General features: G+C 59.4%; 51 protein-coding genes (1 of these 51 only partly in view). 34 read left to right on the top strand and 17 right to left on the bottom strand.

All coding sequences use genetic code 11. The annotated features are described in order from the left end of the window. The 15 genes from KGA89_RS15960 to KGA89_RS15890 form a co-directional block, all read left to right on the top strand. A protein-coding gene (locus KGA89_RS15960) for a cystathionine gamma-synthase family protein (RefSeq protein WP_223472018.1) crosses the window boundary here: on the top strand, positions 1-1,141 show its 3' portion. It extends 113 nt beyond the left edge of the window; 1,141 of the gene's 1,254 nt are visible here — the last part of the coding sequence; its start codon lies beyond the left edge, outside the window; it ends in the stop codon at positions 1,139-1,141. A 151-nt stretch (positions 1,142-1,292) separates the two neighbouring features. Next, entirely contained in the window at positions 1,293-2,723 is a 1,431-nt protein-coding gene (locus tag KGA89_RS15955) for an amino acid permease (RefSeq protein ID WP_223472017.1), read from the top strand. A 59-nt stretch (positions 2,724-2,782) separates the two neighbouring features. Then, complete coding sequence (locus KGA89_RS15950) at positions 2,783-3,667, top strand: LysR substrate-binding domain-containing protein (protein WP_038857128.1); 885 nt, start codon at positions 2,783-2,785, stop codon at positions 3,665-3,667. 31 nt (positions 3,668-3,698) lie between these two features. Continuing rightward, positions 3,699-5,063 (top strand): threonine synthase, encoded by a 1,365-nt coding sequence (gene thrC, locus KGA89_RS15945; RefSeq protein WP_223472016.1) that lies wholly within the window; start codon positions 3,699-3,701, stop codon positions 5,061-5,063. 11 nt (positions 5,064-5,074) lie between these two features. Then, on the top strand, positions 5,075-5,512 hold the full coding sequence (locus KGA89_RS15940) for an Lrp/AsnC family transcriptional regulator (protein WP_053125728.1): 438 nt from the start codon (positions 5,075-5,077) through the stop codon (positions 5,510-5,512). Positions 5,513-6,320: 808 nt separating this feature from the next. Further along, positions 6,321-7,379 carry a homoserine dehydrogenase gene (locus KGA89_RS15935; protein ID WP_223472015.1) on the top strand — a complete coding sequence of 353 codons (1,059 nt, stop codon included), beginning with the start codon at positions 6,321-6,323 and terminating at the stop codon, positions 7,377-7,379. Continuing rightward, on the top strand, positions 7,376-8,788 hold the full coding sequence (locus KGA89_RS15930) for an aldehyde dehydrogenase family protein (protein WP_223472014.1): 1,413 nt from the start codon (positions 7,376-7,378) through the stop codon (positions 8,786-8,788). The genes KGA89_RS15935 and KGA89_RS15930 overlap by 4 nt, the downstream gene beginning before the upstream one ends. A 592-nt stretch (positions 8,789-9,380) precedes the next feature. Beyond that, complete coding sequence (locus tag KGA89_RS15925; RefSeq protein ID WP_014340408.1) at positions 9,381-10,655, top strand: glycoside hydrolase family 68 protein; 1,275 nt, start codon at positions 9,381-9,383, stop codon at positions 10,653-10,655. Between the two features lie 724 nt (positions 10,656-11,379). Next, positions 11,380-11,739, top strand: coding sequence for a DUF6124 family protein (locus tag KGA89_RS15920; protein WP_223472013.1), 360 nt, complete (start codon positions 11,380-11,382; stop codon positions 11,737-11,739). A gap of 720 nt (positions 11,740-12,459) precedes the next feature. After that, on the top strand, positions 12,460-12,819 hold the full coding sequence (locus KGA89_RS15915; protein ID WP_028237607.1) for a DUF6124 family protein: 360 nt from the start codon (positions 12,460-12,462) through the stop codon (positions 12,817-12,819). Positions 12,820-13,551: 732 nt separating this feature from the next. Then, on the top strand, positions 13,552-13,911 hold the full coding sequence (locus tag KGA89_RS15910; RefSeq protein WP_223472012.1) for a DUF6124 family protein: 360 nt from the start codon (positions 13,552-13,554) through the stop codon (positions 13,909-13,911). A gap of 576 nt (positions 13,912-14,487) precedes the next feature. Continuing rightward, a complete protein-coding gene (locus tag KGA89_RS15905; protein WP_223472011.1) occupies positions 14,488-15,789 on the top strand; it encodes a DNA cytosine methyltransferase in 1,302 nt (433 codons plus the stop codon). A gap of 4 nt (positions 15,790-15,793) precedes the next feature. Beyond that, complete coding sequence (locus tag KGA89_RS15900; protein ID WP_223472010.1) at positions 15,794-16,951, top strand: DNA cytosine methyltransferase; 1,158 nt, start codon at positions 15,794-15,796, stop codon at positions 16,949-16,951. 15 nt (positions 16,952-16,966) lie between these two features. Then, entirely contained in the window at positions 16,967-18,619 is a 1,653-nt protein-coding gene (locus KGA89_RS15895; protein ID WP_223472009.1) for an McrB family protein, read from the top strand. Positions 18,620-18,625: 6 nt separating this feature from the next. Further along, on the top strand, positions 18,626-20,461 hold the full coding sequence (locus tag KGA89_RS15890) for a DUF2357 domain-containing protein (protein WP_223472008.1): 1,836 nt from the start codon (positions 18,626-18,628) through the stop codon (positions 20,459-20,461). A 154-nt stretch (positions 20,462-20,615) separates the two neighbouring features. Here the strand turns inward: KGA89_RS15890 and KGA89_RS15885 are convergent, their stop codons facing one another. The 12 genes from KGA89_RS15885 to KGA89_RS15830 form a co-directional block, all read right to left on the bottom strand. Then, positions 20,616-20,957: a hypothetical protein gene (locus KGA89_RS15885; protein WP_223472007.1), complete on the bottom strand. Its 342-nt coding sequence runs from the start codon at positions 20,955-20,957 to the stop codon at positions 20,616-20,618. Next, positions 20,954-21,343 carry a phage holin family protein gene (locus KGA89_RS15880; RefSeq protein ID WP_223472022.1) on the bottom strand — a complete coding sequence of 130 codons (390 nt, stop codon included), beginning with the start codon at positions 21,341-21,343 and terminating at the stop codon, positions 20,954-20,956. Before KGA89_RS15880 ends, KGA89_RS15885 begins: the two co-directional genes overlap by 4 nt. A 1-nt stretch (position 21,344) precedes the next feature. Further along, positions 21,345-21,659 carry a YqjD family protein gene (locus KGA89_RS15875; protein WP_223472006.1) on the bottom strand — a complete coding sequence of 105 codons (315 nt, stop codon included), beginning with the start codon at positions 21,657-21,659 and terminating at the stop codon, positions 21,345-21,347. Between the two features lie 1,001 nt (positions 21,660-22,660). Further along, on the bottom strand, positions 22,661-23,392 hold the full coding sequence (locus tag KGA89_RS15870) for a helix-turn-helix transcriptional regulator (RefSeq protein WP_038856050.1): 732 nt from the start codon (positions 23,390-23,392) through the stop codon (positions 22,661-22,663). A 194-nt stretch (positions 23,393-23,586) separates the two neighbouring features. After that, positions 23,587-24,114, bottom strand: coding sequence for an inorganic diphosphatase (gene ppa / locus KGA89_RS15865; RefSeq protein ID WP_003205933.1), 528 nt, complete (start codon positions 24,112-24,114; stop codon positions 23,587-23,589). A 111-nt stretch (positions 24,115-24,225) separates the two neighbouring features. After that, on the bottom strand, positions 24,226-25,038 hold the full coding sequence (locus KGA89_RS15860) for a zinc-dependent peptidase (protein ID WP_003205930.1): 813 nt from the start codon (positions 25,036-25,038) through the stop codon (positions 24,226-24,228). 5 nt (positions 25,039-25,043) lie between these two features. Continuing rightward, positions 25,044-25,700: a DedA family protein gene (locus KGA89_RS15855; RefSeq protein WP_003205927.1), complete on the bottom strand. Its 657-nt coding sequence runs from the start codon at positions 25,698-25,700 to the stop codon at positions 25,044-25,046. Positions 25,701-26,485: 785 nt separating this feature from the next. After that, positions 26,486-26,947: a GNAT family N-acetyltransferase gene (locus KGA89_RS15850; protein ID WP_013694280.1), complete on the bottom strand. Its 462-nt coding sequence runs from the start codon at positions 26,945-26,947 to the stop codon at positions 26,486-26,488. A gap of 107 nt (positions 26,948-27,054) precedes the next feature. Further along, positions 27,055-27,879 carry an ethanolamine ammonia-lyase subunit EutC gene (gene eutC / locus KGA89_RS15845; protein ID WP_223472005.1) on the bottom strand — a complete coding sequence of 275 codons (825 nt, stop codon included), beginning with the start codon at positions 27,877-27,879 and terminating at the stop codon, positions 27,055-27,057. Between the two features lie 11 nt (positions 27,880-27,890). Further along, positions 27,891-29,285: an ethanolamine ammonia-lyase subunit EutB gene (locus tag KGA89_RS15840; protein ID WP_003205921.1), complete on the bottom strand. Its 1,395-nt coding sequence runs from the start codon at positions 29,283-29,285 to the stop codon at positions 27,891-27,893. A 330-nt stretch (positions 29,286-29,615) separates the two neighbouring features. Next, complete coding sequence (gene eat / locus KGA89_RS15835; protein WP_003205920.1) at positions 29,616-30,986, bottom strand: ethanolamine permease; 1,371 nt, start codon at positions 30,984-30,986, stop codon at positions 29,616-29,618. Between the two features lie 243 nt (positions 30,987-31,229). After that, the gene (locus tag KGA89_RS15830) at positions 31,230-32,750 is read right to left on the bottom strand and encodes an aldehyde dehydrogenase family protein (RefSeq protein WP_003205918.1); all 1,521 of its coding nucleotides are present in this window, start codon (positions 32,748-32,750) and stop codon (positions 31,230-31,232) included. Positions 32,751-33,205: 455 nt separating this feature from the next. On the opposite strand from KGA89_RS15830, the gene KGA89_RS15825 reads away from it, so the two are divergent. From KGA89_RS15825 to KGA89_RS15810, 4 genes are all read left to right on the top strand, one after another. Further along, on the top strand, positions 33,206-35,113 hold the full coding sequence (locus tag KGA89_RS15825) for a sigma-54-dependent Fis family transcriptional regulator (RefSeq protein WP_223472004.1): 1,908 nt from the start codon (positions 33,206-33,208) through the stop codon (positions 35,111-35,113). 188 nt (positions 35,114-35,301) lie between these two features. Further along, the gene (gene mpl, locus KGA89_RS15820; protein ID WP_003205915.1) at positions 35,302-36,651 is read left to right on the top strand and encodes a UDP-N-acetylmuramate:L-alanyl-gamma-D-glutamyl-meso-diaminopimelate ligase; all 1,350 of its coding nucleotides are present in this window, start codon (positions 35,302-35,304) and stop codon (positions 36,649-36,651) included. Continuing rightward, the gene (gene ubiX / locus KGA89_RS15815; protein WP_003205914.1) at positions 36,648-37,280 is read left to right on the top strand and encodes a flavin prenyltransferase UbiX; all 633 of its coding nucleotides are present in this window, start codon (positions 36,648-36,650) and stop codon (positions 37,278-37,280) included. The genes mpl and ubiX overlap by 4 nt, the downstream gene beginning before the upstream one ends. Beyond that, positions 37,273-37,557 carry a YceK/YidQ family lipoprotein gene (locus tag KGA89_RS15810; RefSeq protein WP_003205913.1) on the top strand — a complete coding sequence of 95 codons (285 nt, stop codon included), beginning with the start codon at positions 37,273-37,275 and terminating at the stop codon, positions 37,555-37,557. Before ubiX ends, KGA89_RS15810 begins: the two co-directional genes overlap by 8 nt. Before the next feature lie 151 nt (positions 37,558-37,708). Here the strand turns inward: KGA89_RS15810 and KGA89_RS15805 are convergent, their stop codons facing one another. From KGA89_RS15805 to KGA89_RS15795, 3 genes are all read right to left on the bottom strand, one after another. Beyond that, positions 37,709-38,350 (bottom strand): oxidoreductase, encoded by a 642-nt coding sequence (locus KGA89_RS15805; protein ID WP_003205912.1) that lies wholly within the window; start codon positions 38,348-38,350, stop codon positions 37,709-37,711. Positions 38,351-38,377: 27 nt separating this feature from the next. Beyond that, positions 38,378-40,096 (bottom strand): C13 family peptidase, encoded by a 1,719-nt coding sequence (locus KGA89_RS15800; protein ID WP_223472003.1) that lies wholly within the window; start codon positions 40,094-40,096, stop codon positions 38,378-38,380. Between the two features lie 102 nt (positions 40,097-40,198). Beyond that, positions 40,199-40,654 carry a MaoC family dehydratase gene (locus KGA89_RS15795; protein WP_003205908.1) on the bottom strand — a complete coding sequence of 152 codons (456 nt, stop codon included), beginning with the start codon at positions 40,652-40,654 and terminating at the stop codon, positions 40,199-40,201. A gap of 192 nt (positions 40,655-40,846) precedes the next feature. Between KGA89_RS15795 and KGA89_RS15790 the strand changes: the two genes are divergently transcribed. Genes KGA89_RS15790 through KGA89_RS15780 form a run of 3 tightly spaced genes read left to right on the top strand, consistent with a single transcriptional unit; the run spans position 40,847 to position 42,526 of the window. Then, positions 40,847-41,212: a CidA/LrgA family protein gene (locus KGA89_RS15790; RefSeq protein WP_003205907.1), complete on the top strand. Its 366-nt coding sequence runs from the start codon at positions 40,847-40,849 to the stop codon at positions 41,210-41,212. After that, positions 41,209-41,925: an LrgB family protein gene (locus tag KGA89_RS15785; RefSeq protein WP_003205906.1), complete on the top strand. Its 717-nt coding sequence runs from the start codon at positions 41,209-41,211 to the stop codon at positions 41,923-41,925. Before KGA89_RS15790 ends, KGA89_RS15785 begins: the two co-directional genes overlap by 4 nt. 10 nt (positions 41,926-41,935) lie before the next feature. After that, positions 41,936-42,526: an LON peptidase substrate-binding domain-containing protein gene (locus KGA89_RS15780; RefSeq protein ID WP_223472002.1), complete on the top strand. Its 591-nt coding sequence runs from the start codon at positions 41,936-41,938 to the stop codon at positions 42,524-42,526. Positions 42,527-42,592: 66 nt separating this feature from the next. Here KGA89_RS15780 and KGA89_RS15775 read toward each other — a convergent pair whose 3' ends face one another. Together KGA89_RS15775 and KGA89_RS15770 are read right to left on the bottom strand one after the other, a co-directional pair. Next, positions 42,593-43,909: a bifunctional DedA family/phosphatase PAP2 family protein gene (locus KGA89_RS15775; protein WP_223472001.1), complete on the bottom strand. Its 1,317-nt coding sequence runs from the start codon at positions 43,907-43,909 to the stop codon at positions 42,593-42,595. Positions 43,910-44,084: 175 nt separating this feature from the next. Then, positions 44,085-44,762, bottom strand: a complete 678-nt coding sequence (locus tag KGA89_RS15770; RefSeq protein WP_003205899.1) for a DNA-3-methyladenine glycosylase — start codon at positions 44,760-44,762, stop codon at positions 44,085-44,087. A 196-nt stretch (positions 44,763-44,958) separates the two neighbouring features. Between KGA89_RS15770 and KGA89_RS15765 the strand changes: the two genes are divergently transcribed. From KGA89_RS15765 to lipA, 12 genes are all read left to right on the top strand, one after another. After that, positions 44,959-46,230, top strand: a complete 1,272-nt coding sequence (locus KGA89_RS15765; RefSeq protein WP_223472000.1) for a glutamate-5-semialdehyde dehydrogenase — start codon at positions 44,959-44,961, stop codon at positions 46,228-46,230. A gap of 1 nt (position 46,231) precedes the next feature. After that, positions 46,232-46,918 carry a nicotinate-nucleotide adenylyltransferase gene (nadD, locus tag KGA89_RS15760; protein WP_014340380.1) on the top strand — a complete coding sequence of 229 codons (687 nt, stop codon included), beginning with the start codon at positions 46,232-46,234 and terminating at the stop codon, positions 46,916-46,918. A 71-nt stretch (positions 46,919-46,989) separates the two neighbouring features. Next, the gene (gene rsfS, locus KGA89_RS15755; RefSeq protein WP_003205895.1) at positions 46,990-47,484 is read left to right on the top strand and encodes a ribosome silencing factor; all 495 of its coding nucleotides are present in this window, start codon (positions 46,990-46,992) and stop codon (positions 47,482-47,484) included. Between the two features lie 9 nt (positions 47,485-47,493). Beyond that, positions 47,494-47,961: a 23S rRNA (pseudouridine(1915)-N(3))-methyltransferase RlmH gene (gene rlmH / locus KGA89_RS15750; RefSeq protein ID WP_003185785.1), complete on the top strand. Its 468-nt coding sequence runs from the start codon at positions 47,494-47,496 to the stop codon at positions 47,959-47,961. A 9-nt stretch (positions 47,962-47,970) separates the two neighbouring features. Continuing rightward, positions 47,971-49,866, top strand: a complete 1,896-nt coding sequence (gene mrdA, locus KGA89_RS15745; RefSeq protein WP_223471999.1) for a penicillin-binding protein 2 — start codon at positions 47,971-47,973, stop codon at positions 49,864-49,866. Between the two features lie 31 nt (positions 49,867-49,897). Beyond that, positions 49,898-51,001, top strand: coding sequence for a rod shape-determining protein RodA (rodA, locus tag KGA89_RS15740; protein ID WP_043042958.1), 1,104 nt, complete (start codon positions 49,898-49,900; stop codon positions 50,999-51,001). Positions 51,002-51,018: 17 nt separating this feature from the next. Continuing rightward, entirely contained in the window at positions 51,019-52,029 is a 1,011-nt protein-coding gene (gene mltB / locus KGA89_RS15735; protein ID WP_063324228.1) for a lytic murein transglycosylase B, read from the top strand. Continuing rightward, positions 52,029-53,054 (top strand): septal ring lytic transglycosylase RlpA family protein, encoded by a 1,026-nt coding sequence (locus tag KGA89_RS15730; protein ID WP_003205889.1) that lies wholly within the window; start codon positions 52,029-52,031, stop codon positions 53,052-53,054. The genes mltB and KGA89_RS15730 overlap by 1 nt, the downstream gene beginning before the upstream one ends. A 167-nt stretch (positions 53,055-53,221) precedes the next feature. Beyond that, positions 53,222-54,379, top strand: coding sequence for a D-alanyl-D-alanine carboxypeptidase family protein (locus KGA89_RS15725; RefSeq protein WP_003205888.1), 1,158 nt, complete (start codon positions 53,222-53,224; stop codon positions 54,377-54,379). Positions 54,380-54,460: 81 nt separating this feature from the next. Beyond that, a complete protein-coding gene (locus tag KGA89_RS15720; protein ID WP_003185772.1) occupies positions 54,461-54,736 on the top strand; it encodes a DUF493 domain-containing protein in 276 nt (91 codons plus the stop codon). After that, positions 54,736-55,383: a lipoyl(octanoyl) transferase LipB gene (lipB, locus tag KGA89_RS15715; RefSeq protein ID WP_223471998.1), complete on the top strand. Its 648-nt coding sequence runs from the start codon at positions 54,736-54,738 to the stop codon at positions 55,381-55,383. The genes KGA89_RS15720 and lipB overlap by 1 nt, the downstream gene beginning before the upstream one ends. 1 nt (position 55,384) lies before the next feature. Beyond that, entirely contained in the window at positions 55,385-56,407 is a 1,023-nt protein-coding gene (lipA, locus tag KGA89_RS15710) for a lipoyl synthase (RefSeq protein WP_003205886.1), read from the top strand. Positions 56,408-57,456 lie beyond the last annotated feature (1,049 nt).

Here is a 57,456-nt window from a genome sequence, read left to right as displayed (position 1 = left end):
GGCCAGCGCCGCGTACGGTTACGACGACATCGATGTCTGGTACGACGTCGCCTTGGGCAAGGCCCCCGGTTTTATCTACAGCCGCATGAGCAACCCGACCGTCGAGACCCTCGAAGCCAAGATTCGCGAGCTGGAAATGGCCGAGTCCGCCGTGGCCTTCAGCAGCGGCATGGCGGCGATCAGCAGCGTGCTCTACACCTTTCTGGCCCACGGCGATCGCGTGGTGTCGACCAAGGACAGTTACGGCGGCACCAACAAGATCTTCGAAGAGTTCCTGCCGCGCACCGGCGTGGCGGTGACCTTGTGCGAGACCTTCGATCACGACGATCTGGAGCGTGAAATCGCCAAGGGTTGCCAGGTGCTCTACCTGGAAACCCCCACCAACCCCACCCTGAAAATCCTCGACATCCCGCGCCTGGTGGCAGCGGCCAAGCGTGTCGGCGCCGTGGTCGTGGCGGACAACACTTTCGCCACACCGCTGAACCAGAGCCCGCTGGCCTTGGGGGTGGACGTGGTGATTCATAGCGCGACCAAGTTCCTCAGCGGCCATGGCGATGTGCTCGGTGGCCTGGTGTGTGGCAGCGAAGCCTTGATGGCCCAGGTGCGGCATTACCGGGAAATCAACGGCGCGAGCCTCGACCCGTTCTCGGCCTACCTGATCATCCGTGGCATGAAGACCCTGGCGCTGCGCATGCGCCAGCAACAACACAGCGCCCGGGCCCTGGCCGAATTCCTCTGCACCGAACCGCTGGTGGAGGCGGTGAATTATCCCGGCTTGCCGAGCCACCCGAACCACGCCGTGGCTTGCGCGCAGATGTCCGGCTTCGGCGCCATCGTCAGTTTTGTCCTGGTCGGTGGCATGGACACGGTCAAATTGCTGCTGCCGCGCCTGCGCTTCGCCCATTGCGCGGGCAACCTGGGCGCGGTGGAAACCATCTACGGCCCGGCCCGCACCACCAGCCATGTCGAGAACACCTTGGAAGAACGCCTGGCCCTGGGTATCTCCGAAGGCCTGGTGCGGGTTTCGGTCGGCATCGAAGACACCGACGATCTATTGGACGATCTGAAACAGGCCTTCGCCTTCGTCAAGAAGACCCTCAATCCGCAGTTCAATGAAGTGCATATCGAGACCGCAAACTGAAGTTTGAAAGTTGGTACCCCACCACAAGGCCGTGAGTGGGGCGTTCATGAATAGGAATAATAATAAAGCTTAGTGGCGATGCACTTTTACTCTGCCCAATAACTTGTCGCGGACGTCAATGCGCGCCCTAACAACTTTCATGAGAACAACCATGTCCATAAAAGAACAACAACTTAATTCGCGTGCCGGCTTCAAGCAGGAAATGCAGACGCGCCATATTGTCATGTTGGCATTAGGTGGCGTCATTGGTACCGGGCTGTTTCTCACGTCCGGGTATACCGTTAACCAGGCCGGCCCCATGGGCGCGGTGATCGCCTACATCATTGGCGCGCTCATGGTCTACATGGTGATGATGTGCCTGGGTGAACTGGCGGTGCAGATGCCTGAAACCGGTTCGTTCAGCACCTACGCCACGCGATTTCTCGGCCCGGGCACCGGCTACACCGTGGCCTGGTTGTATTGGCTGACGTGGACGGTGGCGATCGGTTCCGAATTCACCGCTGCCGGCATCCTCATGTCGCGCTGGTTTCCCGACACGCCGGTGTGGATCTGGAGCGCGCTGTTTGCCGGCGTGGTGCTCCTCACCAACGTGATTTCGGTGCGTTTGTTCGCCGAGACCGAGTTCTGGTTGTCGTTGATCAAAGTGCTGACCGTGGTGGTGTTCCTGCTGATTGGCGGTGGCGCGATTCTCGGCCTGCTGAACATCGACCAGGCCCACAGCATCGGCTTGAGCAACTTCACCCGCGAGGGACTGTTTCCTACCGGCTTCATGCCCATTGCGATGACGTTGCTGGCGGTGTCCTTCGCGTTTTCCGGCACTGAACTGATCGGCATCGCCGCCGGTGAAACCAAGGACCCGCAACGCAATGTGCCACGCGCCATCCGCACCACCGTGCTGCGTCTGGCGGTGTTTTTCGTCGGGACCATTTTTGTCCTGGCGACCCTGTTGCCCCGCGAGCAGGCCGGTCTGGTCGAGAGTCCGTTCGTCACGGTGTTCACCTACATCGGCATTCCGTACTCCGCCGACATCATGAACTTCGTGATCATCAGCGCCCTGTTGTCGGCGGCCAACTCCGGGTTGTACGCCGCCTCGCGGATGCTCTGGACCCTCAGCGACCAAGGGCATCTGCCCAAGCAGTTCTCGGCCCTGACCCGCATGGGCACGCCGCTCAACGCGATCATCGTCAGCATGGCCGGCGGCGCGGCGTCGTTGCTCAGCAGCGTGTTTGCCGCCGACACCATCTACCTGGCGCTGGTGTCGATTTCCGGCCTGGCCGTGGTGGTGGTGTGGATGAGCATCGCCGCGAGCCAGATCGCTTTCCGGCGTCACTATGTGGCCAACGGCGGCGACATTCGCCACCTCAAGTTCCGCGTTCGCGGTTATCCGTGGGTGCCGCTGGGGGCGCTGGTGTGCTGCAGCCTGGCGTGTATCGGGATCGCTTTCGACCCTGAGCAGCGAGTGGCGCTGTACTTCGGTCTGCCGTTCATCGCCTGGTGTTACTTCGTGTATTACATTACCCGCAAAAGCCGCGAGCGACGCTTGTCGGTTGCCCTCGTGGCACAACCGTCCGACGCGTTCTAAGGCGAGTCGACGGGGCGGGCAAACGTGTCCGGTGCGTGGGGGTCAACGAGGTACAGATCATGAAGCAAAAAACGTTGCCCCCGTTGAACTGGCTGCGGGCGTTCGAAGTGTCGGCCCGCTGCCTGAACTTCACCCACGCTGCCGACGAATTATTCTTGACCCAGGGCGCGGTCAGCCAGCAGATCCGCCAATTGGAAAGCCACCTGGGGGTGGCGCTGTTCAAGCGCTTGCCCCGTGGCCTGGGCCTGACCGAGGAAGGCCAGGCGTACCTGCCGGTGGTACAGGACGCAATCACGCGACTGGCGGTGGGCACCAACGAAATCTTTGGCCAGCACAAGCGTCGGCCAATCAAGGTGCGCGGCAGCCTGGCGTTTTTCGTGCACTGGCTGGCGCCGAAACTGGTGGATTTTCGCCAGGCGCATCCCCACGTCGACATCCGCTACATCAGCAACATCTGGGTCAAGGAACTCGATGGCGAAGACGACATGGAAATTCGCTGGGGCCACGGCCAATGGCCCGGCCTGGTGTCGCAGCGCCTGACCTGGGACACCTTGTTCCCGGTGTGCTCGCGGGCCTTGATGGCGACGCTGAAAGTGCCGGCGGACGTGGCCAAGCATCCATTGCTGCATGTGCTGGGCTACGAAGAGGGCTGGGGTTACTGGCTGAAAATGGTCGGTGCCGATAGCGTCGACTCCTCGACCGGCATGCAGTTCGACACGCTGGTCTGCACCTTGCGCATGGCTGAACTGGGGCAGGGCATCGCCCTGGCGCGCTCGTCGATGGTGAGTGACATGCTTGGCGACGGGCGCCTGGTCGAACCCTTCGCCCAGCGCATCGAAGCCAGCGAATCGTTCTACCTGGTGCGCAGTTCCGGGGCCGAGCAGCACCCGGACGCGGCGCGGTTTTCCACCTGGCTGGTGGAGCAGGCGCATCGTTTTAAATAAGCGGTTTTTAGAAGATTATCCGGAGCTGACCATGCGCTATGTGAGTACCCGAAATTCAACCGTGCAGGTCGACTTCGAACGCGTCGTACTGTCGGCCATCGCCGAGGACGGCGGGCTGTTCGTTCCCGTCGAACTGCCGCTGTTCGAACCCCAGGACATCGCCAACTGGTCGACCTTGTCCTACGACGAACTGGCCTATCGAGTGATGCGTCCGTTCGTGGGCGAGGCGATCCCCGAGGCTGACTTCAAGCGGGTGCTCAAGGAGGCCGGCAGCCAGTTCAGCCATCGCTCCCTGGCACCGTTGCATCAAGTGGATCGCAATGAATGGGTCCTGGAATTGTTCCATGGGCCGACCCGCTCCTCGAAGGACTTTGCCGCGCAATTGCAGGCGCGGCTGGTGCAGTACTTCCTGCGTAAACGCGGGCGTCGCGCGGTGGTGATTGGCGTCACCAACGGCGACACCGGCCTGGCCGCCATCGAGGCCTTCAAGCACTGCGACGAGACCGACGTGGTGGTGATTTATCCCGAGGCCGGCGTACCGCAAGATCAGCTTCAAGACCTGCAAGCGACGGCACATCCGCGGGTTCATCAAGTGGCCGTCGATGGCAGTTTCGATGAATGCCAGACCCTGGTCACCCAACTGTTCCGACAGCATGAGGCGATCAGTTTCAATTCCAGCAACTGGGTCAGCGTCATGGCGCAGTTGGTGTTTTATTTCCACGCCGTGCTGCAACTGGGCGGCGGTCAGCGGCCCATTGGCTTCAGCGTGCCGGCGGCGAGTTTTGCCGAAGTCTATGCCGGCTACATCGCGCAGAAGATGGGCTTGCCGATCACGCAGATGATCGTCGCCACCAACCAGAATGACGCGCTGCATCAGTTCTTTTTAAAGAACCACTACTCGCGATTGCGCGCCAGCAAGACCCTGTCGCCGGCTATGGATTTGTCGATTTTTTCCAACCTGGAACGGTTTCTCTGGGAGCTCTATGGGCACGATGATCAAGCAGTCAGCGCGCTGATGCACACCTTCGAGACCCACGGCGAAATGACCATCGCCAACGAGTTCTGGTTGCAGGCGCGGATGATCATCGACTCGTACGCGGTCAGCGATGAACAGACGCTGGAGGAAATCACTTCGCTGCATCGCGACACCGGCTACGTCATCGACCCACACACCGCCACCGGTGTGCTCGCGGCGCGCTTGTACCGGCGCAGCCTGGTGGCGCCGATGGTGACCTTGGGCGAGATCTCCCCAGCCAAATCGGCGGTGTTGCTCGGCGAGTTGGGGATCCACATTGCGGCGCAACAACGCCCGGTTTCCGAGCATGGTCCTGCGCAGATTCATCGCATCCAGCCGGACGACCTCGGTGCCCTCCATCAACTGCTCGGCGCCCTATAACCGGAGGCCCCATGAAGCGAATTCTCGATCCCCTCGACGAACGCATCATCGCCGAACTGCGCCTCAACGCCCGCGCCGCCCACGCCGAGCTGGCGGCCAAGGTCAACCTCTCGCGCAACGCCGTACGCCAACGCATCGAACGCCTCGAACGCGACGGCGCGATCCAGGGCTACACGGTGCGCACCGGGGAGGGCGCGCAGGCGTCGTCAAACATCAACGCCGTGATCTTCGTCTACCGCTACGACCGCATGCGCGGCGCCGAGGTATTGCAGGCCCTGCAAGCCATGCCCGAAGTGCTCCAGTGCGATGTGATGAGCGGCGAGTTTGATTTGATGCTGCGAGTCGGCGCGGCGAACCCGGAGCGGGTGCATAAGGTGTGGAAAGAAATCTCGGCATTGCCGGGGGTGGAGAACACCGTGACGTCATTTGTGTTGTCGTCGGTGGTCTGAGCCCGGTAGTGCAGATCGTTCCCACGCTCCGCGTGGGAATGCCGCCAGGGACGCTCCGCGTTCCGCTTCTGGGAGGGTGACGCAGAGCGTCACGGGATGCATGCCCACGCAGAGCGTGGGAACGATCAGGTCGCGGGGGCTGTGAGCGATCGTTCCTCACGCTCCCGCGTGGGAATGCCGCCAGGGACGCTCCGCGTTCCGCTTCTGGGAGGGTGACGCAGAGCGTCACGGGATGCATGCCCACGCAGAGCGTGGGAACGATCAGGTCGCGGGGGCTGTGAGCGATCGTTCCTCACGCTCCCGCGTGGGAATGCCGCCAGGGACGCTCCGCGTTCCGCTTCTGCGAGGCGACGCAGAGCGTCACGGGATGCATGCCCACGCAGAGCGTGGGAACGATCAGGTCGCGGGGGCTGTGAACGATCGTTCCTCACGCTCCCGCGTGGGAATGCCGCCAGGGACGCTCCGCGTTCCGCTTCTGAGAGGGCGACGCAGAGCGTCACGGGATGCATGCCCACGCAGAGCGTGGGAACGATCAGGTCGCGGGGGCTGTGAACGATCGTTCCTCACGCTCCCGCGTGGGAATGCCGCCAGGGACGCTCCGCGTTCCGCTTCTGCGAGGCGACGCAGAGCGTCACGGGATGCATGCCCACGCAGAGCGTGGGAACGATCGAATCCACACCTACCGCTTTGCCCACCCCCTGGTCAAAACGCCCAAGAAATAGAGCAAATTGGCCTATTTCACTGCCAACCCCGCCCCCCTAACCTAGATCCCAACAACCTCATCACCCGGATCAAGGACATAACAAAAATGACTGAATACAAACTGGCGCTGGTCGGCTTCGGCGGTGTGAACCGGGCATTGGCTCAACTGATTGCCGAGCGCAACCAGCAGTGGAAAACCGAGCTCGGCTTCACCCTGAAAATCGTCGGCGTGACCGACCTGTTCCTCGGTTCGGTGATGGACCGCCACGGCCTCGACGCCGCATTGCTGGCCAAACTGCCCACCACCAAAGGCGCCATGGCCCAACTGCCCGGCGGCACCGTCGATGCCCTCAACGAAGCCGTGATCAAAGACTGCGGCGCTGACATCATCGCCGAAGCCACCTTCACCAACCCGGTGGACGGCGAGCCTGCCACCTCGTTCTGCCGCTGGGCCCTGGAGCGCGGCAAACACGTGGTCACCACCAACAAAGGGCCCATCGCCCTGCACGGCGCCGAGCTGAAAGCCTTGGCCCAGCGCAACAACGTCGCTTTCGAATACGAAGGCTCGGTCATGAGCGGCACCCCGGTCATTCGCCTCGCCAAACAGTCCCTGGCCGGCAGCTCGATCACCGGTTTCGAAGGCATCCTCAACGGCACCTCCAACTTCGTCCTCACCTGCATGGAAGGCGGCCTCGGGTTCGCCGAAGCCGTCAGCCAGGCCCAAGCCCTGGGCTACGCCGAAGCCGACCCAACGGCAGACGTCGAAGGCCATGACGTGCGCCTCAAAGTGGTGATCCTCGCCAACGAACTGCTGGACGCCAAACTCACCGTCAACGACGTCACCTGCCGCGGCATCTCCGCCCTCAGCCTCGCCGACATCGAAAAAGCCCGCCACGACGGCGCCCGCTGGAAACTCATCGGCGCCGCCACTCGCCAGGCTGACGGCTCCATCAGCGCCAGCGTCGAACCGCGCCTGCTGAGCAACGACCACCCACTGGCGAGCATCAGCGGCGCCACCAACGCCGTGTCGTTCACCAGCGAACTGCTCGGCGCCGTCACCGTCTCCGGTCCCGGCGCAGGCCGCACCGAAACCGCCTTCGCACTGCTGTCGGACATCATCCACATCCACCAATCGGCAACCCGCAAACAGGAGCACACCCTGTGAACGTATCGCGCCTGGCCCTGGCGGTCGTCGAACCGCACATCGAAGTCCTCAACCCGTTTGACGGCAGCATCGTCGGCACCGTCGCCGACGTGTGCGCCTCAGAAGTCCCACACCTGCTCGAGACCGGCCGCAGCGGCGCACGCGCCTGCGCCGCACTCCCGCGTCATCGCCGCGCCAGCATCCTCGAACAAGCGGCACTGAACATCGAACGCGACGCCAAAGCCTTCGCCCGGCTGATCGTCGACGAAGCCGGCAAGACCCTCAAACAAGCCGAAAAAGAAGTCAAACGCTGCGTCAACACCCTCAAGCTCTCCGCCGAAGAAGCCAAGCGCAACGCCGGCGAAATCGTACCGTTCGACGCCTACGAAGGCGCCGAATCGCGCCAGGGCTGGTTCACCCGCGAACCCCTGGGCCTGATCGTCGCCATCACCCCCTACAACGACCCGCTGAACCTGGTCGCCCACAAACTCGGCCCGGCCATCGCTGGCGGCAACGCGGTGATCCTCAAACCGTCCGAGCTGGCACCGTTGTCGGCGCTCAAACTGGTGTCGTACCTGGTCGCCGCCGGCCTGCCTGAAACCGTGGTCACCGTCGCCACCGGCGGCGCGGAACTGGGCAAAGCCCTGGTCGCCGCCCGCGACGTGCGGATGATCTCCTTCACCGGCGGCTTCGTCACCGGCGAACAAATCGCCCGCACCGCTGGCCTGAAAAAACTCGCCATGGACCTCGGCGGCAACGCCCCCGTCATCGTCATGGGCGACTGCAACCTCGACGCCGCCGTCGACAGCTGCATCTCCGGCGCCTTCTGGGCCGCCGGGCAAAACTGCATCGGCACCCAACGCCTGCTCATCCACGCACCGATCTACGAAGCCTTCCGCGAACGCTTCGTCAACCAGGCCCAAGCCCTCGTCGTCGGCAACCCACTGCTCGCCAACACCGACATCGGCCCGATGATCACCCAACAAGCCGCGCAGAACGCCGAACAGGTCGTCAACGAAGCCCTGCAACAACGCGCCACCTTACTCTGCGGCCACCGCCGCCAAGGCACCTGCTACGCCGCCACCGTCCTGGAAAACGTCGCTCATTCCAGCCGACTCTGGCGCAACGAAGCCTTCGCGCCTGTGGTGGTGTTGCAGCCGTTCGACACGTTCGATGAAGCCATCGCCTTGGCGAACGAACCTGAATACGCGCTTCACGCCGGGATCTTCACCAACGATCTCAACACCGCGATGAGCGCTGCCCGGCGAATTGAGGCGGGGGGCGTGATGATCAATGATTCGTCGGATTTCCGGTTTGATGCGATGCCGTTTGGCGGGTCGAAATATGGCAGTTTGGGCAGGGAAGGGGTGCGCTTCGCGTACGAGGAAATGACCCAGCCGAAGGTGGTGTGCCTGAATACGTTGGGGTAAGCGTGGCGAATCAACCCTCGGACGATGGTTCGAGGCGCAGGAGTCGCTTACCTGTCATGTCGCCAAAACGCCATTTCGACAACACGTTTCGTCCTCATGTCGTCGCCAGCGACATGAGGACGAAGCGTGTCGCTGGTCAGGGTGACAGGCGCAATATCATCCACATCCAAAACAACTAACCCACCGCCATCCCACTGTGGGAGCGAGCTTGCTCGCGATAGCGGCCCACCAGTCACCATCAGAACCGCTCACTCCCCACCCTGCATTGCCCTCTGCGCAAAACCCGCAAGCTCAGTTAACCGATCCCCCTATGCACTGCTTCCACCCATTGCCCCGTCACTCACGCTTTCCACCGAGCTGCGTCCAGAGCACCGACCGTGCAGCCAACGTCGTCGATCTCCCCATGAACTAACTTCTGCAAACGTTCACAGCTGAAACGTATCAGCCCAAAGAAAAAATCCAATTATGCACAAATGCATTTTTATGCTTGACCCACATGCATAACCCCCTATAAGGTGGCTTTACTGTATGTACATACAGTTTTTCTAAATCACTATTTATTTGAATCCATTCATGGACGAGGCAATAACCTATGAAAACCACCACTGAAAAATTCGGTGTAACCCCCCATCAACCCAGCCTCTGGACCCGCGCCGACGCGTTGAAAGTCCGGGCAGATGATCCCACCACCACTCAGCCGCTGGTCAGCGCGGATTTCCCGGTACTGAACAACGACGTGTTCATCTGGGACACCATGCCCTTGCGCGACCTGGACGGTAACGTGACGTCCGTCGATGGCTGGTCGGTAATCTTTACCCTGACTGCCGATCGTCATCCAAACGACCCGCAGTACCTCGACGAGGACGGTAACTACGACATCCTCCGCGATTGGAACGATCGTCACGGTCGGGCAAAGATGTACTACTGGTTCTCTCGTACCGGCAAGAACTGGGAATTCGGTGGTCGTGTGATGGCCGAAGGCGTTTCGCCGACCGCTCGCGAATGGGCCGGTACGCCGATCCTGTTGAACGACCGAGGTGAAGTGGACCTGTATTACACCGCCGTCACCCCAGGCGCGACCATCGTCAAGGTGCGCGGTCGGGTAGTGACCACTGAACATGGTGTCAGCATGGTCGGCTTCGAGAAGGTCAAGCCGCTGTTCGAGGCTGACGGCAAGATGTATCAGACCGAAGCACAAAACGCGTTCTGGGGTTTCCGTGACCCATGGCCTTTCCGCGACCCGAAAGATGGCAAGCTGTACATGCTGTTCGAGGGTAACGTGGCCGGTGAGCGCGGCTCGCACAAAGTAGGCGAGGCAGAAATCGGCGATGTGCCGCCGGGTTATGAAGATGTCGGCAACTCGCGCTACCAGACCGCCTGTGTCGGCATCGCCGTGGCCCGCGACGCGGACGGTGACGACTGGGAAATGTTGCCGCCACTGCTGACCGCCGTCGGGGTAAACGACCAGACCGAGCGCCCGCACTTCGTGTTCCAGGATGGCAAGTACTACCTGTTCACGATCAGCCATACCTTCACCTATGCCGACGGTGTAACCGGGCCGGACGGCGTATACGGTTTTGTCGCGGACTCGCTGTTCGGCCCTTACGTGCCGCTGAACGGTTCCGGCCTGGTGCTGGGTAACCCGTCCTCGCAGCCATTCCAGACCTACTCGCACTATGTAATGCCAAACGGCCTGGTGACCTCCTTCATCGACAGCGTACCGACCGACGAAACCGGCACGCAGATTCGTGTCGGTGGCACCGAGGCGCCAACGGTGGGCATGAAAATAAAAGGGCTGCAGACGTTCGTGGTGGCCGAGTACGACTACGGTTACATCCCGCCGATGCTCGACGTCACCCTCAAGTAACAGCAACACCGGGGTTTCAGGCAGCGGGTTTGCGGTCGATGACAAAACCGTCGTGGATATGATCGAGATATCCCGCCTGATTCATTGCGACGTTGCTCGCAAGCCCCATTGAACAACGCGTCGTAACCCTCTTCGCGACTGGCTGCAAGGATGCAGCCGGTCGCGAATGCATTTCCGCACTGTGCACTTGGAACGATGAGTTCTCTTAAGTAGTGCAGCAGCCTGCTGCACAATTCCCCAACCGCAGCGTCGCGCCTTGCTAAATGACGCTGACGCACCGCATAACCCGCTCCGCCATTCCTACGTTTGAAATGCCTGACGCAAGCTCCTCTGTGGGAGCGAGCTTGCTCGCGATAGCGGTGTATCAGCAACATTCTGGCCCGCTGTTTATCGTAACTCCACGAGACTAGCCAAGACCGACATCGCCTTGCGCCATTGCCTACAACTACGCCAGAATCCGCCGGCTTGTGCGCCCTTGGCCGCGTCGGTAGTTTGGATCCTGTCACTGAGCATCAGTGATCGGGTTTAGTCGCCCGTCTCAACCTAAGGCGTACCAAGTCCCGTCGGACAGGCTGTGCTGTTCCTGTATTGATGGTGGCTGTGCGCAGGGCGCCCCCGGGCGCGCCGGGATTCTTAGGTTCACCGGTCGACTAACCTGCGCACAGCTGCCGCCCTCTCGTTTAGTCGCGAGGTGGTTGCAGCATCACTTAAGGAACCTAAGTCGATGGCAAAAATTACACCGAACCCTCCGATTGCGGATGAGCATGTGTCTCGCGCTCAGTCTGCTCGTAACAATAAGCTTGATGAGGCTGCCAACCGGGCGTTGGATTACTACCTGAAGCCTACGCCGAAGGACGAAACGTCTGACAAACCCAACACCATCTTCCGTATCGCACCTGATGTTGATTCGGAATGTCTGCTTGCCAACCTCAGTGAAAACCTGGCTTCGGCCAATGCCATGATCAGTGATTTGGCGTTTGGTCTTGAGGGATCACGACGGCATTTTGCGTTGGGGATTTTGCAGGTGATTGAGGTGAGTGAGCTGCTGGCGAATAGGGCTTTGGATATTGTTGAGGTGAGGTAGAAGGGCGAGGCATTCGTGCTTTGAGAGGAAAAAAGGTCTTGCTCAGCAAGGCCTTTTTTCGTGAGAGCTCGCGGTAATGGGCGTCAGGTTTGGGAGCGCCGGGTTTCGTCGCTCAGCTTCGGTTGTGAATTTCATTTAATCGCTAATGTAGATCATGACCACGGTAGCGCCCTAGACCGGTAACTATGCGGACTGGTCTATTAAATCGCTATTGTCGATGGCACTTGCCGCAGTGTGCTTTGCAAGAAGCGCAGGTCGGCAGGGAAAAGCTCTTTATCCGCCTAAAACTGATGCAGTTGCTGGCTTGCGATCCTAATGAGTTCAAGACTTACGGCTGATCTTCTCAACGGGTGGTGGCTTGTTTAGATGCGTTGGAGGCGCGTTGTTTATTCTTGCGATTTGGATCTGGGGGCGGCTGACGTTGTCTTGCGCCATTGCCTACAACTACGCCAGAATCCGCCGGCTTGTGCGCCCTTGGCCGCGTCGGTAGTTTGGATCCTGTCACTGCCCATCAGTGATCGGGTTTAGCAGCCCGTCGAGTTGAGTCGCATCAAGCTTCATCAGTCAGGTATCCCCATCCCTGCACTTGATGGTGGCTGTGCGTGGGGCGCCCTTGGGCGCGCCGATTTCTTAACTCGTCGGTCTGCTAACCCGCGTACAGCTGCCACCCACTCGTTTAGCAGCGAGAGGGTCGTGGCCTCACCAAAGAGAGTTAAGGCTATGGTCAAAATTACACCGAACCCTCCGACTGCAGATGAGCATGTGTCTCGCGCTCAGTCGGCTCGTAATAACAAGCTTGATGATGCTGCCAACCGGGCGTTGGATTACTACTTGAAGCCTACGCCGAAGGACGAAACGTCTGACAAACCCAACACCATCTTCCGTATCGCACCGGATGTTGATTCGGAATGTCTGCTTGCCAATCTCAGCGAAAACCTGGCTTCTGCCAATGCCATGATCAGTGATTTGGCGTTTGGTCTTGAGGGATCACGACGGCATGTGGCGTTGGGGATTTTGCAGGTGATTGAGGTGAGTGAACTGTTGGCGAGTCGGGCTTTGGATATTGTTGAGGTGAGGTAGAAGGGCGAGGCATTCGCGCTTTGAGAGGAAAAAAGGTCTTGCTCAGCAAGGCCTTTTTTTATGAGAGCTTGCGGTAATGGGCGTCAGGTATGGGAACGCCGAGGGTTCGTCGCTTGGTTTCGGCGGTGAATTTCATTTAATCGCTAATGTAGATCATGACCACGGCATCGCCCTAAACCGGTAACTATGCGGACTGGTTTATTAAATCGCTATTGTCGGTAGCGCTTGCCGCAGTGTGCTTTGCTAGAAGCGCAGGTCGGCATCGAACAGCTCTTTATCCACCCAAAACTGATGCAGTGTTAGCTCGCGATAACAATGAGTTCAAGCCTTGCGGTTGATGTTCTCAGCCGAAGGTGGTTTGTTTGAATACATTGCAGCGGGGTGTTTATTGGAGGGGCTTGGGATCTAGGGGAGCCTGACGTTGCCTTGCGCCATTGCCTACAACTACGCCAGAATCCGCCGGCTTGTGCGTTTTTGAGCCCGTCGGTAGTTTGAGTCTTGTCACTGAGCATCAGTGATCGGGTTTCGCAGCCCGGACTCTATAAGCGCACAACGTCACCTTCGAAAGCAGATCGCCCATGTCTGTGATTTCGTCAGAGGTGGCTGTGCGTGGGAGACCTTCGGGTCTGCCGGTCTCTAGAGTCCCGGTCTGCGAACCCGCGTACAGCTGCCACCCAATACTTCGTTTCGCAGCGAATGGTGGTAGCTCCAACAGACTCTAGGAGCTTTACCATGGCTAAAATCACACCGAATCCGCCAGCTACAGATGAACATGTGTCGCGCGCTCAGTCTGCTCGTAACAAGAAGCTTGATGATGCTGCTAACCGGGCTTTGGATTACTACCTGAAGCCTACGCCGAAGAAAGAAACGTCTGACAACCCCAACAGCATCTTCCGTATCGCACCTGATGTTGATTCGGAATGCCTGCTTGCCAGTCTCAGTGAAAACCTGGCTGCGGCCAATGCCATGATCAATGATCTAGCGTTTGACCTTGAGGGTTCGCGACGGCGTGTTGCGATGGGGATTTTGCAGGTGATTGAGGTGAGTGAACTGCTGGCGAATCGGGCTTTGGATATTATTGAGGTGAGGTAACAAGGGGCCGCGCTTACCCCAGGTATGAAAAAAGGTCTTGCATGGCAAGGCCTTTTTTGTGCTCAAGTTTCATGGGCGAGCGGCTTGTCAGGTCAGCGTCCATTGATACACGCCTGCCGAAACTGCGTGGAGAAGCTTCATTGGCGACAATCGGCTGTATGCCGCTTAGCTGTATATTGATACAGTATTTCCCCTTCCTTGTATTGAAGTGGGAGGAGGCGCGTACCGGGTAGAGCTTTGGTGCCATATTTAGGCGTGTGAGCAGAAAAAGGCGTGATTTCGAATTTTGAGTAGCTATCTGATAGGAGTATGTCATGTTACATTACATACATAACGTGCAGCTAGGTTCGCGAGAAGGTAGGTATGTCAGTAGGTCAGAGTGGGCGAGTGGTGATCGAGCTAGACCCCGCGATTAAACGAGAGCTGTATTCGCTATTAGCGAAGAATGGTATGACGTTGAAGGATTGGTTTCTTTCTCAAGCGGCAAGTTATATCGAAACGGGAGGGCAATTCTCACTAGAGTTGTCCCACAGTAAAAAACATGAGAAAGATCTGCGTTGAGCAGGGGGGCGTAGAGTGCTTTTCGAGGTCATAGAGAACCAGCAGTTACATTTGAGCGGAATTCCGTTTCCTACTAGCGGAGGATTTGAACGGTTTGAATTGATCAAAAAGCAGTCGATCATTCGGAGAACTGTGAGTCTGCGCTCAGGTGAGGAGAGGGTTTCTGATATATCTTTACCCCCGGGGTTGGTCGTTTCAGAAAACTTAGCTGATTCGTATGACTTGGCGTGGCTTCAGTCGAAGTCAAAACCTGTAGCTATAAATTCAAGTAATAATAAAACTATTCGAGCTGCTGACCTATTTTGCGGTTGCGGAGGACTTTCTGTCGGGTTGAGGGAAGCTGCTAGAGCACTAGAAACCGAAGTGGAGTTTGTATTTGCCTCGGATATCAATGAGGCTGCTCTTTCGGTTTATCAGCAAAATATTTCTCCCTTTTTTTCCTCAAGTCTTCCTATCGAAAACTATATTGATGGGGGTTTGGGCGCTAAAGTGACTAGTGCTGAAAAAGTATTGATAGATAAAATTGGTAGGATTGATTTTGTTTTTGCAGGTCCTCCATGTCAGGGACACTCAGATCTTAATAATCATACGCGCAGAGATGATCCGAAGAATCAGCTTGTTCTTAGGGTCGCAAGATTTGCAGAGTTGTTTCGTCCAAAGTTTTTAGTAATAGAAAATGTTCCTGGCATAAAGCATGATCGTCTAGGGTCGTTGCTAGAAGCAAAAAAAGCGTTAAGTGCATTAGGTTATAGCTTAGATGAAACCTTGATGAGGGCCGAGAAGTTTGGTGTGCCTCAAGCTAGAAAGCGATTTTTCTTAGTTGCTGTTCTTGATGGAGAAAGCGATCTTTCGTCTTTAGATATGAGTCATGAATGTCAATCTAGAGATGTTGCTTGGGCGATAACTGACCTGTTGGGTACTTCCGAGACTGATATTTTTGACACGTCAGCAGTTCACTCCCAAGAAAACAAACGAAGAATTAAGTTTCTTTTTGAGCATGGGCTCTATGACTTGCCCAATTCAGAGCGCCCGTCTTGCCATAGAGATAAAAAGCACTCGTATACATCCGTGTATGGACGAATGCATTGGAATAAACCGTCCCAAACAATAACTACCGGATTTGGTTCGGTAGGGCAGGGGAGATTTGTTCATCCACTTAAAGAAAGAACCTTGACTCCTCATGAGGCAGCAAGGATTCAATTTTTTCCAGATTTTTTTGAATTTGGGGATTTTGGGCGGAGGCAATTGCAATTGCTAATCGGCAATGCAGTACCGTCTAAACTTGCATATGTGCTTGCTCTCCATCAATTAAGGTAATCAAATGAAGGCTGTAAGTTTGTTCTCTGGTATCGGGGGCATCGAGGTTGGCCTGGCAAAGCACGGTTTTGAAACAAGCTTGTTTTGCGAGATAGACCCTTTAGCGAGGAGTGTACTCAGAAAAAATTTTCCTGATGCAGAGGTCCATGACGATATTCTCTCGTTGGAAAATTTGCCGGAGGCGGATATTGTTACCGCGGGGTTCCCATGTCAGGACTTAAGTCAGGCGGGGGGGAAAAGAGGTATTTCTGGAGCAAAGTCAGGGCTCGTTACTACACTTTTCTCTTTAATTGAGAAGCGGTTGCTAAAAGATAGGCCTGAGTGGATATTAATCGAAAATGTACCCTACATGCTTCGATTGAATCGCGGTCAAGCAATGAACTTTGTTACGTCTGAGTTGGCGCGACTCGGTTATAGCTGGGCTTATCGGGTAGTGGATGCCAGGTGCTTTGGACTTCCTCAGCGTCGTGCCCGAGTAGTTCTTTTGGCCTCAAAGAGTGCCAAACCTTGGAATGTTCTTTTTGCCGATAATTATCCTGAGCCTGATATGGATGGGAAACCATCATTTATCGAAGGTGCGGATGCATTTGGTTTTTACTGGACAGAAGGATTGCGGGGTGTAGGTTGGGTTCGGGAGGGGGTGCCTCCTATAAAGTGCGGTAGTACTCTTGGTATTGCTTCTCCCCCCGCAGTATGGTTTCCATCCGATGACTATGTAGGAACCCTAGATATTAAAGACGCGGAAAGATTGCAGGGTTTTCCTGAGGGTTGGACGGATTTTTCTGCGCATGGAACTGAAGGTAGGGCAAGTTTTAGGTGGCGCTTAATAGGTAACGCCGTTTCGACAAAAGTTTCCGAGTGGGTAGGAGGAAATATTATCAAGCATGAAGCCATAGAGGTTAGATCTGCACCACTAGATCGAAAAAAAGCATGGCCAAATGCTGCATTTGGTAATGCTGATGGTGTTTACTCGGCAGATGTAAGTAAGTGGGCGAGTCGGAGCGAAGCGCTCAAATTGTCCTCTTTCTTGAAGTTTGATTTAAAGCCACTGTCTAGGCGGGCCACAGAAGGATTTTTGGAACGTGCAAGAAGATGCACGAATGTGGTCTATTCAGAGGCGTTTTTGATGTCGCTTCAGAAGCACTCTAATTCTTTTTTGTGATTTTAAGGGACTATTATGCTTGCAGAAATTAATCAGAAATTTTCATTGCTTTTAAATGATTTTGTTCGTGGTATCTCAAATACCAGTACCTCTAAGTATACCGCTATACGAGATGTGTTGGCTGAGGGGCTGGGTCTTAAGCCTGAGAGTATTTATATAACAGGCGCTGCCAAACGAATTAGCAACTTGGATACAAGGCTGGCGCAGGGGAATCAGCGAAATCAGCACACTCCACTAGGTGTTGCGTTTATAAATATTCCTTCTGGCGGAAAAAGTAGAGAGGATACGATAAATGCGGCTAGATCTAGTTTTACTACAACGGTAAGGAAGTTTGTCAGCGGTGAAGAGCGAGGAACCCACTTTGATGGTGTCCTTGGATTTATTCAAGTTGATAATGAGAGTGTAGTTGTTCCGTTGGTTTTTTTGTATTCCCAGAGCTGTTCTTTTGTTGATGAAGTAAAAAGCTCTATGCCAGATTTTGACGCGCATAGCCTGTTGATTAATAGAGTGGTCGCGCCTGGAGTGGTAACTAGTGAGGCCTCATTGACAGGCTCCACCCAAGTAAAGCAGGCTTTTTCAGCAGTTCTAGACTCCTCTCTAATAAGTCTGTGCTCAAAAGCGCTGAATGACGCAGGAATGAAAGTCTCGGAAGGGGTTTTGTCTAGGTTTGTTGCTTCATTACTTGTAAAGCGTTTTGTTATAATGGCAGGTCTTTCCGGAAGTGGTAAGACTAAGTTGGCGATAGCGTTCGCTGAGTGGATCAAGGAGTTTGATGAGCAACTAAAGGTTGTATCGGTTGGTGCTGACTGGAATGGGACTGAAAGTGTATTTGGATATAGAGATGCACTAGATCCTAACCGATTCGTTAAGCCTGTTTCCGGAATTCTAGATATTGTCATTAGGGCAGAAGAGGATCCGTCTAGACCCTATTTTTTAATTCTCGATGAGATGAATTTGTCTCACGTTGAACGCTACTTTTCAGACTTTCTCTCTGCTATGGAATCTGATTGCGAAATTAACTTACACACTGCCGAAGATGCAATAGAGGGGGTTCCTCCGTCCATTGAGCTCCCCAAAAATTTGTTCATTGTAGGGACGGTCAATGTTGATGAAACAACTTATATGTTTTCACCAAAGGTTCTTGATCGAGCAAATGTAATTGAGTTTACAGTTGATGAGTCGGATTTAAAAGATTTTCTTGGTGCGCCGTCTAAAATTGATATGCAATCGATCGTCGGATTAGGTAAGCAATACCAGTCGGCGATTGTAGAGTCTGCCAAAAGAACGGATGTAGACTTAAAGGATTTACCTATTGCTATCGCTGATGGCTCAGCCGTCCAGCAACAAATTACAGACATGTTGCTGCAAGGGTTTCGATTGCTAAAGCCAATTGGAGCAGAATTCGGATTTCGTACAGCCATTGAGGTTATTCGGTTTACGTATTTTCACGCTCAATTGGTCGGTAGTGGGTGGGGTGTGAAAGATTCCTTTGATGCCCAGATGGTTCAAAAACTAATGCCGAAGCTTCATGGATCTGAAAGACGCCTGCGACCTGTGCTTGATGCCCTTGAAGAACTTTGTAACACTTCAGGTTTGAAGCTGTCTGGAGAAAAAGTTTCTCGGATGCAGGGGCGGTTGAGAGATGGTTTTACTAGTTTTCTTGAGTGAAAATTCATGGCGAATAGTGCAGATCTTGAGTTTAAAAATATCGCTGGAGATGTTTTGGGGTATATAAGTATTTTTGCCCCTTCAAATGTAGTTGATGGTATTGTAGAAGTTAGCTCCGTCGAGGCGGAACAGTATTTTGAAGAGGCCACTCAAATTTACGAAGCCACTCAATATGAGTATCAATTGTTATCTCATATTTCTGGCTGTACAGTCAGGACAGCGTGCGGTGTTGTCGGCTTAAAAGCTAGTCAAATTCCAACTTTGGTCGGATGTGGAGTAATTGATACGGGGAGTTATGTCGGGCGGCTAGAGTTGGAGTTGATTTCCGCCGCTGGAGATTTACTTTCGTCCGTCGCATTGGAGGTCAGATCTAGAAAGATAGGATACAGAAATGATTTTCGAGAGATGGCTGAATCGATCGCTAATCATTCAATAGAACTTTTGTTTGATATTCGCTCCCCCACTACATTTAAGCAAACACATGTAGATGATTACTCAAGTAGTGGTTGTTATCAAAAAATACTCTTTTTGAAAGGGACTCTGGCCTCAAAGCGCTTTAAAGATGCCGTGTCTTTTGTTATTTCAAGGCCGAATGAGGTTCTGAAGAAAGAAAGGGTTTTTAGGCATATACGGCAGGGCGTGAAACCTACGTCAAAAAGTTTGAGAGAGATAGCTTCGGCAGTTAGAAGAACTGGTGTGGCGGATAATCATCCTATCAGAGGCTACGTTAATTCACTACCTGATGCTTTGACTTATTCTTCTCCAGTCTTGTCGCAAGATACACCAGAAAATCAGTTTGTTAAGTTTGTTTTGGAGAGTTTTCTAAGTTATTTGTCTACGATAGATCGAGAGATTTCAGGCTTGGCTGGTGAGCAATATTCTCGAATTTCTGTTGATGTTAAGATTCTTGTTAAAGAGCTAGAGGCTGTTCTAGATAATCGCTTGTTTGCAAGGGTTTCTAAGATGTCTAGTATTCCGCTTTCTAGTCAGGTATTGCAGCGTCGAGAAGGGTATCGGGAGATATTAAATGTATGGCTTCGATTTGATCTTGCGATGCAACTTTCCTGGTCTTCTGGTATGGATATTTTTCATGCGGGACAGAAAAATGTCGCTCTATTGTACGAGTATTGGGTGTTTTTTGAATTGGTATCCCTTCTTAAAAAATTCTGCTCCTTTGGGGATGAGATTTTATTAAATGTCTTTGAGATGAGTAAAGATAAACTTTCTCTCAGGTTAAAGCAGGGGAGGAATATATCATTTAAAGGCTCCGCTGTGTTTGGGGCGGCATCTTTGTCTGTGCGGTTTGATTACAATCGTAGCTTTCCATATACAGACTTGCCTAGCGCTTCAGGCTCTTGGAGTAGAGCTATGAGGCCGGATTATTCACTGAGTTTTTGGCCTGCAAACGAAAGCGAAAGTGAGTCGGAAGCTAATGGTGCAATGGTTCGACTTCATTTTGATGCAAAGTATCGCGTCGATGCATATGAAAAAATCTTTAGTCGCGATGCTTTTATATCCGAAAATGCAGATGATAGCGGATATGAAGGAGAGGTTAAAGATGATTCAAGTAGAAAAACATATAAGCGTGATGATCTTCTAAAAATGCACGCATACAGAGATGCTATAAAGAGAAGTTTTGGTGCGTATGTTTTGTATCCGGGTTCGTTTAACTTTAATCTACAGGGCTATCATGAAGTTTTGCCCGGAGTAGGGGCGTTTGTGATGCGCCCAGGAATGGACTCGAAATATATCTTTCAGTTTTTTAATGATTTACTCGGTCATTTGACAAGCTCCACCTCTAGGCTCAATGTGGCCGTTTATACTGCGAAAATATATCATTGATCTTGCTTTGTATCTGTTTGCAGTAGCGTACACATTGCAAGGTGTATGAATGTCTTGGTTTTTGGTTATATCTCCTGCTGCTTCCATTTCAAGCTTGTAGTAGTTAACGGCGCTTGAATACCAAGTGCTCTCCCTTGATAGGAGATTTTACAACTTAGTTTTTACGCGGAGCCCCTTGCATCACCAGCTTGATCAATGGCCCCAGCGATGTGCCCAGACGAACCAATCGAGTCAGGCTGTTTACGCCGCCACTCTTGGCGCTCTTGCCGGACAGAAAGCCCAGCAAGGCGACGGCGGCCACGCCCCAGAGTGGCGCATGTTTGATGCCGAAACCATCCTGCAGTTTTTGCGTCATTCCGCGCACGCGATGCAATGGTTGCAACAGTTGTGCGGATTCCTGGCGGATTTCCTGGCGATGCATTTCCATACGCAGGCGGATCAGCGCCTTGCGCATTTCCGTGCGCGAGATGTTGTGAGGCAGTTCAGGCAGGCTCATGGCAGCAGGCGCTCCCGATTGTTGGCCAATTCTTCCAGGGTGCCATGGAAGGGCGAGGACTCATCGAAAATCGCCGTTCTCAAACGCATCCCGCAGAAGACGCATGCTAGGGTGTAGAACACGCAGAGCGCGATGATGGCGGGCAGGCGATAAGTGTCCCAAAACAGGATCAGCACTAGTGTTGACAACCCCACCAGCAACAGTAAGGCAAACACCAGCGCCAGGCCCGCAAACAGCAACAGGCTTACGGTGCGCGCTTTTTGTTCCTGCAACTCGATGCCGAACAGTTCGACATGACTGTGCAGCAGTCCAAGAAAAGCGGCGCCCAGGCGTCGCGATGAGGAGCGTTGGCCCGTTGCAGACGAGCTGGATTCGCCGATAGACATATCAGCGCCGAGAAGCCAGGAGGCCAATCAGGAAGCCTACGCCAGCTGCGATTCCGACCGATTGCCATGGGTTGGCCTGGACATAGTCTTCAGTGGCGGTAACGGCTGCCTTGCCGTGTTCACGCAGGGAGTCTTCGGTCAGTTTCAAGGTTTCCCGTGCGCGCAGCAGACTGTCGTGGATCTGCTCGCGCAATTCATCAGCCTGATCACCTGCCAACGTTGCGCTGTGTTCCAACAACCGCTCGGTGTCGCTGACGAGTGTCTGAAAATCCGTCATCAAAAGTTCCTTAGCCTCATCTAATTTTTTGCCGGCCATGTCTTTTTCCGTCGTGGAGGGTGTGAGTTTTTTGAGTATTAACCCTGAATGAAGGTTCACCGAATTTTGCTCAATTCACGTACTAATTTATCCAATCGCCCCACTTATGGCGCCTGGTCAGTGAGTTCAGCTAACGTCCAGCTTTTTGACTCGGTACAGACGCATTCATGAACACATTGTGGTGATCGCCTGGTGATGGCTTCCTTTGCAGGAAAGCCCGATCTGAGCCTGCAGATATGGCAGAAAATTTCGTGAGTCTGCTGCGCTGGAATAATCAGCAGTGGGTTCGGTTGCAAGATGTCCCGCACCTACTGCCGGATCATGATAGCCACGACTTACGCCTGGTAGGCTTAGCGACCCAACGAAGTCCGTCACCGTCCTCATAGGACTCGGGTTCGGTTAGGTTTTCGATTTGTTTCGGATTCAGCTTATTTCTTTGTCGTCCCTATTGTCCCACCCACCAAATCGTCCTATGAGGTCAAAATAGCGTTGAACGCCATCAGACAGAAAAATGCATGAAGCCCTCGTAATAGCTGGGCTATCAGATATATTTTCTCAAATGGGATAGGTTTATTTCGGACAATTAAAAAGCCGGCTTATGGCCGGCTTCTCGTTGACTGATTCAGCTCGTTTTTGACAAACCTTACCAGCCTTCAAAACGTACATCCGGCTCTTGCGGCCGGCTGTGGGACTTGGTCAGAAAGTGATCTGCCTTGTCGGTGCGAGGCGTGGGCTCGCAAATGTGGGGCGGAGGATACGCGGGTTTTGTTCGGAAGCCCAGTGGTAAGTGGTGTGGAATCATTGGGTTAGGGTTATTCAGGGGGAAAGCAGGGGGCTGCTGCGCAGCCCAGCGGGAGCAAGCTCCCTCGCCACAAAAGCTCTCTGCCACAAAAGCTCTCTGCCACAAAAGCTCCTGCCACAAGAGCTCTCTGCAACAGAAGCTGCATGACACAAAAGCTCCTCAGCGCAAGGAGCTTTGCTTGTCTGTCCGTTCGGGTGGGTTAGTCGGACACCGGCGGTCGCTGTTTGTTGAGGGTTGACCACCAGAACACCCAGCCGATCACGTGGATGTGTTGCGCGTCGATTTGTTCGGCGCTGAAGACCTCGTCGGGATACGCAGCGCTGTTGTGGCTGCGCAGGCGCAGTCGGTTGCCGGGGATTCGGTGGAGGTATTTGATGCGCAGCATGCCGTCGTGCTCAAGCGCATAGATCTGGCCGTCGACGATTTGGGTCAGGCCGCGGTCGATGGCGAGGGTGGAGCCGTCGGCGATGCGTTCGGCCATGCTGTCGCCGACCATGGTGATGCAGATGGCGTCGCTGGGGTTTATTTCCAGGGATTCGAGGTGGCTGCGGGGCAGGCGGATGGATTGGTCGGGGATTTCGGTGATGTGGGTTTTGGTTTCGCCGGGGGCGATGGGGACTTCCTTGTAGAAGGGCAGTTCAATGTCCATGGGTTCCGCCACGCTGTAGACGCCATCGTTTTCGGCCGCCTCATAGGTGGTGCCGGGGCCGAGGCCCAATGGGGTCTGTGGGCCTTCGCCGTGGGCGAGCCACTCCGGGCTGACGGTCAGCAGGCTGGCGATGCTGTGGATGCGCCCGGGTGGGATGCCACGGTTGAACCAGTTGTTCACGTGTTGGGATTTCACGCCGTATAACTTCGCGAAGTCGGCGGAACGGATGTTCGCTTCTCTTAGAAGGGCTCTGAAGCGGTCGCCACTGGAAAGTATTTTCATAAACGGAAAGTTTAGGGGCGACTGTGTTTTCGGCAATAAACAAGTCGTTCAAATATATAAGACGATCTTTCCGTTTGCAGGATTTGAAAGGCGCGGGCTAAACGTGGTTACACAGTGTTAATACAGTTTCGTATTGGGAACCATTAAGACATAAAAAACCCCGGGGCAAACCGGGGTTCTTTATCAAGTTTGTTTCAGCCTTTGTAGGCGGCAACCGACTTGGTGATCGCTTCGCGGGCGGCATCAGCACCGGCCCAGCCTTCGATCTTGACCCACTTGCCTTTTTCGAGATCTTTGTAGTTCGCGAAGAAGTGCTCGATCTGCTGGATCAGCAGCGGTGGCAGGTCGGTGTATTCCTTCACGTCGACGTACAGTTGCGACAGTTTGTCGTGTGGCACTGCGATGACTTTGGCATCGCCGCCGCCGTCGTCGGTCATGTTCAGGATGCCAACTGGACGGGCGCGGATGACCGAGCCTGGGGCCACTGGGTAAGGGGTCACGACCAGCACGTCGAGGGGGTCGCCGTCGTCGGCCAGGGTGTTGGGGATGTAACCGTAGTTGGCCGGGTAGAACATGGGGGTGGCCATGAAACGGTCAACGAACAGGCAGTCGCTGTCTTTGTCGATTTCGTATTTGATCGGGGCGTGGTTGGCCGGGATTTCGATCGCGACGTAGATGTCGTTCGGCAGGTCTTTGCCAGCCGGAATCTTGCTGTAGCTCATTGGGCGGTGCCCCCGTTAGTTGACCAAATGACTGGTCGGATTGACCAAAAAGTGGCGGCGATTATAGGCATATTCAGCCGCTGTTGCCACGTTACCAGGGTCGTAGAGACCTTAGTATGACGCCTGATAGACCGGATCTTCGGCCTGAAGTTGCCGCAGCCGGGCCAACGGATCCTGGCGGTAGAATGCCTTGAGCTGTTCGTAGACCTTTGGATAGGCCTGGTGCAGCAGGTCTGGGGCGCTGAAGAAGTATTCGCTGGTGACGGCAAAGAACTCCGCCGGGTTTTCCGCGGCGTAGGGGTCGATGACGGTTTCGGCGTCGGGGTTGTGGTCGAGTTGGCGGTCGAGGTCGTCGAAGGCTTGTTGCATGGCGTCGGCCCAGTCGCTGACGCGCATGTCGGCGTGCAGCGGTGGCAGGCCGTTGGCGTCGCCGTTGAGCATGTCGAGTTTGTGCGCCAGTTCGTGGATCACCAGGTTGTAGCCGTCCCAGCCGCCGCTGGCCATCACGCCGTCCCAGGCGAGGATGATCGGGCCTTGGGGCCAGGCTTCGCCGCTGTGTTCGCCGTCCCACTCGTGCTCGATGCCGCTGGCGTCGCGGTAGCGCTGGGGGCTGAGGAAGTCGTCGGGGTAGAGGACGATTTCGTGGAAGCCTTGGTACCAGTTCAGTTCGCCCAGGTGCATCAGCGGCAATTGGGCCTGGGCGGCGAGCAGCAGGCGTTGTTCCTGGTGCAGTTCGACGCCGGGCAGGGCGGTGAGGTGTTTGTCGTGCAGGAACAGTACGCAGGCTTCCCGCAACCATTGGTCCTCGGCGGCGCTAATGCCGTCGAGGAAGCTCAATTGTTGCCGCACTCGCTGCCAGGTGTCCTCGGCCACGGGGTGTTTGGCGAGGGTGCGTCGGCGGCGCCAGTTGCTCAGGGACCACATGGCGATCAGCGTGGTTGGGCTTTCGAGGCGCGCTGGCTCAGTTTGCTGCGCACCAGGCTGATGATCATCGGCAGCAGCGACACCAGGATGATGCCGACGACCAGCAGCGACAGGTTCTGCTTGATGAATGGCACGTTGCCGAAGAAGTAGCCGAGGGTCACCAGGCCGCCGACCCAGAGGACGGTGCCGAGGACGCTGAAGCCGAAGAAGCGCAGGTAATTCATCTTGCCCACGCCGGCGACGAAGGGCGCGAAGGTGCGGATGATCGGCAGGAAGCGCGCCAGGGTCACGGTTTTGCCGCCGTGTTTGTCGTAGAAGTCGTGGGTTTGCTGCAGGTAGTCGCGGCGGAAGATTTTCGAGTTGGGGTTGCTAAACAGTTTTTCGCCGGCGGTGCGGCCGATGAGGTAGTTGGTGCTGTCGCCGAGGATGGCCGCGAGCATCAGCAGGCCGCCCAGCAGGACTGGGTCCATGGCGCCACCAGCGGCGACGGCGCCGGCGATGAACAGCAGCGAGTCACCCGGCAGGAAGGGCGTGACCACCAGGCCGGTTTCACAGAAGATCACCAGGAACAGGATGGCGTAGACCCACGTCCCGTAGTTGGTCACCAGCATGTCGAGATAGACGTCGAGATGCAGAATGAGGTCGAGGGGATTGAAATCCATGCATAGCACCTGTGGTGGCGGCCCGACTCGGCAGGCTTGTGGGTCTGGCTTTGAGTATGGCTACAGAGTGTGTAGCTTTTTCTTACAAGCCGGGAAGAGCGGCATTATACGGCGAGGATTGTGAAGCGCGTGTTGAGTTTGTAGCGGGGGATTTCGGTGGTTCTGTGGGCAGGGGAGCACTTTGAGGGGGCGGGCTTGCTTGCGAAGATGGCGGCACATTCGATATTGATGCAGCTGGACTACCGCTATCGCGAGCAAGCTCGCTCCCACAGGGGATTGCGGTGAGTATTAGTTTTTTGTGCATGCCTCAAAACCAGTGTGGGAGCGGGCTTGCTCGCGATGGCGGTGGAACAGTCAGTATTGATGTTGCCTGACGGACCGCTATCGCGAGCAAGCTTTGCTCCCACAGGTCCTGCTCAAACAGATCTGATGGGTGTACGACCGGGAGAGTCAGGTCGGCCGTTAGGCCGCCTCGCGGTGGACGTTGATCTTGGGGCCCCGTTAACCACGCTGGCCGAACGCAGGCATTGTGGAGTGGGTATCCCGGCATGGATGCCGGGATAGCCGCGCTGGGCCATGGAGGGCCCTTCGCGGCGGGCCCACGGAGCAATGCCGGAGTGAGGGCATGCCGAGCCTAAGCGAGGCACCAAGTGGTGGGGCATGAGCGCTTTGGTTACTTTCGCGCTTTTCGAAAGTGACCCGCCGTCAGGGCGGAACCCTAAGCCGCCATCACCGCAGCAATGGATATGTCCCCAACCATCACATCCAACATTGCTCCGAACGGCTCAGATCCCCTCGCTGATCGGCAACACGTAGTTCTTGAACTCGGTGTCTTCCTTGAACCCAATCGACTCGTAGGTCTTCTGCGCCACGTCGTTATTGCTGCTGGTGGAGACGCGCATGCGGACGGCGTTGGTTTCCTTGGCCATTTTTTTCGCGGTGCGGATCAGGTTGTCGGCCACCAGTTGGCGGCGGGCGTCTTCGGCGACGTAGATGTCGTTGAGGATCCACACGCGCTTGAGCGACAGCGACGAGAAGCTTGGGTAGAGCTGGCAAAAACCCAGCAATTTGCTGTCGTCGTCATCGGGCAAGGCCAGGTAGATCACCGATTCCTTGCGGCGCAGGCGTTTTTCGAGAAAGGCTCGGGACGAATCCGGGTAGGGCAGGGAGCCGTAGAATTCCCGGTATTTGACGAACAATGGGGTCAGCAGGTCCAGGTGTTCCAGGGTCGCTTGGATAATCCGCATGGTAGGTCTCGTCTGCAAAGGTCGACAGATATTCAGACAACAACATCGCGCTGCCGTGCTTTTGATGCTGCCTGAAAGCGGATCAAAAACGCAATCGGATAAACGGATCAGTTTCGGGGCGGCGCCAGTAGGAAGTTACCTTTCATATCGGCAGCGTTTTCCGAATCCAGAGTGTGAACCTGGGCTTCGTCCTTCAGATTGACCCCCGAAAGCTGCCGGCGACAGGCTTCGCGCATCAGGTAGATCAGGCGGTGCGCGGCCATGCCGTAGCTCAGGCCTTCGAGGCGGACATTGGAGATGCAGTTGCGATAGGCATCGGTCAGGCCGACCTTGGGGGCGTAGGTGAAATACAGCCCCAGGCTGTCGGGGGAGCTGAGGCCGGGGCGTTCGCCGATCAGGATCACCGACATTTTCGCGCCGAGCCGCTGTGCCACTTCATCGGCCACGGCAACGCGGCCTTGCTCCACTAAAACTATTGGCGACACAGACCAACCGTCAGCAGCGATCTGCTCTTCCAGCCGCGCCAGGAACGGCAAGGTATGGCGATGCACCGCCAGCGCCGACAGGCCGTCAGCCACGACGATGGCCAGATCCACTCTGCCAGGGTGGGCCGCCGCGTAATCCTGCAGGATCTGCGCGGAGGCGTCGTCGAGCCGTCGGCCCAGGTCCGGACGCTGTAGATAACTGTGTCGGTCGGCCGCCGCGCTGTGGAGCAGCAGGCTTTCACGGCCGCGCTCGCTCAGTTGGGCGCGAATGCCCTGGTGATCGAACGCCAGGTGCACGGCATCGCGGGCCTGGGCGTGGGCGTATTGGAAGTCCAGTTGCGCCTGGGTCGGCAGGCTGGTGCCGGTGCGGCCCAGGGCGATGCGCGCCGGGGTCAGGTTGCGCAGGTTCAGCCAAGGGTTTTGTGGGTCGACAGGTTTTTTGTCCATGGGCAGTTCTCTCATCCCAAATGCGCGAGGGCGTGACGGAACGCCGGTGGCAGGTTGTCGCCGAACCGCACCCGGCCATCGGCCTGGGTGAAGATGCCCATGTTCGCCAGCCACGTTTCGAATTCCGGCGCTGGTTTCAGGCCCAGGGTCTGGCGGGCGTAGAGGGCGTCGTGGAACGAGGTGGTCTGGTAGTTGAGCATGATGTCGTCGGAGCCGGGGATGCCCATGATGAAGTTGATCCCGGCCACGCCCAGCAGGGTCAGCAGGGTGTCCATGTCGTCCTGGTCGGCTTCGGCGTGGTTGGTGTAGCAGATGTCGCAGCCCATCGGCACGCCCAAAAGCTTGCCGCAGAAGTGGTCTTCGAGGCCGGCGCGGATGATCTGTTTGCCGTTGTACAGGTACTCCGGGCCGATGAACCCTACAACTGTGTTCACCAGGAACGGGTTGAAATGCCGTGCCACGGCGTAGGCCCGGGTCTCGCAGGTCTGTTGATCGACGCCGTGGTGGGCGTTGGCTGACAGGGCGCTGCCCTGGCCGGTTTCGAAATACATCAGGTTGTTGCCCAAGGTACCGCGATTCAGGCTGAGCCCGGCGTCGTAGCCTTCTTTCAAGACGCTCAGGCTGATGCCGAAACTGGCGTTGGCCGCTTCGGTGCCGGCGATGGACTGGAACACCAGGTCCAGGGGCACGCCGCGGTTCGCCGCTTCGATGGAGGTGGTGACGTGGGTCAGCACGCAGCCTTGGGTGGGGATGTCGTAGCGCTGGATGATGGCGTCGAGCATTTCCAGCATCGCGCAGATCGAGGCGGTGCTGTCGGTGGCCGGGTTGATGCCGATCATGGCGTCGCCGTTGCCGTAGAGCAGGCCGTCGAGGATGCTCGCGGCGATGCCGGCGGGTTCGTCGGTGGGGTGGTTGGGTTGCAGGCGGGTGGACAGGCGCCCGCGCAGGCCGAGGGTGCCGCGGAACTTGGTCACCACGCGGATCTTTTGCGCCACCAGCACCAGGTCTTGCACGCGCATGATCTTCGACACGGCGGCGACCATTTCCGGCGTCAGGCCCGGGGCCAGCGCCCGCAGGCTCTGTTCATCGGCGGCGTCGCTGAGCAGCCAATCGCGAAAACCGCCGACGGTGAGGTGGCTGACGGTGGCGAAAGCTTGTTTATCGTGAGTGTCGACGATCAGCCGGGTGACTTCGTCGACCTCGTAAGGAATCAGCATTTCTTGCAGGAAATGGCTGAGGGGCAGGTCGGCCAGGGCCATTTGCGCAGCCACGCGCTCACCATCGTTGAGCGCGGCGACCTCGGCCAAAAAATCCCCGGAACGCGCCGGGCTGGCCTTGGCCATCAGGTCTTTGAGGCTGTCGAAGCGATAGGTCTGGGCGCCGACGGAATGGGCGAATGCGGCCATGGGGCGGTGTCCTCCTGGTTCTCTAAATACTCAAATACACCACAGATCCAACCCTGTGGAAGAACCCAGTGAGAGAGCCCAGTGGGAGAGCCTTGTGGAAGAACCTTGTGGGAGCAAAGCTTGCTCGCGATAGCGGAGTGTCAGAAAAGTATTCTCCACTGATACACCGCTATCGCGAGCAAGCTTTGCTCCCACAGAGTCCTTCTCACAGAGTCCTTCCCACAGAGCCCCTCCCACAGAGCCTTCCCAAGAGTTTTCCCACACAGGAAGGGAACTGTGTGCACTTTTAAATAGCAGGCACCAGGCCCTCGGCCCGGTGCCGGTGCAACTTCAGATACCTGTGAGCATAGCGTCCGCCGGTGCATCGGAGCGTTGCTTGGCGGTCAGTTGGAAATACAGGTAGCCGACCACCATGAACGCCAGGAACACCAGCCCGATCACGGTGTTGAACCACGCCATCGCCACCAGGCACACCACCGCCAGGAACAGCGCGATGCCCGGCACGATCGGGTAGCCCGGGGCGCGGAAGGTGCGTTCCAGGTTAGGTTCGGTCTTACGCAGCCTGAACAGGCTGAGCATGCTGATGATGTACATGACGATGGCGCCGAACACCGACATGGTGATCATCGCCGCCGTCAGCGTCATGCCTTGCAGGTTGACCAGGCCATCGCTGTAGATCGCCGCGATGCCGATGACGCCGCCGGCCAGGATCGCCCGGTGCGGGGTCTGGAAGCGCGACAGCTTCGCCAGGCCACGGGGCAGGTAGCCGGCGCGGGCCAGGGCGAAGAACTGCCGCGAGTAGCCGAGGATGATCCCGTGGAAACTCGCCACCAGGCCGAACAGGCCGATCCACACCAGCATGTGCATCCACGTTGAATTGTTGCCGACCACGGCCTTCATGGCCTGGGGCAGCGGGTCGTTGATGTTCGACAGGGTGCGCCAGTCGCCCACGCCGCCGGCCATGATCATCACGCCGATGGCCAGGAACACCAGGGTCAGGATGCCGCTGACATAGGCGCGGGGAATCGTGCGTTTCGGGTCCTTGGCTTCTTCGGCGGCCATGGCCGCGCCTTCGATGGCGAGGAAGAACCAGATCGCGAAGGGGATCGCCGCGAAAATGCCCGGGATCGAGGCGAGGCTGAACTCATTGGAGCCGGCCCAGCCGTTGAGCACGAAGTTACTGAAGCTGAAGCCCGGCGCGACCACGCCCATGAACACCAGCAACTCGGCGACCGCCAGCACGGTGACCACCAGCTCGAACGCCGCGGCAATGCTGACGCCGAGGATATTCAGGGTCATGAACACGATGTACGCGCCGACCGCCGCCAGCTTGGGGTCCAGCTCGGGGAATTGCACGTTGAGGTAGGCGCCAATCGCCATGGCGATGGCCGGGGGCGCAAAGACGAATTCGATCAGGGTGGCGATCCCGGCGATCAACCCGCCTTTCTCGCCGAAGGCCCGTCGGCTGTAGGCGAAAGGCCCGCCGGCGTGAGGAATCGCGGTAGTCAGTTCGGTGAAACTGAAGATGAAACAGGTGTACATCAATGCCACCATGAGGGCGGTGACGAGAAACCCGAGGGTCCCTGCGGTGCCCCAGCCGTAGCTCCAGCCGAAGTATTCACCGGAAATCACCAGGCCGACGGCGATGCCCCATAAATGCAGGGTGCCGAGTGTGGGTTTGAGTTGAGTGGTAGAAGTCATAAGTCCTCTCTGTCTTTTTTATTGTTTGATCTGTTGGACTTTCGGGATTGCTGTGGAGCGGGCACGCAAGGCTCATGCCAGAGCGGTGGGACGGCGTTGTTGTTTGATTTTGATTGTTCCCACGCTCTGCGTGGGAACACAGCCAGGGACGCTCCGCGTCCCAAAGAGCCGAACGCGGAGCGTCCGTAGAGGCATTCCCACGCAGAGCGTGGGAACGATCAGCCGGGCGCAATTTCCCGCAGGTTAGAAGAACCCCAACGGATTAATGTCGTAGCTCACCAGCAAATTCTTGGTCTGCTGGTAATGGTCGAGCATCATCTTGTGCGTCTCACGCCCGACGCCGGACTTCTTGTAGCCACCGAACGCGGCATGCGCCGGGTACAGGTGGTAGCAGTTGGTCCACACGCGACCGGCCTTGATCGCCCGGCCCATGCGGTAGGCGCGGTTGATGTCGCGGGTCCAGAGGCCGGCACCGAGGCCGAACTCGGTGTCGTTGGCGATCGCCAGGGCTTCGGCTTCGTCCTTGAAGGTGGTGATGCTCACCACTGGGCCAAAGATTTCTTCCTGGAACACGCGCATCTTGTTGGTGCCCTTGAGCAGGGTCGGCTGGATGTAATACCCGGTCGCCAGGTTGCCCTCGAGTTTTTCCACCTTGCCACCGGTCAGCAGCTCGGCGCCTTCGCCCTTGGCGATTTCCAGGTACGAAAGAATCTTGTCGAATTGCTGCTCGGACGCCTGGGCGCCGACCATGGTCTCGGTGTCCAGCGGGTCGCCGCGTTTGATCTGCAGGACTTTCTTCATCACCACTTGCATGAATTCGTCGTAGATCGACTCCTGCACCAGCGCGCGGGATGGGCAGGTGCAGACTTCGCCCTGGTTGAAGAACGCCAGTACCAGGCCTTCGGCGGCTTTCTCGATGAAGCTCGGCTCGGCTTGCATGATGTCTTCGAAGAAGATGTTCGGCGACTTGCCGCCCAGTTCCACGGTAGACGGGATGATGTTCTCGGCGGCGCATTTCATGATGTGCGAGCCCACCGGGGTGGAACCGGTGAAGGCAATCTTGGCGATGCGCTTGCTGGTGGCGAGGGCTTCGCCGGCTTCTTTGCCGAAACCTTGCACCACGTTCAGCACGCCGGGCGGCAGCAGGTCGCCGATCAGCTCCATGAGCACGCAGATGCCCAGTGGGGTTTGCTCGGCCGGCTTGAGCACCACGCAGTTACCGGCGGCCAGGGCCGGGGCGAGTTTCCAGGCGGCCATCAGCAGCGGGAAGTTCCACGGGATGATCTGCCCGACCACGCCCAGCGGTTCATGGATGTGGTAGGCCACGGTGTTGCCGTCGATCTCGGCGGCGCTGCCTTCCTGGGCCCGCAGGCAACCGGCGAAGTAGCGGAAGTGGTCGGCGGCCAGGGGGATGTCGGCGTTGAGGGTTTCACGCACGGCCTTGCCGTTGTCCCAGGATTCGGTGATCGCCAGCACTTCGAGGTTGGCTTCGATGCGGTCGGCGATTTTCAGCAGGATCAGCGAACGGGCCTGGACCGACGTGGCACCCCAGGCATCAGCGGCAGCGTGGGCGGCATCCAGGGCCTTTTCGATGTCTTCGGCTGTGGAGCGCGGGAATTCGGCAATGACCTCGCCATTGACCGGGGAAGTATTGGTGAAGTACTGACCTTTGACAGGCGCGACGAACTCGCCGCCGATGTAGTTACCGTATTTGCTCTTGAACGAAACGATAGCGCCTTCAGTACCGGGGTGAGCGTAACGCATGATGAGTTCTCCTTGGCTTTTGTGCTTATACGGGAGGGCCGCGCAAAATTGAGCGCCGGTAATTAAGCCTAGAGCAAAGGTTGGGCCATTGCCTTGCAGGGCCCGTAAATCAAGACTTTAGGAGGAGTTGGTCGGACAAACGGATGGGTTGTGTGACGCTTGCGATACAGCGGGTGTGACAGTTTGTGCCAGATGCGAGACAGTCTGTGACTGACAGGTCGCGCCAGCATTGCAAAGGCGGTTGGGCTGGAGGATGCTGAACATTCAGCACAGCTCCTGCGGGAACAAAGGTCTGTGGGGGCAAGGTCTGTGGGAGCAAGGCTTGCCCGCGATAGCCACGACGCGGTTCAACTGACCTGCGCGTCATCGTTCATCGCGGGCAAGCCTTGCTCCCACAGGGGCCAGGTTCGACAGTTGCTCCAGCAGGCCGCAACCTTCGGGGAGAACAATAAGAAATGCACAGCAACCATTTGAGTCGCCATGCCCAGCAAGTCCTGACGGTCACCCAGGGCAAGGCCCATTTGCAGGGCCCTGGCAGCGATCCGTCGATTGCCCGTTCCTGGTTGCGCTGCCTCGAGGACTATCACCTCGACCCGGCCCAGAACCTGGCGCCGACGGTGCTCGAACATGGCCGGGTGCTGGAAAGCCGCGAGCGCTTGCAACAGGTGCTGCACATCGCCGGCAGTGAAATGACCAGCCTGCACCAGCAACTCTCCGGCGCCGGCCACGCGGTGTTGCTGACCGACGCCCGGGGCGTGATCCTCAACTGCGTCACCGCCCCCAGCGAACGGAAGATTTTCGAACGGGCCGGCCTCTGGCTCGGCGCCGACTGGAGCGAAGCCTGCGAAGGCACCAACGGCATCGGCACCTGCCTGGTGGAGCGCCAGGCCCTGACCATCCACCAGGAAGAACATTTTCGCGGCCGCCACACCGGCCTGACCTGCTCGGCCAGCCCGGTCTTCGACCCCCAGGGCGAGCTGCTGGCGGTGCTCGACGTGTCTTCGGCCCGGCCGGACGTGTCGCGCCAGAGCCAGTTCCACACCATGGCCCTGGTCAATCTCTCGGCGAAGATGATCGAGAGCTGCTACTTCCTGCGTTGCTTCGACAATCAATGGCTGCTGCGCTTCCATCTGCAGGCTGAGTCCGTGGGGCTGTTCAGCGAAGGCCTGATGGCGTTCGACGGCGAAGGGCGGATCAGCGCCGTCAACCAGAGTGCGCTGAACCTCTTGGGGCATATTCGCGGCAGCTTGCTGGGGCAGCGGGTGGGGGACTTTTTCGACTGTTCGTTGGACGAATTGCTCGGCCGCGCGAGTGTAAATGCCAGTGCGAGTTGGCCGCTGCGCACCCGTGACGGCCGGCATTTGTTCGCCGTGCTGCGTGGGCAGCCGCGCAGCGTGCCGGTGCCGGTTGCGCCAGCGCTCAAGATTATCGAGCCCGCGCGGCTGCCGGGCATCTGCCTGGGGGATGCGGCGTTGCAGGAACATTTTCGCAAGGCGCTGCGGGTGTTCGAGCGCGATGTGCCGCTGCTGATTCAGGGCGAAACCGGCTCCGGCAAGGAGGCGTTTGCCAAGGCCGTGCATCACGCCAGCCAGCGCGCCGGCAAGCATTTCGTCGCCCTCAACTGCGCGGCCATCCCGGAAAGCCTGATCGAGAGCGAGCTGTTCGGTTATCGCGGCGGCAGCTTCACCGGCGCGCGCAAGGAAGGCATGCGTGGCAAGCTGCAACAAGCTGACGGCGGCACGCTGTTCCTCGATGAAATCGGCGACATGCCCCTGGCCTTGCAGACCCGCTTGCTGCGGGTGCTGGAGGATCGCCAAGTGGTGCCCATCGGCGGCGAGCCCGAGGCGGTGAACGTGCGCATCATCAGCGCCACTCACCGGCAGTTGCTGGATCGGGTGCAGGACGGCAGTTTTCGTGAGGATTTGTACTACCGGCTCAACGGCCTGGAAATCCCGTTGCCGGCGTTGCGCGAGCGCAGCGACAAGTCGCAGTTGCTGGATTTTCTGTTGGCGGAAGAGAGCGGGGCCGAGACGGTGTCCATCGACGAACCGGCGCGCCAGGCGTTGCTGGGGTTCGACTGGCCGGGCAACGTGCGGCAATTGCGCAACGTGCTGCGGACCCTTGCCGCGCTGTGCGACGGCGGGCGGATCGGGCTGGAGGACTTGCCGGCGATGATCCGCCAGCGTCCGTCGATTGTGCTGGTTGAAACGGTGGCGGAGCGGCCGCTGGAGGATGCCGAACGGTTGGCATTGCTCGATGCGCTGGAGCGCCAGCGCTGGCACATGACCCACACGGCGGAACAACTGGGGATCAGCCGCAATACCCTCTACCGCAAGCTGCGCAAGCACGCGATTGCCCGATAACCGCGTGACGATCGTTCCCACGCTCCGCGTGGGAATGCCTCTGCGGACGCTCCGCGTTCGGCTTCCAGGGACGCAGAGCGTCCCGGGCTGCATTCCCACGCGGAGCGTGGGAACGATCAGATTCGAAACACAAGGTGCGATTTCCCCCTCCCTAGGCTAACCTGCGGCCATGTTTTACGAGGTCGACTATGCACATCCATATTCTCGGTATTTGCGGCACTTTCATGGGTTCGATGGCGGTCCTGGCCAAGGAGCTGGGCCATCACGTGACCGGCTCCGACGCCAACGTCTACCCGCCGATGAGCACTCAGCTGGAGGCCCAGGGCATCGAGCTGACCCAAGGCTACGACCCGGCGCAACTGGACCCGGCGCCGGACCTGGTGGTCATCGGCAACGCCATGTCCCGTGGCAACCCGGCGGTGGAGTACGTGCTCAACAAAGGCCTGCCGTACGTGTCCGGGCCGCAGTGGCTGGCCGATCACGTGCTGCAGGGCCGTTGGGTCCTGGCCGTGGCCGGCACCCACGGCAAGACCACCACCAGCAGCATGCTCGCCTGGGTGCTGGAGCACGCGGGCATGAGCCCGGGCTTTTTGATCGGTGGCGTGCCGCAGAATTTCTCGGTGTCGGCGCGCCTGGGTGGCACGCCGTTCTTCGTGATCGAGGCTGACGAATACGACAGCGCGTTTTTCGACAAGCGCTCGAAATTCGTCCACTACCGTCCCCGTACCGCGATCCTCAACAACCTTGAGTTCGATCATGCGGACATCTTCCCCGATCTGCCGGCCATCGAGCGGCAGTTCCACCATTTGGTGCGCACCATCCCGAGTGAAGGCCTGGTGATTCACCCGACCACCGAACCGGCCTTGCAGCGCGTGATCGAGATGGGCTGCTGGACTCCGGTGCAAACCACCGGCGCGGGTGGGCAGTGGCAGGTGAAGTTGCTCAAGGATGACGGTTCGCAGTTCGAGGTCATGTTCGAAGGCGTGTCCCAAGGCGTGGTCGAGTGGGACATGACCGGCCAGCACAACGTTGCCAATGCCCTGGCGACCCTGGCGGCGGCTCGGCATGTCGGCGTAGTCCCATCCATGGGCATTGCCGCGTTGAGCGCGTTCAAGAGCGTGAAGCGGCGGATGGAAAAGGTCGCCGAAGTGCGCGGCATCACCATCTATGACGACTTCGCCCACCACCCGACCGCCATCGCCACCACCCTCGACGGGTTGCGCAAGCGCATCGGCGATGCGCCGCTGATTGCGATCATCGAGCCGCGTTCCAACTCCATGAAGCTCGGCGCGCACCGTGACGGCCTGCCGGAAAGCGTGGTCGATGCCGACCAGGTGATCTGGTACGCACCGGCCAACCTCGGCTGGGACCTCGGTGCCACTGCGGCGCTGTGCACGGTGCCGTCGATTGTCAGCGATTCGCTGGAAGGCATCATCGAGCGCGTGAAGAGCCAGGCCCAGCCCGGCACTCACGTGGTGATCATGAGCAACGGCGGCTTCGGCGGCCTGCACGGCAAACTGGCCGAGGCGCTGAAATGAGCAATGGTCCGGAACGCATCACGCTGGCGATGACCGGTGCGTCCGGCGCCCAGTACGGCTTGCGCCTGCTCGATTGCCTGGTGCGCGAAGACCGCGAGGTGCATTTCCTCATCTCCAAGGCCGCGCAGTTGGTGATGGCCACTGAGACCGATGTGACCCTGCCGGCCAAGACCCAGATGATGCAGGCCTTCCTCACTGAATACACCGGTGCGGCGGCGGGGCAGATTCGCGTGTATGGCAAGGAAGACTGGATGTCGCCGGTGGCCTCGGGCTCCGGCGCGCCGGCGGCCATGGTGGTGGTGCCGTGTTCCACCGGGACGCTCTCGGCGATTGCCACCGGGGCCTGCAACAACCTGATCGAACGGGCGGCGGACGTCACGCTCAAGGAGCGCCGCCAGTTGATCCTGGTGCCGCGGGAAGCGCCGTATTCGAGCATTCACCTGGAGCACATGCTCAAGCTGTCGAACATGGGCGTGAGCATCCTGCCGGCCTCGCCGGGTTTCTATCACCAGCCGCAGACCATTGATGACCTGATCGATTTTGTCGTCGCCCGGATCCTCAATCTGCTGAACATTCCCCAGGACATGTTGCCGCGCTGGGGCGAACATCATTTGAGCAGCGATGAATAAGCTGCTGATCGTGCTGTTGGCGCTGCAGCTGACCGGCTGCGCCACGGCCCGCACCCTCGACGCCGCCAAGCCTGGTGCGCCGGTGGTGTACGCCGGAACACGCCTGGATCTGTACGCCCTCAACGGTGGCTGCTGCGCCAAGGACCGCTTTGGCGCCGAGGCGCCGAGCTACCCGGGTCTCGATCTGCCGGGCAGTGCGCTGCTCGATACCTTGTTGTTGCCGTTGTCGTTGTTTACCGCGATAGGTGTGGGGTTTCAGGCTACAGGGGGGTTGTAGCACCCACGATAAGTGCTTGGCTTTGGATTGGTGGCGCGCCCTTCGCGAGCAAGCCCGCTCCCACAGGTGATCGTGTTCCTCCAGAAGGAATGCGGTCGAATGTGGGAGCAACTGTCTTGCTCGCGAAGGCGTCCGACTAGGCACCACATGACTATTTGCCGAGCTTGCGCAACTCATCCGACTCCACCACCCGCACCCCATCCTGCTCTTCCAGCGCCAGACGCCACATGGCCCGGGCCAGTTGGCAGGCTTCGATGCCGTGGTACTTGCCTGGGATCAGCTTCGACAAGGGGCCAGCCAGTTGCTCGGCCAGGCGCGGTTCGACGCGGTCGCCCAGCAGCAGGGAAGGCCGGCAAATGGTCAGTTGCGGCCAGCCCTGGGCCTTGAGTGCCGCCTCCATTTCACCTTTGACCCGGTTGTAGAAGATCGATGACTTGGCGTCGGCCCCCAGCGCGCTGATCACCACCAGGTGCCGTGCGCCCAGTTCCCGGGCGCGCTTGGCAAACGCCACGACCAGGTCCAGGTCGATCGCGCGGAAGGCTGCTTCAGAGCCGGCTTTCTTGATGGTCGTGCCGAGGCAGCAGAAGGCGATGTCCACCTGGCCACTGAGTTGTGGCAGCACCTGGGCCGGTTCCCCAACCGGGTTTTCCAAGTGTGGATGTTCAGCCAGTGGCCGGCGTGAAGGCGCCAATACGCGGGTGATGGTCGGCTCGTTGAGCAGCCGGTCCAGCAGATGTTCCCCGGTCAGCCCGGTAGCACCGGCGAGCAAAACATGCTGAGGCGTCAAGTACATAGTGTTTCCCCCTTGATACGGTTCAGCTTAGTTGCTCTTTGTGGCCTCGTCGTTCAATGCAGCACTTTGCAATGCTTTACGTGCCTGCTGTTTGCGCAGCAGTTGCCAGTGGGAAAGGACCGTCCTCGGCGCCCACATCTGCGGTTCGGACGCTTCGAAGTTGTCGGCCTGTTCGCGCTCGGCAACGGTGGCCTTGGCTCGCTTGAAGGCCTGCTCCAGGTCGTCGGTCTGGTTCAATGCCTGGGCGAACAGCGCATCGCCGAAATAGGTGAAGTTGGCTTCCTCGGAGCAGCCGAAGGACACCCGGTCGGCCCGTGAAGCGGTCATGATCAGGGTGCGTTCATCCTTGAGTGCCGGGATGAAGCCGCCGGAATAACAGGCCGAGATCACTACGATCTTGTCGCGGTTCTTCAGTGGCGCCAGCACCACGGCCAGTTCATCGGCGGGCAGGTCGGCCAGTTCCATGCGCGGCTGGTCGAGCACCAGCTCATGCTCGCTGGTGCCGTGGCTGGTCAGGTAGATGAAAATCAGGTCTTCCGGACCACTGCGCTCGGCCAGGGTGGCGGCGGCGCGGCGCAGGCTTTCGCGGCTGGCCATGGGCCGGTCGCCGAGGTGATCGCGGTGGTTGACCAGGCGAATCTGCCCGAACGCGCCGAAACGGCTGGCGAGCATGTTGGCGACATAGTCGGATTCGCGCAGGAACACGCTTTGCTTGCCGTCGCCGCCCAGGGTCAGGCTGTACAGCTCCACCGCCGGGGTCGAGGCCGGGATGTTGGCGAGGGCGTCGTCCAGCAGGCGGCCTTGGGCCAGCACGCCGAGTTCGAGCACATCCGGCAGCAGCCTGCCGTCCGCGTCGCGCACCCGTTGGCCGTTGGCCCAGGTGCCGCTTTGCACGGTGCCGTCGGTCAGCACCAGGGTGCCGCGCCCGTGGTAACTGTCGCTTTCGAACTGGCCGACGTAGAAACTGCCGTCAGGCAGGTTCAGGCGGCCCTCGCCGGTAAAGCGCCAATCATTGAATTGACCGAGATAGTGGCTGCCGTCGGCACCGATCAGTTCGCCCTTGCCGGTCAGCGCGCCGTCCTTGAACCGGCCGATCCAGACATCGCCGTCGGCATTTTCGTAGCGCCCGCGACCGTTGAGCTGGTTGTTCTTGAAGCCGCCGATGTAGACATCGCCATCGGCACTGTTGAAGGTGCCCTTGCCCTGCAGTTGCCCATCGACAAAATTGCCGGTGAACTGGTTGCCGCTGGCGTCGAAGCGCTGGCCTTCACCGTTGGGCTTGCCGTTGGCGAACGGGCCTTGGTACTGGCTGCCGTCGTCGAGTTCCAGGCGTCCGAGGCCGGAATAACGGTCGGCCTTGAACTCGCCCCGGTAGGTCATGCCGTTTTCCTTGAGCGTTCCTTCACCGTCCCGGCGCCCCAGCTTGAAGCCTCCGGTGTAGCTGCTGGTCGGTGTGGTCAGGCTGCCCTGGCCGTGGAACAGGCCTTGCTCGAACTGGCCGCGATAGACCTCGCCATTGCTGCCATGCCATTCCCCGGTGCCGTGCCACTGGCCTTTGTCGAACTGCCCGGCGTACCAGCTGCCATTGGGGTAATCGATGCGCCCCTGGCCTTGCAGCAGCCCGTCCACCAGGTCGCCGCGATAGCGGCCGCCGTCGGGCAGGCGCGCGTCGGGAGGCAGCGGCGATTCGCCGTTGCCACAGGCGGTGAGCAGCAGGGTCAGAGTCAGTGGGACGAATAAGCGCATAACGGGATCCAGGTCATCAGGCCACGAGTATGCCGCAGCTATGCCCCTTGGATACAGAGAAGCGATGCGAAACTGCCTGAGCGGTTTCGCGACCGCGCAGGTTTACACGAAGCAGAGCGACAGCGGCTCGGCGATGTAGGCCGGTTTTTCCGAACCTTCGATCTCCAGTGTGGCGGTGGCCTTGAGCAGCCATTGGCCAGGTTTTTTCTCGGTGACTTCCACCAGGTCGACCTTGAGCCGCACCTTGGAATCGACCTTCACCGGTTGGATGAAGCGCACGCTGTCCAGCCCGTAGTTGACGACCATCTTCACGCCCTCGGGCAGGATCAGGATGTCTTCCATCAGCTTGGGCATCAGCGACAGCGACAGGAAACCGTGGGCGATGGTGCTGCCAAACGGGGTCTGCGCGGCCTTGACCGGATCGACGTGGATGAACTGAAAGTCGCCAGTGGCTTCGGCGAACAGGTTGATGCGCTCCTGATCGATGGTGAGCCATTCGGAACGTCCAAGTTCCTTGCCGACATAATCTTTGAGCGCTGCAACGGGGACGTAGGGCATTGAGACTCTCCTTGGGTTCATCTGTTTTACTTTTTCTGGAGCGGGGATCGGCATCCCCGGAGAACCACTGTAGATCAACATGGCGCGCAAGTAAGGTCACCGAACATGCTTTTTACGAATGCCGACCCATAGCGTGGGCATGCTTATAATGCCGGCGCATTCTTTGAGTAAGTGTTGCAGGGGAGAGAGCGGATGTTGCTACGGGGCCTGACCTGGCTGGTGCTGTTTCAATTGCTGGGCACTGCAATCAATCATTTGTTCTTGCCGGTGTTGCCGGGGCCGATCATTGGCCTGCTGCTGTTGCTCGGTTATCTGGTGGTGCGCGGCGAAGTCAGCGAGCCGCTGAACCTGGCCGCCAGCAGCCTGCTGCGTTATCTGCCATTGCTGCTGGTGCCGCCCGCAGTGGGGGTGATGGTCTATGCCCGGGCGATTGCCGCCGATTTCTGGGCCATCGTCGGCGCGTTGACCTTATCGCTGGTGCTGTCCGTGGCGTTGACAGGGGTGCTGATGCAGCGCCTGGCCCGGCGTCACATCGCCGCTCCGGAGGACAGTCAATGATGCTCGACTGGCAAGGTGCCTGGACCTCGGTGATCCACCATCCGCTGTTTGGCATCGGCATTACCCTGGGCGCCTATCAACTGGTACTGGCGGCGTTCGAAAAGACCCGCTGGGTGTTCCTGCAACCGGTGCTGATGTCGATGGTGCTGTTGATCGTCGTGCTGGTCGGTTGCGGCATCGACTATGCCGAATACCGCAAGAGCACCGAGATCCTCAGCATCCTGCTGGGCCCGGCCACGGTCGCCCTGGCCGTGCCGTTGTATTTGAACTTGCGACGGATCCGGCAGTTGTTCTGGCCGATTTTTACTACGCTGGTGATAGCTGGGGTGTTTGCCACCGGCTCTGCAGTGGTGTTGGGCTGGGCTTTTGGTGCCGAGCACATGATTCTGATGACCATGGCGCCCAAGTCCGTGACCTCGCCGATCGCCATGCTGGTGGCCGAGCAGATCGGCGGTGTGGCGGCGATGGCGGCGGTGTTCGTGTTGATCACCGGTGTGCTCGGGGCGATCCTCGGCCCGAGCATTCTGACCAGGCTGGGTGTCCATAGCCCAGAAGCTCGGGGCATGGCCCTGGGGCTGGCGGCCCATGCGGTGGGCACGTCGGTGGCGTTGCAGGAAAGCGAGGAGACAGGCGCCTTTGCGGCGCTGGCGATGAGTCTGATGGGCGTGGCCACGGCGGTGTTGCTGCCGTTGGTGGTGTCGATGACGGTTTAAGGAACTGGTTATGAGCTTGCCGCTTTTCCCGTTGAACACCGTGCTGTTCCCCGGTTGCATCCTCGATTTGCAGATTTTCGAGGCGCGTTACCTCGACATGATCGGGCGCTGCATGAAAAAGGGCGAAGGCTTCGGCGTGGTGTGCATCCTCGATGGCGAGGAAGTCGGCATCGCGCCTGAGGGCTACGCGCGGGTCGGTTGCGAAGCGCGTATCACCGACTTTTCCCAGCAGGACAATGGTCTGCTGGGCATTCGTGTGCTGGGCGGGCGACGTTTTATCGTCCATGACAGCAGCGTCCAGGCGGATCAACTGACGGTCGCTGAAGTCGAGTGGCTGGAAGAAGAACCGGAGCAACCGCTGCAAGAGGAAGACGCCGACCTGGTGGCGCTGCTCAAGGCCCTGGCCGAGCACCCGATGGTCGAGGCCCTGAACATGGGCACTGAAGCGACCGGCCAGCAATCGCTGGCCAATCAACTGGCTTACCTGCTGCCGTTCAATGAGCTGGACAAGATCGACCTGCTGCAACTCGATGATCCCCAGCAGCGCCTGGATGCGATCCAGGCGTTGCTCGATGAGTTGCAGGGCGAACTGTTCGCCTGACCCAACACATATCCACCGAACAACACCGCTCCCACATGGGATCTCCAGTGCCCACAGATAGTGTGTTCAATAGGCATACCGCAACATCGCATGCGGCAGGTGCCGCAGCGCGAAGAAGCTGAACACCGCCACCAGCGCCGGCAGGATCAGCCACCAGACTTTCGGCGGCATGGCCGGTAGCGGGCTCTGGCGCTGGCTCAACCACAGGGCGGCCGCACAGATGCTGGCGGCGAGCATCGCCCCGGCGACGATGTCGCTCGGCCAGTGCGCCCCCAGGTAAACCCGCGACAGGGCGATGGCCAGCGCTGGCAGGCAGCCCAGCAGCAGCCAGGTCAGGCGCAGGCGTGGCGGTTGGCCGCGACCGGCCAGGACGGCGAGGGTCAGGAACAGCGCGAATGCCCCGGAGGAGTGGCCGCTGGGCATGCTGTAGCTGGTCAGCGGGTCGGTGAGGATTTCCGGGCGCACACGGGAAAAGAAGTGTTTGCTACCGGTATTGGCCAGGGAGGTGAGCAGCATCGTGCCACCGGCAAAGATCGCCTGCCGCCATTGCCGTGCCAACAGCAATAACGCGGTCAACAGGCTGCAGACAATCAGCATGTAGCGGAATTCGCCGATCAGCGTGAAGGTCACGGCGATTTCATCCAGCGTCGGGCTGCGATGCTCCTGGACCAGGGCCATCAAGCCCTGGTCGAACGCCGTCAGGTAGCGAAAGCCGATGAACAGGCCGATCAGGATCACCAGGCCGAGGCCTGCGATCAGCGCCGTGGCATGGCGATGACGGCGCAGGCTGCTGTTGACGCTCAGCCCGATCATCACCGCGATACTGCCGATGACCACGCCGGCCTGTGGCCAGAAACCTTCAGGCAGCGGCAGGCGAAACGCCGCCCCGGTGGCCCAGCCCGGTAGCAGGTACGCCACGGTCCAGCCTGCCGCAGCCAACACGCTGACGGCGGCGAAACGCGGGAACGGCATGTCGCACATCCCGGCCACCATCGGCAACATGGGCCGTAGCGGGCCGATGAAACGGCCCACCAGCAGGCTGGCGATGCCGTAGCGCTGGAAATAGTTTTCCGCCGCGCTCATCCATTCCGGGTGATGCCGCAGCCCCGGCAGGCGCCGGATGTTCTGGTGGAAATGCCGGCCGAGGAAGTACGACACCAGGTCCCCCAGCAAGCCGCCGAGCAGGCCCAGCAGCAACGTCTCGCCCAAGGACAGCGCGCCGCTGCCGGCCAGCACGGCGATGGCAAACAACAGCACGGTACCCGGCACGATCAGGCCGGCGATGGCCAGGCACTCCACGCAGGCGACGATGAACACCGCCACCGCCAGCCATTGCGGGTTGACGGTCAACCAACCGGTGATGCTATCGAGCCATGGGCCCATAAATACAACTCCATTGAATATTGATTGGCATGCAGTTTTTACTGTGGGGAGCGCTTTTGGGGGCAACGCTTGCTCGCGACGAACGATGACGCGACCTTACTGTTGATCCGTGTCGCCTGCATCGCGGGCAAGCCTTGCTCCCACAAGCCCGCTCCCATAGGGGGGCGATATTTCATCAGGACAACAAAAAATAATCACGCCCTTCGACCTGTCCGCGCCGCAAAGGGTTGCGGGTGCACCACGGGGCGTAGGCGGCATCGACGAAGCGGTAGGGCAGGTGCTCGTCCCGTCCCTGGGGAATGCCCAGGCGAGTGGTCTGGATCGCATTGACCGTCGGCACGCCGACATCTTCCACCAGCAAGCGCTCGGGGTCGAAGCGTTTGGCGTCCCAGTCCGGCACTTTCAGCCCCAGGGCTTTGCACAGCAGGGTCTGGCCGGCACAGAGTTTCTGCGGTGTGCGCGGCCGGCCTTGGGCGTCGGGGTTGTTGAGCAGCATCTGCGCCAGGCTCGCCGGCCCGGAAAGGGCGTCGACCCATGGGTACGCCGATTTGATCAGCACCGCATTGCCGGGGCCCTGGGCGCTGAAGTTCAACGAATCGCCGCCCCGGGCGTAGTACATATAAATGTGGCCGCCATCCAGAAACAAAGCCTTACGTTTTTCTGTGTAGCCCAGCGAGGCGTGGCTGCCTTTTTCGGCGAAGTAATACGCCTCGGTCTCGATGATCCGCGCGCTGAGCCACAGGTCACCGACCTTGTGACGGATGACTTTGCCCAGCAGGTCCTTGGCAAGCACCTGGGCGTCGCGATCGAAAAAGGCGTGGGGCAGGGCGTTGGGCGATGGCAAATCGGTCATGGCGATAAACGAAGTGAGGCCAAAGGAAGCGCGATGATAGCAATGGAAAGCTTAATCACCGCTGAACAGTCGCTTCAACCGGCTGTTTACGCCTGTTTTGCTCCTCCGCCGGTCACCACTGTGAGTCCATGCTGTTAGTCGAGGGTTACGACAGCTATAATCTGCCGCTTTCCTCATCGCCAAGACCACACAGACCATGACTGAGTCCGTTCTTGACTACATGACCCGCCTGGGTCGCGCCGCTCGCCAAGCGTCGCGCATCGTCGGCCGGGCCAGCACCGCGCAGAAAAACCGCGCCCTGCAGGCCGCCGCCAATGCGCTGGACGCTGCGCGTGCCGAGTTGTCCGCTGCCAACGAACTGGACCTGGCCGCCGGCCGGGCCAATGGTCTGGAACCGGCCATGCTCGAGCGCCTGGCGCTGACCCCGGCACGCATCGACGGCATGATCGTCGGTCTGCGCCAGGTCGCGGCCCTGCCGGACCCGGTCGGGGCGATCCGCGACATGAGCTACCGGCCGTCGGGCATCCAGGTCGGCAAGATGCGCGTGCCCCTGGGCGTGGTCGGGATCATCTACGAGTCGCGGCCGAACGTGACCATCGACGCCGCCAGCCTGTGCCTGAAGTCGGGTAATGCGACCATCTTGCGTGGCGGCTCCGAGGCGATCCATTCCAACCGTGCCATTGCCGCCTGCATCCAGCGTGGCCTGGCCGAAGCCGATCTGCCGGCGGCCGTGGTGCAAGTGGTGGAAACCACTGACCGTGCCGCAGTCGGCGCATTGATCACCATGCCCGAGTTCGTCGATGTCATCGTGCCGCGTGGCGGCAAGGGCCTGATCGAACGGGTCAGCCGTGACGCCCGCGTGCCGGTGATCAAGCACCTGGACGGCATCTGCCACGTCTACGTCAGCGCCCACGCCGAGTTGCCGAAGGCCCAGCGCATCGCCTTCAACGCCAAGACCTACCGCTACGGTATCTGCGGCGCGATGGAAACCCTGCTGGTGGACCAGGCCGTGGCCAAGGACTTCCTGCCGTCGATGGCTGCCCAGTTCCGCGAGAAAGGCGTCGAGCTGCGCGGTTGCGAGCGCACCCGGGTGATCATCGAGGCCGTCGCGGCCACGGAAGAAGACTGGGACACCGAATACCTGGCGCCGATCCTGTCGATCCGTGTGGTCGACGGGCTGGAGGAGGCCATCGAGCACATCAATCGCCACGGTTCGCACCACACCGACTCCATTGTCAGTGAAAACCTGGGGGAAACCCGGCGCTTCGTGGCCGAAGTGGATTCGGCGTCGGTGATGATCAACACCCCGACCTGCTTCGCCGATGGCTTTGAATACGGATTGGGTGCCGAGATCGGCATTTCTACTGATAAGCTGCACGCCCGCGGCCCGGTGGGCCTCGAAGGCCTGACCTGCGAGAAGTACATCGTGGTCGGTGACGGCCAGTTGCGCGGACAGGAGTCGGTCTGACTTGGGCGATCTCGACCCGCCAGCTGCTGTGACGACGACAACCCCGCCCCGGCGCATCGGTATCCTGGGCGGCACGTTCGACCCGGTGCACATCGGCCATTTGCGCGGTGCGCTGGAAGTCGCCGACGCCCTGGCCCTCGATGAGCTACGCCTGACGCCCAGCGCCCGGCCGCCTCACCGGGATACGCCGCAGGTGTCGGCGCAGGACCGCCTGGCGATGGTCGAGTGCGCGGTGGCCGGTGTGGCACCGTTGGTGGTGGACGCCCGCGAATTGCAGCGGGACAAACCGTCCTACACCATTGATACCCTGGAGCTGATGCGCGCCGAACTGGCCGCTGATGCCCAGGTTTTTCTGCTTCTGGGCTGGGACGCATTTTGCGGCCTGCCCACTTGGCATCGCTGGGAAGAGTTGCTCCAGCATTGCCACATCCTGGTGCTGCAACGCCCGGATGCCGACAGCGAGCCGCCGGATGCCTTGCGCAACCTGCTGGCGGCCCGCTCGGTGAGCGACCCGCTGGCCCTGAAAGGGCCGAGCGGACAGATTGCATTCGTCTGGCAGACGCCGCTCGCGGTATCCGCCACCCAGATCCGTCAACTGCTGGCCAGCGGTAAGTCGGTACGTTTCCTGGTGCCCGACGCGGTCCTGGCCTACATCGATGCGCACGGGCTTTACCGTGCGTCGAACTGAAAAAGGTGTGCTTCAAGGCACGTGAATGCGTGTAGCGAAGCGCCCGAACATACGAGCAAAACGAGTTTTATATGACTGACAAAGACGTAAACAAAGTAAAGCGCAAAGGCACGTTCAAAAGCGCCCCGTTGCCAGTAGAGGCCCACACCGGCGTCGTACTGGCCGGTGAAGAACTGGTCAAGGTGGCCGTGGCGGCCCTGGAAGACGTCAAGGCCCAGGACATCCAGGTGATCGACGTTCGTGAAAAGCAGAGCATCACGGACTACATGATCATCGCCACCGGTACCTCCAACCGCCAGATCGGCGCGATGCTGGACAAGGTCCGCGAAGCGGTCAAGGCCCAGGGCGTCAAGCCGCTGGGTGAAGAAGGCAAGGGCGACAGCGACTGGGTACTGCTGGATATGGACGACGTCATCGTGCACATGATGACCGCCTCGGCGCGCCAGTTCTACGACCTGGAGCGCCTGTGGGCCGGTGCCGAGCAGAGCCGTTCGGCCAGCGCCGCGCACCACAGCCCGGAAAACCCCCATGAGCACTTCACCAAGCTCAACAAAGACCAGCAATAAGGGACCGCTGTGCGACTGCGCCTGATCGCCGTCGGTTCTCGCATGCCCAAGTGGGTGGAAGAAGGCTGGCATGAATATGCCAAGCGTCTTCCGTCCGAGCTGGCCCTGGAACTGGTGGAAATTCCGCTCAACACCCGTGGCAAGAACGCCGACGTGGCGCGCTTCATCCGCCAGGAAGGCGAAGCCATGCTGGCCAAGGTCGGGCCGAACGAGCGCATTGTCACCCTCGAAGTCCACGGCAAGCCCTGGAGCACCGAGCAACTGGCGGTGGAGCTCGATCGCTGGCGGCTGGATTCGCGTACGGTCAATTTCATGGTCGGTGGCCCGGAAGGGCTGGCGCCGGAAGTCTGTGCCCGGGCCGATCAGCGCTGGTCATTGTCGCCGTTGACGTTGCCACACCCGCTGGTGCGGATCCTGATCGGCGAACAGCTGTATCGTGCCTGGACAGTTCTGTCCGGGCACCCTTACCACAAGTAATCCTGCCCCATGCCCCAGCCGATCCGTATCAAGGACCACGAAAAAGACGCCCGCCTGGTGCGGGGCCGCGTCGTGTTCGGCGCTATTACGGTGGTGACGCTGATCGGCGTGCTGATTGCGCGCTTGTATTTCCTCCAGGTGATCCAGTACGAGTACCACTCGACCCTGTCGGAAAACAACCGGGTGCATGTGCAGCCGATTCCGCCGACCCGCGGGTTGATCTTCGACCGCAATGGCGTGGTGGTGGCGGATAACCGGCCCAGCTTCAGCCTGAGCATGACCCGCGAGCGCTCCGGCGACTGGCAGCACGTGCTCGACGTGATCGTCGAAGTGCTGCAACTGACGCCCGAGGACCGGGCGATCTTCGAGAAGCGCATGCGCCAGGGCCGGCGTCCGTTCGAGCCGGTGCCGATCCTGTTCGAGCTGACCGAAGAGCAGATCGCCCTGATCGCCGTGAACCAGTTCCGCCTGCCCGGCGTCGAGGTGGTGGCGCAGTTGGTGCGTCATTATCCCCAGGGGCCACACTTTGCCCACTCGGTCGGCTACATGGGGCGGATCAACGAGAAAGAGCTCAAGACCCTCGATCCGGTCAATTACAGCGGCACCCACCATATCGGCAAGACCGGCATCGAGCGTTTCTACGAGCCCGAGCTGCATGGCCAGGTGGGTTACGAGGAAGTCGAAACCAACGCCCGCGGCCGCGTATTGCGGGTGCTCAAGCGCACCGACCCGATTCCTGGCAAGGACATCGTCCTGAGCCTGGATATCAAGTTGCAAGAGGCCGCCGAAGCGGCGCTGGGCGGTCGGCGTGGTGCCGTGGTGGCGCTGGATCCGAACACCGGCGAGGTGCTGGCGATGGTCAGCCAGCCGAGTTTCGACCCGAACCTGTTCGTCACCGGTATCAGCTTCAGGGCCTACGCCGATTTGCGCGATTCGATCGATCGGCCACTGTTCAACCGTGTGCTGCGCGGCCTCTATCCGCCGGGGTCGACCATCAAGCCGGCCGTGGCGATTGCCGGGCTGGACTCCGGCGTGGTGACCGCGTCGAGCCGGGTCTATGACCCCGGCTATTACATGCTGCCCAACTACGACCACAAGTACCGCAACTGGAACCGCACCGGCGACGGTTATGTGGACCTGGAAACGGCCATCATGCGTTCCAACGACACCTACTTCTATGACCTGGCCCACAAGCTGGGGATCGATCGGTTGTCGTCCTACCTGGGCAAGTTCGGCATCGGCCAGAAGGTCTCCCTGGACATGTTCGAAGAGTCGCCTGGCTTGATGCCGTCCCGGGAATGGAAGCGCGTGACCCGGCGCCAGGCCTGGTTCCCCGGCGAAACCCTGATCCTGGGGATCGGCCAGGGCTACATGCAGGCCACGCCCTTGCAGCTGGCCCAGGCCACGGCGCTGGTGGCGAGCAAGGGCAAGTGGTATCGCCCGCACCTGGCCAAGACCATCGAAGGCCAGAAACCGGTGGACCCGGACCCGATGCCAGACATCATCCTGCGCAATCCGTCGGACTGGCAGAAGGTCAACAACGGCATGCAGCAAGTGATGCACGGCGCCCGGGGCACCGCCCGCAAGGCGGCCATCGGCTCGCCCTATCGCATTGCCGGCAAGAGCGGTACGGCCCAGGTCGTCGCCATCAAGCAGGGCGAGAAGTACGACCGCTCCAAGGTCCAGGAACGCCATCGCGACCACGCCTTGTTCGTCGGCTTCGCGCCGGCCGACAACCCGAAGATCGTCGTGTCGGTGATGGTCGAGAACGGTGAGTCGGGTTCCGGCGTCGCCGCGCCGGTGGTGCGCCAGATCATGGACGCCTGGCTGCTGGACGAGCACGGCCAGCTCAAGCCTGAATACGCAAGCCCCACCACTGCGGAGGCTACGGCCCGTGAAGAATAATTTCGACCGGATCCTCTCCAGCGAAGATGTGATGCGCCGTCGTGCGACCTTGTTGCAGCGCATGCACATCGATGGTCCGTTGCTGATCCTGCTGCTGACCCTGGCCGCAGGCAGCCTGTTCGTGCTGTATTCGGCCAGTGGCAAGAACTGGGACCTGCTGGGCAAGCAGGCCACCTCGTTCGGCATCGGCCTGGTGTCGATGATCGTCATTGCCCAGCTCGAGCCGCGTTTCATGGCCCGCTGGGTGCCGCTGGCCTATGTGGTGGGCGTGGGCCTGCTGGTGGTGGTGGACGTGATGGGCCACAACGCCATGGGCGCCACCCGCTGGATCAACATTCCCGGGGTGGTCCGCTTCCAGCCTTCGGAATTCCTCAAGATCATCATGCCGGCGACCATCGCCTGGTACCTGTCCAAGCGCACCCTGCCGCCGCAGCTCAAGCACGTGTGCATCAGCCTGTTGCTGATCGGCATCCCGTTCATCCTGATCGTGCGCCAGCCGGACCTGGGTACTTCGCTGCTGATCCTGGCCGGCGGCGCTTTCGTGCTGTTCATGGGCGGGTTGCGCTGGCGCTGGATCCTCAGCGTGATTGCCATCGCCGTGCCGGTGTCGGTGGCCATGTGGTACTTCGTGATGCACGACTACCAGAAGCAGCGAATCCTGACCTTCCTCGACCCGGAGAGCGATCCGCTGGGCACCGGCTGGAACATCATCCAGTCCAAGGCCGCCATCGGTTCCGGCGGGGTGTTCGGCAAGGGCTGGCTGATGGGCACCCAGTCGCACCTGGACTTTTTGCCGGAAAGCCACACCGACTTCATCATCGCCGTGATGGGCGAGGAGTTCGGCCTGGTGGGCATCTGCGTGCTGCTGCTGATCTATTTGCTGCTGATCGGCCGGGGGCTGGTGATCACCGCCCAGGCCCAGACGTTGTTCGGCAAGTTGCTGGCGGGCAGCCTGACCATGACGTTTTTTGTTTATGTTTTCGTCAACATCGGTATGGTCAGTGGCCTGTTGCCGGTCGTGGGGGTGCCGTTGCCATTCATTAGCTACGGAGGAACTTCGCTGGTGACACTACTGTCAGCGTTTGGGGTCTTGATGTCGATTCATACGCATCGCAAGTGGATCGCGCAGGTTTGAATAAGGTGAAGAGTTCAATGCAAGCAATGCGTGGCTGGTCGACGCGATATGCGCCGTGGATCGGCCTGGTCGGCTTCCTGGGCGGCGCGCCCCATGCCCAGGCCGGCGAATACGAAGGCTCGCCGCAGGTGGCCGAATTCGTCGGTGAGATGACCCGCGACTACGGTTTTGCCGGTGAGCAACTGATGGGGGTGTTTCGCGAGGCCGAGCGCAAGCAGTCGATCCTCGACGCCATCTCCCGGCCCGCCGAGCGGGTCAAGCAGTGGAGCGAGTACCGGCCGATGTTCATCACCGAGGCGCGTATCGCCCGGGGCGTGGACTTCTGGCGCCAGCACGAGGCGGCCCTGGCCCGTGCCGAGCAGGAATACGGCGTACCAGCCCAGTTCATTGTGGCTATCATTGGCGTCGAGACCTTCTTTGGCCGTAACACCGGGAATTTCCGGGTGATCGACGCGCTGTCGACCCTGGGCTTCGACTACCCGCCGCGCGCCGAATTCTTCCGCAAGGAGCTGCGCGAGTTCCTGCTGCTGGCCCGCGAAGAGCAGGTCGACCCGCTGACCCTCAAGGGTTCTTACGCCGGGGCCATGGGCCTGCCGCAATTCATGCCCAGCAGTTTTCGCGCTTACGCGGTGGACTTCGACGACGACGGCCACATCAATATCTGGACCAACCCGACCGATGCCATCGGCAGTGTTGCCAGCTATTTCAAGCGCCACGGCTGGGAAGCCGGCCAGCCGGTGGTCAGCCGGGCCGACGTGCGTGGCGAGCAGGTGGACGAGGGCCTGACCGAGGGCATCGAGCCGACGAAAACCGTCGGGGAGTTGCGGGCCTTGGGCTGGTCGAGTCATGATGCGCTGCGTGACGACATGCCGGTCACCGCGATACGCCTGGAAGGCGAACAAGGCCCCGAATACTGGATGGGCCTGAAGAATTTCTACGCGATTACGCGTTATAACCGCAGCGTGATGTACGCCATGGCCGTATATCAACTGTCTGAAGAGCTGGTCAAAGCACGGGGCGTCAAATAATGCGGGCACTGCCTACCTATCAACCCCTGAAAACCAAGCCCCTCAAGCTCGTGGCGTTGGCCGCGCTGTCGCTGTTGGTCGTCAGTTGTTCGACCAGCCGCACGCCGGCCCAGAAAGACTCCACCGCCGTGCGCGCGACGCCGGGCCTGGACATCAACCGGGCCCACAAGGACGGCGCGCCGTGGTGGGACGTGGATGTCTCGCGCATTCCCGACGCGACGCCGACCCTGCACACCGGCCCGTACAAGGCCAACCCGTACACGGTATTGGGCAAGACCTATTTCCCGCTGAGCGACTCCAAGCGCTATGTCGCTTCGGGCACGGCGTCCTGGTACGGCACCAAGTTCCATGGCCAGAACACCGCCAACGGCGAAGTGTATGACCTGTATGGCATGAGCGCGGCCCACAAGACCTTGCCGCTGCCCAGCTATGTGCGGGTGACCAACCTGGACAACAACAAGAGCGTGATCCTGCGGGTCAATGACCGTGGGCCGTTCTATTCCGACCGCATCATCGACTTGTCGTATGCGGCGGCGAAAAAACTTGGTTACGCTGAAATCGGCACCGCCCGGGTCAAGGTCGAAGGTATCGACCCGCAGGAATGGTGGGCCCAACGCGGCCGTCCGGCGCCTTTGATGCTCAACGAGCCGAAAGTGGCGCAAAATGCCGCGCCGACCGTGACGGCGTCCACCGGCACGGTCGAGCAGTGGACGCCACCGCCGCAGCAGCACGCGGCGGCCGTAGTGCCCGTTCAGCTCGACGCAAAAAAAAACGCTTCTGCAACAGCGTCTGGCCAGTTTCTGCAAGTGGGCGCGTTCGCCAACCCGGACGCTGCCGAGCTGCTGAGGTCGAAGCTCAGCTCGATGGTGAGCGCCCCGGTGTTCATCAGCTCGATCGTGCGCAACCAGCAGACACTGCATCGAGTTCGCCTGGGGCCGATCGGTTCTCCGGGTGAAGTCCAGCAAGTACAGAACAGTGTGCGCCTGGCCAATCTCGGTTCGCCGAGCCTGGTCACCGCCGAGTAATTGATTGAGGCCCGCTTGCGGTTGGAGCGGGTCAGGTTGTTGGCTCCGTGAATAACAAAAGCCCGGCAAGGGTAGTGAGTGAGCAACTTAAATACGCGGTGGCCCGTTAAGAGGCTGCCTGTTTAGTTTTGCCTTCGGGCAGTCCCATTAGCGATTTCGAGAGACGGATGAACATCACCACCTTTGCCAAACGCCTTTGCCTGCTAGTCCCGCTGCTTCTCTCCCCTGCCGCGTTTGCGGTCGAGATGATGCCTGCGCCTCCTCAATTGGCCGCCAAATCCTTTGTGCTCATGGATGCCAGCAGCGGCGAGGTCCTGGTAGAGAACAACGGTGACCAGCGCCTGCCACCGGCCAGCCTGACCAAGCTGATGACTGCCTACATCGCCACCCTGGAAATCCGTCGTGGCCAGATCGGTGAAAACGATCCGGTGACCGTCAGCGAAAACGCCTGGCGTACCGGCGGTTCGCGGATGTTCATCAAGGTCGGTTCGCAAGTGACCGTCAGCGACCTGCTGCACGGCATCATCATCCAGTCCGGCAACGACGCCAGCGTCGCCCTGTCCGAGCACATCGCCGGCAGCGAAGATGCGTTCGCCGACATGATGAACAAAACCGTGGCCGACCTGGGCATGACCAACAGCCACTTCATGAACCCTACCGGTCTGCCGAACCCTGAGCACTACTCGTCGGCTCACGACATGGCGCTGTTGGCACGGGCGATCATTCACGAAGACCCGGCGCACTATGCCATCTACTCCCAGAAGGAATTCTTCTGGAACGGCATCAAGCAGCCTAACCGCAACCTGCTGCTGTGGCGCGACAAGACCGTCGATGGCCTGAAGACCGGCCATACCGACGAGGCTGGCTACTGCATGGTGTCCTCGGCTGTCCGTGACGGCATGCGCCTGATCGCCGTCGTCTTCGGCACCAGCAGCGAAGTGGCCCGTGCCGCTGAAACCCAGAAGCTGCTGACCTACGGTTTCCGCTTCTTCGAAACCCAGACCTTCTACCAGAAGGGCACCGAACTGGCCCAGGCCCAGGTCTGGAAAGGCACCACCAATCAGGTGAAGGCCGGCCTGGCCCAGGACCTGACCATGACCTTGCCTAAAGGCCAGCTCAAGAAGCTCGCTGCCAGCATGACCATGAACCCGCAACTGACCGCTCCCATCGCCAAGGGCGACGTGATCGGTAAAGTCGAAGTCAAACTGGACGACAAAGTGGTGCACAGCGCCGACCTGATCGCTCTGGACGCGGTCGAGGAAGGTGGTATCTTCCGCCGCATGTGGGATAGCATCCGTCTATTCTTCTACGGCTTGTTCAACTGATTGAAGTGTTGACCTGCATGGCCTCGTTCCCATCCGGAGCGGGGCCATGTGCGTTACCACGGCTTACGAGGCCGTTACCCCATGACAGACTCTGAAGTAAAAGCGCCAAAGATCGAATTCCCTTGCGCGGATTATCCGATCAAGGTCATCGGCGACACCGGCGTGGGTTTCAAGGACCGGATCATTGCGATCCTTGAAAAACATGCCACCGTTGACCACAAGACCCTGGCCGAGCGCCAGAGTACCAACGGCAAGTACACGACGATCCAGTTGCACATCATTGCCACCGGTCAGGAACAGCTCTACGACATCAACAGCGAGCTGCGCGCGACCGGTTTCGTGCACATGGTGTTGTGATGCCGGGCACGCTGGGCTTTCGCGAGCTGGGCACGATGGCTTACGAGCCGGTCTGGCATGCCATGCAACGCTTCACCAACGAACGCGGCACCACCGCCGACGATGAAGTCTGGCTGGTGGAACACCCGCCGGTGTTCACCCAGGGCCAGGCCGGCAAGGCCGAGCACCTGCTGCTGCCGGGGGATATCCCGGTGGTGAAGGTCGACCGGGGCGGGCAGGTGACCTACCATGGCCCTGGCCAATTGGTCGCCTACCTGTTGCTGGATGTGCGCAAGCTGGGGTTTGGCGTGCGTGAGCTGGTCACCCGCATGGAGACATGCCTGATCGAGCTGCTGGCCGGCTACGGTGTGACGGCGGCGGCCAAGCCGGATGCGCCGGGTGTCTATGTCGACGGGGCGAAGATCGCCTCCTTGGGATTGCGAATCCGCCACGGCTGTTCGTTTCATGGCCTGGCGCTGAACGTGGACATGGACCTTGCGCCATTTCGACGGATTAATCCCTGTGGCTACGCGGGACTGGCGATGACCCAGTTGAGCGAGCATGCAGGATCGATTGAATTTGCCGAGGTAAGTGCCCGGCTGCGCGCGCAGCTCGTCAAACACCTCGACTATGCTGAGCAGACGACCCTCACGGGCGGAATCGACTGATATGACTACTGATGCAGTGCAAACCATTATCCCGACGCAGGACGTCACCGAGCGTCCGGCCCCACGTGCCAAGGTAGAGGCCGGCGTCAAGCTGCGCGGCGCCGAGAAGGTTGCACGCATCCCGGTCAAGATCATTCCGACCACCGAATTGCCGAAGAAGCCTGACTGGATCCGCGTGCGCATCCCGGTGTCCCCGGAAGTCGACCGGATCAAGGCCCTGCTGCGCAAGCACAAGCTGCACAGCGTCTGCGAAGAAGCCTCCTGCCCGAACCTGGGTGAGTGCTTCTCCGGCGGCACCGCCACGTTCATGATCATGGGCGACATCTGCACCCGTCGCTGCCCATTCTGTGACGTCGGCCACGGCCGTCCGAAGCCATTGGACACCAACGAGCCGGAAAGCCTGGCCATCGCCATCGCCGACCTGAAGCTCAAGTACGTGGTCATCACCTCGGTGGACCGCGACGACCTGCGTGACGGCGGTGCCCAGCACTTTGCCGACTGCATCCGCGAGATCCGCAAGCTGTCGCCGAACGTTCAGCTGGAAACCCTGGTGCCCGATTACCGTGGCCGCATGGACATCGCCCTGGAAATCACCGCGGCCGAGCCGCCGGATGTGTTCAACCACAACCTGGAAACCGTACCGCGCCTGTACAAGGCCGCGCGTCCGGGTTCGGATTACCAGTGGTCGTTGACCTTGCTGCAACGCTTCAAGCAGATGATGCCGCACATTCCGACCAAGTCTGGCTTGATGCTGGGCCTGGGTGAGACCGATGAGGAAGTCATCGAGGTCATGAAGCGCATGCGTGAGCATGACATCGATATGCTGACCTTGGGCCAGTACCTGCAGCCTTCGCGTAGTCACCTGCCGGTGCAGCGTTTTGTGCATCCGGATACCTTTGCCTGGTTTGCTGAGGAAGGGTACAAGATGGGCTTCAAGAACGTGGCTTCGGGGCCGTTGGTGCGGTCTTCGTATCATGCGGATGAGCAGGCTAAGTTGGTCAAGGCTGAGCTGCTCGGGTCCTGATTTTTTAGCGTTGGTTTTTGGGGTGGTGTGTATATCCGTTTTTGCGTAACGGCGGCTGACGGTTCCGCTCTTACAGCGGGTCACTTTTGGAAAAGCCCGGAAGCCGGCCCAGTCAAAAGTAACCAAAAGCGCTTTGCCCCACCACTCGGTGCCTCGCCTGGGCTCGGCATGCCTTCACTCCGGCATTGGTTCGTGGGCCGCCGCGAAGGGCCATCCATGGCCCAGCGCGGCTAACCCGGCATCCATGCCGGGTTGCCCACGAACCAATGCCTGCGTTCAGCCATCGTGGTTAACGGGGCGCCCCAGATCAAGATCAAAAGCCAAAGCGAGGCGGCCTTAGAGCCGACCTGGTTCTTGGTGAGACCGCGTTTCCCCTGTGGGAGCGGGCTTGCTCGCGAAAGCGGTGTGTCAGTTTGCGGTGATGTTGGATGTGCCGGCCCCATCGCGAGCAAGCTCGCTCCCACAAGGGGTAGCGGTGTACATGAGTTTTGTGGCTGCTGAAGATCCAATGTGGGAGCGAGCCTGCTCGCGAAGGCGATGTCACAGTCGATGAGGATGTTGGATGTGCCGGCCCCATCGCGAGCAAGCTCGCTCCCACAAGGGGTAGCGGTGTACATGAGTTTTGTGGCTGCTGAAGATCCAATGTGGGAGCGAGCTTGCTCGCGATAGCGGTGGCACAGCTACGTAAATGCTGGATGTGCCGCGCTTTGGCTTTGCTTTGCTTTGCTTTTGCTTTTGATCTTGGGCGCCCCGTTAAACCACGCTGGCCGAACGCAGGCATTGCGCAGTGGGCATCCCGGCATGGATGCCGGGTTAGCCGCGCTGGGCCATGGATGGCCCTTCGCGGCGGCCCACGGAGCAATGCCGGAGTGAGGGCACACCGAGCCTAGGCGAGGTGCCAAGTGGTGGGGCAGAGCGTTTTTGGTTACTTTTGGCGCTCTTTCCAAAAGTGACCCGCCGTAAGGGCGGAACCGCCAGCCGCCGTTACAAAAAAAACGGATATACACACGATCAAGAAAACTGGGAACCCCATGGCCCTAACCCCACAC

The sequence above is a fragment of the Pseudomonas sp. A-RE-22 genome (assembly GCF_019956035.1).
GTDB lineage: Bacteria > Pseudomonadota > Gammaproteobacteria > Pseudomonadales > Pseudomonadaceae > Aquipseudomonas > Aquipseudomonas brassicacearum.
The sequence above is the reverse complement of the archived record's forward strand: the minus strand, read 5'-3'. Positions and strand labels throughout refer to the sequence as shown.

What these genes read in the sequence shown, in the direction of transcription:
- KGA89_RS15955 (WP_223472017.1), top strand. Translation starts at nt 1,293, where the DNA reads ATGTCCATAAAAGAACAACAACTTAATTCGCGTGCCGGCTTCAAGCAG.
- KGA89_RS15950 (WP_038857128.1), top strand. Translation starts at nt 2,783, where the DNA reads ATGAAGCAAAAAACGTTGCCCCCGTTGAACTGGCTGCGGGCGTTCGAA.
- thrC (WP_223472016.1), top strand. Translation starts at nt 3,699, where the DNA reads ATGCGCTATGTGAGTACCCGAAATTCAACCGTGCAGGTCGACTTCGAA.
- KGA89_RS15940 (WP_053125728.1), top strand. Translation starts at nt 5,075, where the DNA reads ATGAAGCGAATTCTCGATCCCCTCGACGAACGCATCATCGCCGAACTG.
- KGA89_RS15935 (WP_223472015.1), top strand. Translation starts at nt 6,321, where the DNA reads ATGACTGAATACAAACTGGCGCTGGTCGGCTTCGGCGGTGTGAACCGG.
- KGA89_RS15925 (WP_014340408.1), top strand. Translation starts at nt 9,381, where the DNA reads ATGAAAACCACCACTGAAAAATTCGGTGTAACCCCCCATCAACCCAGC.
- KGA89_RS15920 (WP_223472013.1), top strand. Translation starts at nt 11,380, where the DNA reads ATGGCAAAAATTACACCGAACCCTCCGATTGCGGATGAGCATGTGTCT.
- KGA89_RS15915 (WP_028237607.1), top strand. Translation starts at nt 12,460, where the DNA reads ATGGTCAAAATTACACCGAACCCTCCGACTGCAGATGAGCATGTGTCT.
- KGA89_RS15910 (WP_223472012.1), top strand. Translation starts at nt 13,552, where the DNA reads ATGGCTAAAATCACACCGAATCCGCCAGCTACAGATGAACATGTGTCG.
- KGA89_RS15900 (WP_223472010.1), top strand. Translation starts at nt 15,794, where the DNA reads ATGAAGGCTGTAAGTTTGTTCTCTGGTATCGGGGGCATCGAGGTTGGC.
- KGA89_RS15895 (WP_223472009.1), top strand. Translation starts at nt 16,967, where the DNA reads ATGCTTGCAGAAATTAATCAGAAATTTTCATTGCTTTTAAATGATTTT.
- KGA89_RS15890 (WP_223472008.1), top strand. Translation starts at nt 18,626, where the DNA reads ATGGCGAATAGTGCAGATCTTGAGTTTAAAAATATCGCTGGAGATGTT.
- KGA89_RS15885 (WP_223472007.1), bottom strand. Translation starts at nt 20,957, where the DNA reads ATGAGCCTGCCTGAACTGCCTCACAACATCTCGCGCACGGAAATGCGC.
- KGA89_RS15880 (WP_223472022.1), bottom strand. Translation starts at nt 21,343, where the DNA reads ATGTCTATCGGCGAATCCAGCTCGTCTGCAACGGGCCAACGCTCCTCA.
- KGA89_RS15875 (WP_223472006.1), bottom strand. Translation starts at nt 21,659, where the DNA reads ATGGCCGGCAAAAAATTAGATGAGGCTAAGGAACTTTTGATGACGGAT.
- KGA89_RS15870 (WP_038856050.1), bottom strand. Translation starts at nt 23,392, where the DNA reads ATGAAAATACTTTCCAGTGGCGACCGCTTCAGAGCCCTTCTAAGAGAA.
- ppa (WP_003205933.1), bottom strand. Translation starts at nt 24,114, where the DNA reads ATGAGCTACAGCAAGATTCCGGCTGGCAAAGACCTGCCGAACGACATC.
- KGA89_RS15860 (WP_003205930.1), bottom strand. Translation starts at nt 25,038, where the DNA reads ATGTGGTCCCTGAGCAACTGGCGCCGCCGACGCACCCTCGCCAAACAC.
- KGA89_RS15855 (WP_003205927.1), bottom strand. Translation starts at nt 25,700, where the DNA reads ATGGATTTCAATCCCCTCGACCTCATTCTGCATCTCGACGTCTATCTC.
- KGA89_RS15850 (WP_013694280.1), bottom strand. Translation starts at nt 26,947, where the DNA reads ATGCGGATTATCCAAGCGACCCTGGAACACCTGGACCTGCTGACCCCA.
- eutC (WP_223472005.1), bottom strand. Translation starts at nt 27,879, where the DNA reads ATGGACAAAAAACCTGTCGACCCACAAAACCCTTGGCTGAACCTGCGC.
- KGA89_RS15840 (WP_003205921.1), bottom strand. Translation starts at nt 29,285, where the DNA reads ATGGCCGCATTCGCCCATTCCGTCGGCGCCCAGACCTATCGCTTCGAC.
- eat (WP_003205920.1), bottom strand. Translation starts at nt 30,986, where the DNA reads ATGACTTCTACCACTCAACTCAAACCCACACTCGGCACCCTGCATTTA.
- KGA89_RS15830 (WP_003205918.1), bottom strand. Translation starts at nt 32,750, where the DNA reads ATGCGTTACGCTCACCCCGGTACTGAAGGCGCTATCGTTTCGTTCAAG.
- KGA89_RS15825 (WP_223472004.1), top strand. Translation starts at nt 33,206, where the DNA reads ATGCACAGCAACCATTTGAGTCGCCATGCCCAGCAAGTCCTGACGGTC.
- mpl (WP_003205915.1), top strand. Translation starts at nt 35,302, where the DNA reads ATGCACATCCATATTCTCGGTATTTGCGGCACTTTCATGGGTTCGATG.
- ubiX (WP_003205914.1), top strand. Translation starts at nt 36,648, where the DNA reads ATGAGCAATGGTCCGGAACGCATCACGCTGGCGATGACCGGTGCGTCC.
- KGA89_RS15810 (WP_003205913.1), top strand. Translation starts at nt 37,273, where the DNA reads ATGAATAAGCTGCTGATCGTGCTGTTGGCGCTGCAGCTGACCGGCTGC.
- KGA89_RS15805 (WP_003205912.1), bottom strand. Translation starts at nt 38,350, where the DNA reads ATGTACTTGACGCCTCAGCATGTTTTGCTCGCCGGTGCTACCGGGCTG.
- KGA89_RS15800 (WP_223472003.1), bottom strand. Translation starts at nt 40,096, where the DNA reads ATGCGCTTATTCGTCCCACTGACTCTGACCCTGCTGCTCACCGCCTGT.
- KGA89_RS15795 (WP_003205908.1), bottom strand. Translation starts at nt 40,654, where the DNA reads ATGCCCTACGTCCCCGTTGCAGCGCTCAAAGATTATGTCGGCAAGGAA.
- KGA89_RS15790 (WP_003205907.1), top strand. Translation starts at nt 40,847, where the DNA reads ATGTTGCTACGGGGCCTGACCTGGCTGGTGCTGTTTCAATTGCTGGGC.
- KGA89_RS15785 (WP_003205906.1), top strand. Translation starts at nt 41,209, where the DNA reads ATGATGCTCGACTGGCAAGGTGCCTGGACCTCGGTGATCCACCATCCG.
- KGA89_RS15780 (WP_223472002.1), top strand. Translation starts at nt 41,936, where the DNA reads ATGAGCTTGCCGCTTTTCCCGTTGAACACCGTGCTGTTCCCCGGTTGC.
- KGA89_RS15775 (WP_223472001.1), bottom strand. Translation starts at nt 43,909, where the DNA reads ATGGGCCCATGGCTCGATAGCATCACCGGTTGGTTGACCGTCAACCCG.
- KGA89_RS15770 (WP_003205899.1), bottom strand. Translation starts at nt 44,762, where the DNA reads ATGACCGATTTGCCATCGCCCAACGCCCTGCCCCACGCCTTTTTCGAT.
- KGA89_RS15765 (WP_223472000.1), top strand. Translation starts at nt 44,959, where the DNA reads ATGACTGAGTCCGTTCTTGACTACATGACCCGCCTGGGTCGCGCCGCT.
- rsfS (WP_003205895.1), top strand. Translation starts at nt 46,990, where the DNA reads ATGACTGACAAAGACGTAAACAAAGTAAAGCGCAAAGGCACGTTCAAA.
- mrdA (WP_223471999.1), top strand. Translation starts at nt 47,971, where the DNA reads ATGCCCCAGCCGATCCGTATCAAGGACCACGAAAAAGACGCCCGCCTG.
- rodA (WP_043042958.1), top strand. Translation starts at nt 49,898, where the DNA reads ATGCGCCGTCGTGCGACCTTGTTGCAGCGCATGCACATCGATGGTCCG.
- mltB (WP_063324228.1), top strand. Translation starts at nt 51,019, where the DNA reads ATGCAAGCAATGCGTGGCTGGTCGACGCGATATGCGCCGTGGATCGGC.
- KGA89_RS15730 (WP_003205889.1), top strand. Translation starts at nt 52,029, where the DNA reads ATGCGGGCACTGCCTACCTATCAACCCCTGAAAACCAAGCCCCTCAAG.
- KGA89_RS15725 (WP_003205888.1), top strand. Translation starts at nt 53,222, where the DNA reads ATGAACATCACCACCTTTGCCAAACGCCTTTGCCTGCTAGTCCCGCTG.
- KGA89_RS15720 (WP_003185772.1), top strand. Translation starts at nt 54,461, where the DNA reads ATGACAGACTCTGAAGTAAAAGCGCCAAAGATCGAATTCCCTTGCGCG.
- lipB (WP_223471998.1), top strand. Translation starts at nt 54,736, where the DNA reads ATGCCGGGCACGCTGGGCTTTCGCGAGCTGGGCACGATGGCTTACGAG.
- lipA (WP_003205886.1), top strand. Translation starts at nt 55,385, where the DNA reads ATGACTACTGATGCAGTGCAAACCATTATCCCGACGCAGGACGTCACC.